This window comes from Pseudomonas sp. B26(2017), assembly GCF_002113045.1.
Taxonomy (GTDB): Bacteria; Pseudomonadota; Gammaproteobacteria; order Pseudomonadales; family Pseudomonadaceae; genus Aquipseudomonas.
The window spans coordinates 285,331-341,448 of the sequence record NZ_NEJJ01000002.1 but is presented as its reverse complement, the minus strand read 5'-3'; the positions used below and the strand labels follow the sequence as shown (position 1 = coordinate 341,448).

Here is a 56,118-nt window from a genome sequence, read left to right as displayed (position 1 = left end):
CGGACATCTTCTGGATCGCGCCCTTCAGCTCTTCATCGGAGCAGTCGGCGCAGGTGCCTTTCGGTGGCATGGAGTTGATGCCGGTGATGGCCTTGGCCAGGATGCCGTCGAGGCCGCCCTGGTGATCGGCGCGCTCTTTCCAGGCCGCGGTGTCACCGATTTTCGGTGCGCCCAACAGGCCGGAGCCGTGGCAAGCGTTGCAATGTTTGGCAATCACTTCGTCCGGCGTCTTGGCACCGCCACCGCCGCCTGCCGAAGCAGCGACTTCCATCCCCTTGCACTCTTGCCCTTGAACACACACCTGGCCGACCGGCTCGAGGCGTTTGGCAATGTCGTCATTCGTCGCAGCTTGAGCGCTGACAGCCCAGAGGGCCAGTACGGTTGCTGGTGCAGCCAGCATTTTCATAATTAGGTTCACGCGTTCACCCTCAATGGTGGCTATTCACGCCTGCGGCCACGGTTCGCAGGCGGGCGCAAGTATAGCGGTTAGCCCGCTTCACTGAAACAACCCCAAAGTCGAAGGGGTTATATCGCGCTGTGGAACAACGGTTCGGGTGCCTTCGCCGTGTGGCCTGGCGCCTCTTTGTTTAAAAATTCGCCGGCGTGGCTGCGCTGATTAGTCGCGCCGGCGCATCGAACGGATTACGGAAACGATGCGGCTTGGTACTTTCAAAGTAGTAGCTGTCGCCAGCTTCGAGGATAAAAGTTTCAAGACCCACCACCAGCTCCAGGCGCCCTTCCACCAGAATCCCGGTTTCCTCGCCTTCGTGGGTGAGCATTTCCTCGCCGGTATCGGCGCCCGGCGGATAGATTTCATTGAGGAACGCGATGGCCCGGCTCGGGTGCGCGCGACCGACCAGTTTCATGGTCACGGCGCCGTCGGAAATGTCGATCAGCTCGTTGGCCTTGTAGACGATCTGAGTCGGTTTTTCCTGCAGGATCTCTTCGGAAAAGAACTCGACCATGGACATGGGAATCCCGCCCAGAACTTTCCTCAGCGAACTGATCGAAGGGCTGACGCTGTTCTTTTCGATCATCGAAATGGTGCTGTTGGTGACGCCCGCGCGCTTGGCGAGTTCACGCTGGGACAGTCCTTTGAGCTTGCGGATCGATTGCAGTCGTTCACCGACGTCCAAGGCGGGAGCCTCCTGATGCTGTAGAAATATTGAGCGTTATCATGGCGACAGCGTTCAGTATTTACAACACTTGGGCCCCGCTTGCGCTTCAACCCTCGGAATAGAGCCTTGGCACTCGACGCAGGTTGCAGAAGATCTGGTAAGGAATGGTGTCCGCCCACTTCGCCACGTCGCTGGCGAGGATGTTTTTGCCCCACAGCTCGACAGTCGAACCGAGGCCGGCTTGCGGCACGTCGGTCAGGTCGATGCACAGCATGTCCATCGACACCCGGCCAAGAATGCGGCTGCGCTGGCCGGCCACCAGCACCGGGGTGCCGGTCGGCGCCTGACGCGGATAACCGTCGGCGTAACCCATGGCGACCACGCCGATGCGCATCGGTTTGTCGGTGATGAATTTGGCGCCGTAGCCCACCGGCTCGCCGGCCGGCAGTTCGCGCACGCTGATGACTTTCGACTCCAGCGTCATCACCGGTTGCAGACGCTCGGCCACGGCGTTGGCTTCTTCGAACGGGGTGGCGCCGTAGAGCATGATGCCCGGGCGCACCCAGTCGCTGTGAATCTGCGGCCAGCCCAGCACCGCCGGCGAGTTGCGCAGGCTGACTTCAGCCGCCAGCCCCTGACGTGCCGCTTCGAACACCGCAACCTGATCGGCGCTGCTCTGCTCGTGCAGCTCATCGGCCCGGGCGAAGTGGCTCATCAGCACGACTTTCGCCACCTTGCCGCTGGCCAGCAAACGCTGGTAAGCCGCCGGGTAATCCTTCGGATGCAGGCCGACACGGTGCATGCCCGAATCGAGCTTCAGCCACACGGTGATCGGTTTGCTCAATGCCGCCTGCTCGATAGCTTCGAGCTGCCACAGCGAATGCACCACGCACCAGAAATCGTGCTCGACGATCAGCGCCAGTTCGTCCGCCTCGAAAAAGCCTTCGAGCAACAGCACCGGTGCACGAATCCCGGCAGCACGCAGCTCCAGCGCTTCTTCGATGCACGCCACCGCGAAGCCGTCCGCTTCAGCTTCCAGCGCCTGGGCACAACGCACTGCACCATGGCCATAGGCATCGGCCTTGATCACCGCCAGTGCCTTGGCACCGGTAACTTCACGGGCGATACGGTAGTTGTGACGCAGGGCTTGAAGGTCGATCAGGGCACGGGCAGGACGCATGGCAGCAGACTTCTTGGCGGTCATGGAAATAAAAACCGGCGCTGGCTGACGGCGTGAACCGCCAACAGCACCGGGAGAGGGATCTTTACAACGGGTTACGGTAATGCAGCGACGATGGAGATCTCGACCAGGATGCTCGGCTTGGCCATCTTCGCTTCCACCGTGGCGCGGGCCGGGGCGGCTCCCTTGGGCAGCCACTGGTCCCACACCGAGTTCATGCCGGCAAAGTGCGCCTCGATGTCCTTCAGGTAGATCGTCGCCGACAGCAGATGTTGCTTGTCGGTGCCGGCCAGATCGAGCAGACGCTCGATGTTGGCGAGTACGTCGCGGGTCTGCTGTTCGACACCGGCATTGAAGTCATCGCCGACCTGCCCGGACAAATACACCGTACCGTTGTGGCTGACGATCTGACTCATGCGCTCATTGGTGAGCTGGCGCTGGATTGCCATGCTTCGCGGACTCCTGGGTGGTGTTGCCATAACGGGAAATATCGAGGCCTTCGGCGCTGATCTGAGGTTTTTTCTTCGCCATCAGGTCGGCCAGCAAGCGACCGGAGCCGCACGCCATGGTCCAGCCGAGGGTGCCGTGACCGGTGTTCAGGAACAGGTTCTTGAACGGGGTGGCACCGACGATCGGCGTGCCATCCGGGGTGGTTGGGCGCAGGCCGGTCCAGAAACTCGCTTCGGCCAGATTGCCGCCCCGAGGATAAAGGTCGTTGACGATCATCTCCAGGGTTTCGCGCCGGCGCGGGTTCAGCGACAGGTCAAAACCGGCGATCTCCGCCATGCCGCCGACGCGGATGCGGTTGTCGAAACGGGTGATCGCGACCTTGTAGGTCTCGTCGAGAATGGTCGACGTCGGGGCCATGTCCGGATTGGTGATCGGCACGGTCAGCGAGTAGCCCTTCAACGGATACACCGGGGCCTTGATACCCAGCGGCTTGAGCAGTTGCGGCGAGTAACTGCCGAGGGCGAGTACGTAGCGGTCGGCGGTTTCCAGCTTGCCGTCGATCCACACGCCGTTGATGCGGTCGCCGGCGAAGTCGAGGCGCTGGATGTCCTGACCGAAACGGAATTCCACACCCAGTCTGGTGGCCATTTCGGCGAGGCGAGTGGTGAAGATCTGGCAGTCACCGGTCTGGTCGTTCGGCAGGCGCAGGGCACCGGCGAGGATGTCGGTGACACCCGCCAGAGCCGGTTCGACGCGGGCAATGCCGGCGCGGTCGAGCACTTCAAACGGCACGCCGGACTCTTTCAATACGGCGATGTCCTTGGCGGCGTTATCCAGTTGCGCCTGGGTGCGGAACAACTGAGTCGTACCGAGGCTGCGGCCTTCGTAGGCGATGCCGGTCTCGGCGCGCAATTCGTCCAGGCAGTCACGGCTGTACTCGGACAGGCGGACCATGCGCTCCTTGTTCACCGCGTAACGGTTGGCGGTGCAGTTACGCAGCATCTGCGCCATCCACAAGTATTGGTCGATGTCGGCAGTGGCCTTGATCGCCAGCGGCGCGTGACGTTGCAGCAGCCACTTGATGGCCTTGAGGGGCACGCCCGGCGCAGCCCACGGCGAGGCGTAGCCCGGCGAGACCTGGCCTGCGTTGGCGAAACTGGTCTCCATGGCCGCGGCGGGCTGCCGGTCGACCACCACCACTTCAAACCCGGCACGGGCCAGATAGTAAGCACTGGCGGTACCGATGACGCCGCTACCCAAGACCATAACGCGCATTTTTGTATCCCTCTCGCGGCGTGCCGCGTACGTCTGTTGTTAGAGCAATGATGCGCGCAGTGTAAAAAAGATTCGCCAGTGCTTTTCACTGTATAAGCGCCTATATTTGGCGACAATTCTCGGCAAAAACCCTTTTCACGGAGGCGCATCCCCTATGCGTACCAACACTCAGACCAAACGTGAGCTGGACAAGATCGACCGCAACATCTTGCGGATTCTGCAGGCGGACGGGCGGATTTCATTCACCGAACTGGGTGAGAAGGTCGGGCTCTCCACCACGCCGTGTACCGAGCGGGTGCGGCGCCTGGAGCGTGAGGGAATCATCATGGGCTACAACGCCCGCCTCAATCCGCAGCACTTGAAGGGTAGCCTGCTGGTGTTCGTCGAGATCAGCCTCGACTACAAATCCGGCGATACTTTCGAGGAGTTCCGACGTGCGGTGCTGAAATTGCCCCACGTGCTGGAATGCCATCTGGTGTCAGGGGATTTCGACTATCTGGTGAAGGCGCGGATTTCCGAGATGGCCTCGTACCGCAAGCTGCTGGGCGACATCCTGCTCAAGCTGCCGCACGTGCGCGAATCCAAGAGCTACATCGTGATGGAAGAAGTGAAAGAGAGCCTGAGCCTGCCGATTCCGGACTGAACGCTCAGACCAGCACCTGTCGGTTTTCCGCCATGTACTCGAACACCTGCTTCTCGACCCTCGGGTGAATCAGCTCCACCGGCCGCCGGCCGTTGGGGCACGGCAAGGTCTGGGTCGTTCCGAACAACCGACAGATCAACGGCCGCTCGTCATACACCGTGCAGCCATTCGGCCCCAGGTGCACACAGTTGAGTGCTTCCATGGCCGCGTCCTGCTCGGCGCGCGTCTTGCGCGGGAGGCGGGACATTTCCTCGGGTGAGGTGGTCACCGGCCCGCAACAGTCATGGCAGCCTGGCACGCACTCGAACGTGGGAATCTGCTGACGCAGGGTGCGGATTTTCTGACTGTTGCAGCTCATTGCAGCATTAACCGGAGCGAAATAGGCGGCAATTGTGCCGCAAAAGCCGTGTTCCAGACACCACGGGCCGACCAATGTTGCCCGGCCTCGGGCCTGCGGCTTATGCTCCGTCAAATTTTCTCGACACCCGCTCAGGATGACGCCCATGAATGCCCGCGCCCAAGCCACCGCGAGCCAGCACCACGTTGCCTCTTACTACGCCGCCAGCAGCCTGCCGCAACCCGACCATCCGGTGCTGCAAGGTGAACTGATCGCCGACGTGTGCGTGGTCGGTGGCGGTTTCTCCGGGCTGAACACCGCGCTGGAATTGGCTGAACGGGGTTTGAGCGTGGTGCTGCTGGAAGCGCACCGGATCGGCTGGGGCGCCAGCGGTCGCAATGGCGGGCAACTGATTCGCGGGGTCGGTCACGGCCTCGATCAGTTCGCCAACGTGATCGGCGCCGACGGCGTGCGGCAGATGAAACTCATGGGCCTGGAAGCGGTGGAAATCGTCCGCCGGCGCGTCGAGAAATTTCAGATCCCCTGCGACCTGACCTGGGGTTACTGCGACCTCGCCAACAAACCCTCCGACCTGGAAGGTTTTGCCGAAGACGCCGAAGAGTTGCGCAGCCTCGGTTATCGCCATGAAACACGTCTGCTGCAGGCGAACGAGATGCACACCGTGGTCGGTTCCAGACGCTACGTAGGCGGTTTGATCGACATGGGTTCCGGGCATCTGCACCCGCTGAACCTGGCACTCGGCGAAGCCGCCGCGGCGCAGCAAGCGGGGGTGAAGCTGTTCGAGCAATCGGCGGTGACCCGCATCGATTACGGCCCCGAAGTCCGCGTGCACACCGCGCAAGGCTCGGTGCGGGCAAAAACCCTGGTACTCGGCTGCAATGCCTATCTCAACAATCTGAATCCACAACTCAGCGGCAAGGTGCTGCCGGCCGGCAGCTACATCATCGCCACCGAACCGCTGAGCGAGGAGCAGGCCCACAACCTGCTGCCGCAGAACATGGCGGTCTGCGACCAGCGAGTGGCGCTCGACTACTACCGGCTCTCGGCGGACCGGCGCCTGCTGTTCGGCGGCGCGTGCCATTACTCCGGGCGTGACCCGAAGGATATCGGCGCGTACATGCGGCCGAAGATGCTCGAAGTCTTTCCGCAACTGGCCTCGGTGAAGATCGATTATCAGTGGGGCGGGATGATCGGCATCGGCGCCAACCGTCTGCCGCAGATTGGCCGGCTCGCCGACCAGCCGAATGTGTATTACGCCCAGGCCTATTCCGGTCACGGCGTGAATGCCACGCACCTGGCGGGCAAGCTGCTGGCCGAGGCCATCAGCGGCCAGCACGGCGGTGGCTTCGACCTGTTCGCCAAAGTGCCACACATCACCTTCCCCGGCGGCAAGCATCTTCGTTCGCCGCTGCTGGCGTTGGGGATGTTGTGGCATCGCCTTAAAGAGCTGGTGTGAGCTCGTTCCCACGCTCCTGCGTGGGAATGCATCCAGTGACGCTCTGCGTCACAGCGGACGCGGAGCGTCCGGGGCGGCGTTCCCACGCAAAGCGTGGGAACGATCCCTCTAAATCCGCCAGAACGGCTTCAACCCCTCCTCCAGCGCCTGTTCGCGGGTCAGCCCGATATCCTTGAGCTGTTCCGGCGTCAGGCGCAGCAACGCCTTGCGCGTGTGCAGACGATGCCAGAACAGACCCCAGCGACTCAGGCCGGACGGTGCGTTGCGCAGGATCTCATTGCGCGCGTTGTCCTGTTGCCCAGCCTCCAGTTCCTGACTGTGTAACGTCAGCCGCACATCGCTCAAGCCGTTCATTTTTGTCGCTCCTGTTTACTTGGGTAGCCAGAGATTCCATGATGCGCGGGCGAGCAAAAGCATTACAGATTCAACACATCTGTATTATTTCCATACAGATTTGTTGTTCCCGAGACTGAATTGTCGATTTACTCCGCATCTGTACTGGTTTTTCGAATCACCTGCATCGAGGCAGTGCCATGACCCTGTACGTGAACCTTGCCGAACTGCTCGGCACCCGCATCGAACAAGGCTTCTACCGTCCTGGTGATCGCCTGCCGTCGGTGCGCGCCCTGAGCGTGGAACACGGGGTCAGCCTGAGCACGGTGCAGCAGGCCTATCGAATGCTGGAAGACAGCGGACTGGCCACGCCCAAACCCAAGTCCGGGTACTTCGTGCCGGTCGGTCGCGAGTTGCCGGAACTGCCGGCGGTCGGGCGTCCGGCGCAACGGCCGGTGGAGATTTCCCAGTGGGATCAGGTGCTGGAACTGATTCGCGCCGTGCCGCGCAAGGACGTGGTGCAACTCGGTCGCGGCATGCCGGATATCTCGTCACCGACGATGAAACCGCTGCTGCGCGGTCTGGCCCGTATCAGCCGCCGTCAGGACATGCCCGGTCTGCATTACGACAACATCCACGGCACCCTCGAACTGCGCGAACAGATCGCCCGGCTGATGCTCGATTCCGGCTGCCAGTTGAGCGCCAGCGATCTGGTGGTCACCACCGGTTGCCACGAAGCGCTGTCCACCAGCATCCACGCGATCTGCGAGCCCGGCGACATCGTCGCGGTGGATTCACCAAGCTTTCACGGCGCCATGCAGACCCTCAAGGGGCTGGGCATGAAAGCGCTGGAAATCCCCACCGACCCGCTCACCGGCATCAGCCTCGAAGCCTTGGAACTGGCGTTGGAGCAATGGCCGATCAAGGTCATCCAGCTCACGCCCAACTGCAACAACCCGCTTGGCTACATCATGCCGGAGTCGCGTAAACGCGCCCTCCTCACCCTGGCCCAGCGCTTCGACGTGGCGATCATCGAGGACGATGTGTATGGCGAACTGGCCTACACCTATCCACGTCCGCGCACGATCAAATCCTTCGACGAAGATGGCCGTGTCTTACTGTGCAGTTCGTTTTCCAAGACTCTCGCGCCGGGGCTGCGCATCGGCTGGGTCGCGCCCGGTCGCTATCTCGAACGGGTGCTGCACATGAAATACATCAGCACCGGTTCTACAGCCCCACAGCCGCAGATCGCCATCGCCGAATTTCTCAAGGCAGGGCACTTCGAGCCACATTTGCGGCGGATGCGCACGCAATACCAGCGCAATCGCGACGTGATGATCGACTGGGTGACCCGTTATTTCCCGGCCGGCACCCGCGCCAGCCGACCGCAAGGCAGCTTTATGCTCTGGGTCGAATTGCCGGAAGGTTTCGATACGCTGAAACTGAATCGTGCGCTGCACGACCAGGGCGTACAGATTGCCGTCGGCAGCATCTTTTCCGCCTCCGGCAAGTACCGCAATTGCCTGCGCATGAACTACGCGGCCAAACCGACAGCGCTGATCGAAGAGGCGGTGCGCAAAGTCGGCGCGGCCGCGATCAAGCTGTTGGCCGAGGCCGATTAATCCACCGTAAAGGCGCCCTGACCTTCAAACCGCACCGGATCGACGGGGCGGCTTGAGGCGTCATCCACCCGCGCATCAAGTTCCATCTCCACTTCCAGCAGACTGCCCCGGGCACCGGTGTCCGCCCGCCACGGGACGACGCGGATCCCCGGGCGCAGAACATCGCCTTCGACCGATTGACCGCTGTCCAGCCGCCAATGCACCGCCACACCATCGAGACGCACTGCCACGATACGCAGTTGCAGCATGCCCGCCGCCCAACGGAAACGCTGCGGATCGGCCGGGGGCGCGACAAATGCCCAGCGCATCAAGCGCACGTCGGGGCACTGCACCCGCAAATGCACGCTGCGCAGGCCGAAGCCCGGCCCCCGGCCATCGAGCGCCGTGCGTTGCAGCAGGTCGGCGCGCGTTGCGCTACCCAGGTTGATGCTCGCCGGCGACAGGCTCGACTGACACGTTTCGGCACCTGACGCCGGTTCAACTACCAGGCACAGCAACACGACCAGAAACAGCAGAAATTTCATCAGATGCACTCGTTCAGGACAGTTCGGCCGGGGCGCAGGTGGCATCGACCCGCTCGATCAGTGCGCTGTCTTCAGGGGATTCGGAAAGCGGGAAACGCAACGTGCACCGCGTGTTGTCAGGGAGCTGCACATGCAGGCGCTGACCCGCTTTTGCGTCAGGCAGAAAAATCGTTCCGCCGTCCTGGACCGTTGTCAGGTAGCGGCCCTGTTCATCGTGAACACTCAACCCCTTGGCCAGCCATTGCCGGTCGACGGTCATGGCGTTGAGCAACAGGTGCCGGACCGTGACGAGCGAGAAGTCCAGATGCTGCACCGATCCGCGGGCAGGCTGCACCTGCTTCACCCCGTCGAGCACTTCAACGTTGCGCGACAGGCTGCGCGGGTCGACTTCCAGCCGTGCGGTCGACCAGGCCGGCAGGCTCGCCGCGACTGCGTGGCCCGAGCCATCGGTCCAGACCGGACCTTGAGGCGTGTGCAGTTTCACGCCCGATCGGTCACCGGCCTTGAGAACGCCGAAGGTATCGCGCAGGGGATAGGGCGACAACGTTGCGCCATCGCGATGCAGCGCTACACCACCGCGCAGCCCCACGTCGTAATCGGTCGCGCCGGATCGCTGGCCGACGCCTGCGTCGAGGCTGGTGTAGCGCGGCAGTGCATTGAAGCGCACGCCATAACTGGCCGCAGTCTCATCGCGGTATTCAGCGTTGGCGTTGTAAGCCAGGTTTTCACCCAGTACGTCGCTGACGGCCACGCCCCGGCGCAGGCCGGATCGGTCATCACGGCGCAAATAACCACGCAACCTTCGCTGGCCTCCGAGCGCCATTCCCAGCGTCAGGTAGGCGGAGTTGCCCAGGCGATCGGGCGCCGCATCGCCGATGGCGCGTTCCAGGTTCAACGACAGGCTGATGCGCTCAGGCCATGTGCGAGACCACGACAGGCCAAGACGCGACTGCGCCGGTTCACCCTGGGTCGAATAGCGTGACCAGGTCGCCCCGAATGCGCCCCATTGATCCGCCGAGCCCGTGACAGAAAAAACCAGGTGATCGCGACCGGGGGATTCGGCGCGGTGGAGGTCTTGATCCCAACCGGTGTCGGACAGCGTGCGAAAGTTCCGGCTCTGACGCACCGCAACCAGACTCGTCGACAGGCTCTCGGACAACGGCGCACCGAGCGTCAATTGCGTCTGGCTGCCCCTCACGCCACGGGAGCCTTCATCGGACAACACCTGCTTTACGCCCAGTGCGTAGCCACCGGCCCACTGCCGTTGCAGGCCCCAGCCAGCCGACAGGTAGTCGGTTGCCCCCAGTACACCGGCGGTCAGTCGGGTGGCCTGTTGCCAATCCCAATCCTTGCTGATCGCGGTGAAAGAAGGTGTCGGTCGGTCGTCCGAGCCCAACCGTCGCACCGTACCCAGCGCAAAGTTGAACCCGCTCGGCCCGGCCCATTGCGCTTCGTGAAGGCTGGCCGCCGGCACGCGCAAGCGCCGCGCCTGCCCATCCTGTTCGTGGACGGTCACGTCCAGATCAATCCGGTTGCTCAGCAACGGCAGCGCTCGCAGCGTGAACGGCCCACTCGGCACCATGGTGGTGTAGATCATCACGCCGTTCTGCCGGACTTCGATGCGAGCCGGCGAATAGGCAACGCCCTCCACTTGCCCGCGCGCACCGTCCTGCGCCGTTCGCAACTGAGCGAATGCCGCTTCCGGCACGATCTGCACACCGTCGAACGACTCACCGGCAAACAAGGTCGATGCGAGATTCAATTGCCCGATCTGCAGACTGGCCTCGGCGTCCTCCAGGGTTCGCGCACCGTAGGCATACAAGTGCTCGAACCGCGAGTTGCCGGAAGTCGACGTATAGGACTGCCGGCTGCGCAGCACCCAGTCACCGGCATTCAGGCCGACCTCCGAGCCCAGGCTCTGAAACCTGTCGTGCCGGCCGTCTTGCTGGCTGCCGACCAGCAACGCGTCGTAGTTGAAAACGCCGGCCGTACCGCCATGAGCGAAATTGATGGGCGCACGCGCCGGCAACATCAGACTGTCGGTCGGCACCAGCAGATCAATCAGCTCGCGCCCCGGATCCAGTTGCGCGACCGCTTCGGGAAATCCCTCCGTCAACGTCATGCATTGTTCCGGTTGCAGCCCGGCCATCGAAGCTGGTGGACGCACGCCCGCAGCGTTCATCCACTGGGTGTGCAAACACAATTCGCCGCGCTCGTTGAATGTCATCCGTACACGGCCTCTGGCCTGCCCGTTGACCTCAAGTGCCACGGAATGCTCGCCTTGGGTGAAACGCGGCGCCTCACGAAAGTACGCCGCCAGCGCAGGATCGATGCCGCGGTCTCTCAACACGCGGGCGTCGAACTCCAACGGTTCGGCCGCCAGCGCGGTGCCGTTGGCCGCGATCAGCAACACGCCCCAACGAGCGCAGACCTTCATCAGCGAGTAACCGGCGCGTCGTAATGGTCGACCGCAAAGCCGTAAGTCGTGGCCGGGAAAATCCTGACCGCCATCGTCTGGGTCGAGGTGTGCAGTGGCAGCTCAGCGTGCAGGCGCTCACCGGGCAGGATGTAGGTCTTGGGCAGATTCACCGAACGGGTGCCCGGCAAAGGCACAATGGTTTTCGCCAGTCGGACCACATAGGGGCTCGGATTGACGACCTGCACACCCGAGGCGTCCATTGACCAGGTCAACCGTTTCCATGGCTCGCGCTCGATCGGCAAACCGGCAGGACGCAGAATCACCGGCAGGTTCTGGCGTACACCGAGAGCAACCCGCGCTCCGGCGGCGTCACTGGTCGGGCTGATCCCCTCGAAGATCACCCGCTTCAGGCGTTCGGTCTTCAACGGTTGCCGGTTTTGCAGAATGAATCGCACTTGCTGAATGCCGCCCGGCTCGACCCGGGCAATGGGCGGGGTGAAGATCAGCAGTACGTCGTCACTGTCTTCGATGTTTTCAACGGTGGTGTGCAGCAATGCGGGATGCGTGTCGGTATTGCGCACGTTCATCACCGCTTCACCCATGCCCTCCTCCACCAGCAGCACCGGCGTCTGCGGAACCATTCCGGCGGCATGGGCCAGCGGCATTGAAAACCATGCGGACAGGCACAGCAGTGCCGTCTTCAGAGCAGACTTGAAAGAAATGAGCATCGGGATAATCCGTGAAATCCTGAATGCGATCCGGCAGGCGCCGGATCGCGCTCGCGTGTACCCGCCAGTCCCGGTGCCTGAGGGACGCCGGGACGCGGCCGTCAGAGGTAGAACATGTCGAACGTCACGGAGCCGTCCAGCGGGATTTCGTTGGCAATCGGCAGGGCGTTGCTTGGGCCGATGATCGGCAGCAGATGCATCGGGAAACCGTGGTGGCGGGCAGCGACCGGACCGGTCGCGGCACTGGCGCCCCACGAGTACAACTGCGGCGCATTGCTGACCAGCGTACTGTTCGGCACACGCCATGCCGGGGCCGCCAGCGTCCGGGTCAGCAATGTCTGGGCATTGCCGTCGGTCTCTGGAATACCGTGACGCAAGGCGAAACCACCAATACGCGTACCGCCGATTTCGCCCAGCCCGTAAAACAGCGCCGGATCGCTCTGGCCAGTACCATCACTGATGCCCGGCAGTTTGGTGCCGGCGCGGTTGTCACGCACAGACACTTCCACGGGCGCCGGCGCATCGCAATTGATGTGCAGGGACACATCGCGACCGGGCAACAGGGTCTGGGTGGTCGGATTCAGCGTCGCCGCCGAAATCTTGCGCAGGTCCACCGTGCTGCCACCGGCAAATGCCGGAATGCAGGAGGTCGGGATAATGGTGCCGATGACATTCAGGTCAACGCTTTCTGCCATTGCGATTGTTGGCAGCAGCGCCGCCGCCAGTACTGCAAGACGGTATGTCTTTTTCATAAGCCGTAATCTTCCATTTGATTGACAGTTCAGTCCCTGCAAACCAGGTATGTAATTAAGCGGGATGATGATTGCGGCTTATGAGAGATAAATCTGTAGGAAACGGGAGCGCTCAAATAGTGAAATTACGACTGGTTGAATAGGCAATTTGTACTCAGTGGCGGAATCCTACATTTCTGTGGCGAGATGCTTCGTACCGCCATGCCTCCCGAGTCCGGGTTTCAGTACGCGTTAAAGCGCACATCGATCTCGAACCGGGTCAGATCGGCAACCCGGGTCTGCGCTGACCCGACCCGCCCTTCAAGTTCCACTTCAACGTCCATGCGCTGACCTTCCAGTGCAACCCCCGCCCGCGCTGGAATCAGGCTTTGCCCGGCGGGCCAGACGGCCACTCCGGAGGCGACACCCGGTTCAAAGCCAAGCCACTGCACGGCTTTGCCATCCACCCGAACAGCCAGCACATGGACCCTCAACGTCCCTGCGCCAAACCGATAGTCCACGGCATCCGCTGCCGGCGCCGCCAGATCGAGTCGCAGCGCAGCTGGCCGTTCACATTGAACGGTGATCTGCACCCGCCGGCGCCCGAAACTCAACAGGTCATTTTCCAGGGGCTGTTGCAGCAACTGGCCGCGCGTCATCGCACCAAAATCGATGGAAGGCTGCCCCAGCCTGACTGCACAGCCCGACTGCGCCTGTGCCGGCTCGGCGGTGAACACGGTACTCAGCAACGCCAGACCTATCGTGGCTTTATTCAAACGATGCATGGTGACTGACTCCTTAAACCGCGTGGCAGGTGGCATGCGCTGTTTCGTACAGTGCTTGCGTATCGGGTTGTTCGCCGAGGCTGTAGGCCAACCGGCAGCGACTGCCATCGGGCAGCACCACGTGCAAAATCGTGTCTGGCCGGGCATCGGGCAGAAAGATCGTGCCGGCCTCCAATACGTTGGTGATGTACTGCCCCTGCGCGTCGAAAACAGCTCCGCCCTTGCGCAAAAGAACGTTATCGGCGGTGCGCGCCTGCAACAGCAGACGACGTGCGGTGACCATGTCGAACGCCAGATACGCCACCGCGCCACGTCCGGCTTCGACTTCCTGAAAAGCGTTGTGCACATCGATGTTGCGCCCCAGGCTGGCCGTGTCGAGCTCGACGCGGCCTCTGCTGTATGCCGGCAGACTGGCCGCCACGGCGTGCCCGGAATAGTCGGTCCAGACCGGGCCGCGCGGGGTGTTCAACTTGACGCCCGCGCTGTCACCGGCCTTGAGCAAGGCGAAGGTTTCGCGCAGCGGATAAGGCGACAAAGTCACGCCGTCACTGTGTACCAGCGCACCGCCGCGAAGGCCGATGTCATAGTTCCGGTTGCCGGCGCCGCTGCGGGAATAGCCCATGTCCATCTGACTGTAACGGGGCAAAAGGTTGACCCGCCCGTTGAACCCGGCGCTGCCGTCATCCGGTCGCTCGGCTCCGATGCTGTAGGCCAGGGTGTCGCTGAGTTGTTCATTGAAGCGCAGACCGCTACGCGTACCGCTCACGTCGTCGTTGCGCACATAACCGTGCAACGTCTGGCGCCCGCCCAACGGCAGACTGACACTCAGATAGGCCGCGGTGCCACGAGCATCGTTGGAGGCCCCGGCGACATCCCGTTCAACCGTAAATGTCACATTGGTCCGCCGAATGCTCTGCGACCAGGCCAGGGCGACTCTGGAAGTGGCCGTCCCGTCGAACATGGAAAACCGCGAGTAACTGGTGGAAAAGCCTCCGTACAGCGGACTGCTGGTGCTGAGGTTTGCCGTCAGTTGATTGCGTACTCGCTGGAACGGTCGCTCATTGCGCGAATCCCAAGTGGTGTCCGACAGTGTGCGGAAACCCCGTGTTTGTCGGGTCAGCGCAACACTTGTCGACAACCTTTCATTCAACCGACCGCTGGCGGTCCACTGCAATTGCGTGCCGGACACAGCCTCATCCTGTGCCCGGGAAATCACCTGCCGGCCACCGAGTACCCAGCGATCGCCGACGCCGCCCTGCAATGCCCAGCCCAGCGACTCATAACCCGTACCGAACATGGCGCCGGCCGTGATCTGCCCGCGCGCCCCCCACAGCCAGTCCTTGCTGGCTGCGACGAAGGACGGCGCATCACGCTCGTCACCGGCATAGCGCCGCACCTGCCCGGCGGCCAGCGCATAACCTGCCGCCCTGCCCGTCATTGCACCTCGCAACTGCGTCGCCGGCACAATGAAACGCCGTTGCTGACCGTCCTCTTCATGCACCGTCACTTCCAGATCCACGCTCTGGCTGAGCAAGGGCAATCCCACCAGCGTGAACGGCCCACCAGGCACCACGGTGGTGTAGATCAGCGCACCGTTCTGGGTCACTTCGATCCGCGCGGCGGAATAGGCGATGCCTTCAACCCGCGCACCGGCGCTGTCATCGTCCAGCGCCATCAGGGCCAATTCCGGTTGCACCTGCAACCCGTTGAACGCCTCACCGGAAAACAGCGGCGAGACCATGTTCAACTGACCCAGTTGCAGATTGGCCCGGTAGCGTTCCGAGGTGTGCGAGGCGTAGGCATACAAATGCTCGAGACGATCCTGTCCGTCGAACTCGCTGTATACCTGGCGGCTGCGAAACGACCAGTCCGCCGTATTCAGGCCCAGCTCGGCATTCAGATTGCGAAATTGCGAAGACTGACCGGCAAAACGACTGTCCAGCAGCAAGGCGTCGTAGTTGAACAGGCCTGCCGTGCCACCGTTGAGGAAACTGCGACCGGCCGGGCGATCAGGCACCAGCGCATCGGTGGGCAACAGCAATGCGATGTGCTCCTGCGTCGGATCGACCTGCACCACCGCGTCCGGAAAATACCGGGCGAACAGCTCGCATCCCGATCCGCCCGCCGGTTCGAGGCGATGCGCCAACCGGATGCCGCCCCGCTCCAGAAGGGACGGCGTGAAACACAACTCGCCTTCGGCATCGAACGCCACCTGCACCCGCCCCTTCGCAACCCCATTGACCGACAGCGCGACGGCCTGCACGCCCTCGCGAAAACGCGGTGCCTGGCTGAAATATTCGGCCAGACGCGGATCCAGCCCACGGGACTTGAGCACGTCCTGGTTGAACTGCACGGGCAGCCCCTCGGCACTTCTGGCGACAGTGGCGGTACCGAGAGCGATGATCAACGCCGCACCGGCCAGACAACCTCGATGCATTAATTGGTCACCAAAGGAGCATCGAAGTGCGCAATGGCGAAACCGTAGGTGGTCACTGGAAACAGCCGCACCTGAAGTGGCGCATGACTCGGATCAGGCGATCCGCTCAAGGTCAGTTGCTCGCCGGGCAGCACATAGGTGCGACCCAGATCCATTTCCTTCCGGCCCGGCAGCAGCGTCACCGAATGGCCCAGCCGCACCACGTACGGGCTGGGATTGCGCACCTGGATGTCTGCGCCTTGTCGCGACCACACCAGATGCTTCCAGGGCTCGCGGTCGACCGGCAGATTCGCCGGACGCAGAATCACCGGAATGTTCTGCCGCACGCTCAGACTCACTTGCGCCTTGCCCGTCGAGTCCTGCGGCGCGATGCCCTCGAAGATCACGCGCTTCAGACGCTCAGTCTTCAAGGGTTGCGCGCTGCGCAGAATGAAACGCACACGTTGCGTCGCACCAGCCTCGACCCGTGCGACCGGCGGGGTCAGCAACAGCAATGACTCGGTGTCTTGCGGCACGTCTTCGACAGACGTGTGCAGCAGCGCGGGATGCGACTCGCTGTTGAACACATTGATGCCGGCCTCACCCACACCTTCGTCGAGCACGACGACAGGCGTCTCGGGAACCATTCCCGCCGCCCGGATCGAGCCGGGCACCCACAAGGAAACCAGCAGCACACTGGCGATGGCTTTTCGCAAAAAGGCGTTCATGACGTTGTCCACGGGCGAGCGCGCAGCCGGCATCCATGCCGGGCCACAGGCCAGCCGATTACATTGATTGGAACGGACAGGCCCGGAAGCGACCGGTGCCTGTCGATTAGTTGCGCGTTGCGCGCGGTGTCAGAGGTAGAGCAGCTCGAACGTTGCCGAGCCATTGAGCGCGATGTCAGAAGTGATCGGCAGGTTCACCGACGGGCCGATGACCGGCACCAGCGTCATGGGAAAGGTGTGCACGACGCCCGGCGTCGGGCCTGCGGCCAGGGATGCGCCCCACGAATAACGAAGATTGCCGCCCTCGGCATTCTTTCCCACCAGCGTTGCGGTATCCGGAGAGTCCCAGTTGGTCATGCCCCCTTGCTTGTACATGATCATCGACGGCTTGCCATCGACTGTGGGGGTACCGTATCGCAGGCCGTAACCACCGATCTTGGTGCCTGCCACCTCGCCGATTCCGTAGATGTACAACGCCCAATCGGTGCCATCGATGACGATACCTTGCAGTTGGGTATGGGCCTGATTGTCATGCACCTTGATGGCCATGGGCGCGGAGGCCGAGCAACTTACATTCAGCGTGACATTGTGGTTGGTCAGTTCGGTCTGACTGTCGCGGTTCAGTGCCGCGGCGGAAATATTCCCCAGATCCACCGTGTTACCGCCGGTGAAGGCCGGCGTACACGTGGTCGGGATGATTTTGCCGGTGATGGTCAGGTCTGCACCGGCGGCCATGGCCAGTGCCGGACTCAGGGCACTGGCGACAGCGATTGCACGAAAGGTCTTGCGCATGAAAATTCTCACTCCATAAGAATCGAAAGATGACGGCCAGCTGCGCTTCTTCTGCTGAAAAACAGGAAATTTCCTGCCTCAGAATCAGCGCCGCCATTATTCAGATTGCTTCCTGACAGCGATGTAAGGCGAGGGAGTAATGCGCGCTGGAAAAATCGCTGTGGGGTGTAGCTGATGTGAGCCGGAAAAATCCTCAAATTGTTTAAGAAAAGGCGTCCTGCCGACAGTCATAAGCTACAAGCCGCTCTGTTTCAGGGATCGGATTAACTGCCCTCTCGAACAGGCAACAGGCGGCGTGCACCGTGCCATACTCCAGACCTCGCCCACACCCGGAACCATCCGACTTGAGCTCCAGACACTTCCTGCCGCTTGTACTGCTGCCCGCCCTGGTTCTCGCCGGGTGCGCCTCACTGGATGTCCCGCGCGAACCGAGCCAGGCATTGCCCGCCTCCGACTCCGCGTTCGGCCGTTCGATACAGGCTCAGGCTGCGCCCTACAAGGGCCAGTCCGGCTTTCGCCTGCTGTCCAACAGCACCGAAGCCTTCACCGCCCGCGCCGAGCTGATCCGCAACGCTCAACGCAGCCTCGACTTGCAGTACTACATCGTCCATGACGGCATCAGCACCCGCATGCTGGTGGAAGAAGTGCTGAAGGCTGCCGACCGTGGCGTGCGGGTGCGAATCCTGCTGGACGACACCACCAGCGACGGCCTCGACCTGATCATTGCGACTCTGGCAGCGCATCCGCAGATCCAGATCCGCCTGTTCAATCCGCTGCACCTGGGGCGCAGCACCGGCGTGACCCGGGCGGCGGGACGCCTGTTCAACCTGTCGCTGCAACACCGGCGGATGCACAACAAGTTGTGGCTGGCGGACAACAGCGCGGCCATCGTCGGCGGGCGCAATCTGGGCGACGAATACTTCGATGCCGAGCCCAACCTGAACTTCACCGATATCGACATGCTCAGTGTCGGGCCGGTCGCCGAGCAGCTCGGGCACAGTTTCGACCAGTACTGGAACAGCGCCCTGAGCAAGCCGATCGACGAGTTCCTCTCCAGCAAACCATCAGCCAAAGACCTGCAGAACACCCGCACGCGCCTGGAAGAATCCCTGGAAGAAACCCGCAAACAGAATCATGCGCTGTATCAGCAGTTGATGACCTACCGCACCGACCCGCGCATGGATATCTGGCGCAAAGAGCTGATCTGGGCCTGGAACCAGGCGCTGTGGGACGCGCCGAGCAAGGTGCTGGCCAAGGATGAACCCGATCCGCAATTGCTGCTGACGACCCAACTGGCACCGGAGCTGACGGGTGTCAGCAAAGAACTGATGATGATTTCCGCCTATTTCGTGCCGGGGCAGCCAGGGCTGGTTTACCTGACCGGCCGCGCCGATGCCGGCGTAGCGGTGAGCCTCTTGACCAATTCGCTGGAAGCCACCGACGTGCCGGCGGTGCACGGCGGTTATGCGCCCTATCGCAAGGCGCTGCTGGAACATGGCGTGAAGCTCTTTGAGCTGCGGCGCCAGCCTGGGGATAACTACGGCAGCGGCCCGCACCTGTTTTACAGCAAGTCCTATCGCGGCTCGGATTCGAGTCTGCACAGCAAGGCGATGATCTTCGACGGCAAAAAATCGTTCATCGGCTCGTTCAATTTCGACCCGCGCTCGGTACTGTGGAATACAGAGGTCGGTGTGCTGGTGGACAGCCCCGAACTGGCGGCTCACGTGCGCGAGCTGGCCTTGCAGGGCATGGCGCCAGCACTGAGTTACGAAGCCAAACTGCAGGACGGAAAAGTGGTGTGGGTCACCGAGGACAACGGCCAGATGCACACGCTGACCAAGGAACCGGGCAGTTGGTGGCGACGCTTCAATGCGTGGTTCAGCACCACCGTGGGACTGGAGCGGATGCTGTAGCAGCCCGCTCCAACCGGCACATCAAGCGGGCTCCGGCACCTTGCCGAACGCCCCTTGCCGCGACAACAGAATCACCAGCCCGAACGCCCCGGCCGCCATCAGCCAGGGCAACGCGTGACCGCTGATCCACTGGCTGCCCGCGCCCGCCATCAACGGCCCGATCAGGCAACCGACGCCCCACAGCTGCGCGACATGCGCATTGGCGCGCACCAGCGCATCGTCGCGGTAGCGCTCGCCGATCAGGATCAGCGACAGGGTGAACAAGCCACCGGCACTGGCGCCGAACAGCACCCACAGCGGCCAGATCAGCAAAGTGTCGAGCAGCATCGGGATCGCCAGACTCGACAGCATCAGCACCACGGCGCAGCCGGTGAACAAAGTCCGGCGCGACAGGTAGTCGGCCAACGCACCGATGGGCAATTGCAGGAGCGCATCGCCCACCACCACGGTGCTGACCATCGCCAGCGCAATCTCTGCGGTGAAACCCTGTTGCAGGCAATACACCGGCAACAGCGTCAGGATCATCGCTTCGAACGCGGCGAACAGCGACACCGCCCAGGCGATCGCCGGCAGTTCACGAGCGAAACCCCACAGATCGCCGAAGGTCACGCTGCTGGCCTCGCTGCTTGGTGCGCCGCTGCGGCCCAGCAGCAGAAACGGCGAAGCGATCAGCAGACCGACACCCACCCAGAAACCGTAATCGTGATCGGTGCCGAGTGCGCCCAACAGCAACGGACCGGACAGTTGGCTCAACGCGTAACTGCTGCCATACAGCGCGACCAATCGCCCGCGCCAGTGCTCGACCACCAGTTGATTGATCCAGCTCTCGCCGAGAATAAACACGATGGTCAGGGCCACGCCGATCATCAGCCGCAGCACCAGCCAGATCGGGTAGCTCGGCAGCAACGCCAGCAGGCCGATGGACAGCGCCCCGGCCCACAGACACAGGCGCATCAGGTTCGCCGTACCGAAGCGCGCCGCCAGATGACTGGAGATCTTCGCCCCCAGCAACACACCGATGGCCGGCATCGCCGCCATCACGCCGATGGCGAACGAGCCGTAGCCCCAACCCTCCAGACGCAACGACACCAGCGGCATGCTGACGCCGAGGGCCAGGCCAACACTCAAGACAGACGCCAACACGGCGAAATACGTCGCCCAACGCATGGTCCACGCTCCTGTGGATAATTTTTATGTGCACCCCAAAACACTGTGGGAGCGAGCTTGCTCGCGATAACGGTTTCACATTCAGCAAATGTGCTGACTGATACACCGCTTTCGCGAGCAAGCTCACTCCCACAGGGATCTTTGTATCGTTCGGGGCCCGCCTGAGCAGGCTCCGTCAACGGTTTACAGCTTGATCCAGGTTGCCTTCAGCTCGGTGTATTTGTCGAACGCGTGCAGCGACTTGTCGCGACCGTTGCCCGACTGCTTGAAGCCGCCGAACGGTGCGGTCATGTCGCCGCCATCGTACTGGTTGACCCACACGCTACCGGCACGCAGGGCCTTGGCGGTCAGGTGCGCCTTGGAAATGTCCTGAGTCCAGACCGCTGCCGCCAAACCGTAAGGCGTGTCGTTGGCGATGTTGATCGCTTCCTCGGCGGTATCGAAGGCAATGACCGACAGCACCGGGCCGAAGATCTCTTCCTGGGCAATCTTCATCGCGTTGCTTACGCCGTCGAAGATCGTCGGCTCGACGTAGGTGCCACCGGTTTCCTGAAGGATGCGCTTGCCGCCGGCCACCAGTTTGGCGCCGTCGGTGTGTCCCGACTCTATGTAGGACAGCACGGTGTTCATCTGCTGGGTGTCAACCAGCGCACCCACGTTGGTGGCCGGATCCAGCGGGTTGCCCGGTTTCCAGGCTTTCAGCGCCTCGATCACCATCGGCAGGAATTTGTCCTTGATCGAACGCTCGACCAGCAGACGCGAACCTGCGGTGCAGACTTCGCCCTGGTTGAAGGCGATGGCGCTGGCGGCGGATTCGGCGGCGGCTTGCAGGTCCGGCGCATCGGCGAACACGATGTTCGGGCTCTTGCCGCCGGCTTCCAGCCAAACGCGTTTCATGTTCGATTCGCCGGAATAGATCATCAGTTGCTTGGCGATCTTGGTCGAACCGGTGAACACCAGGGTGTCGACATCGTTATGCAGCGCGAGCGCCTTGCCGACGGTGTGTCCGTAGCCCGGCAGAACGTTCAGCACGCCTTTCGGAATACCGGCTTCAACGGCCAGTTCGGCGATGCGGATGGCGGTCAGCGGGGATTTTTCCGACGGCTTGAGGATCACCGAGTTACCGGTCGACAGGGCCGGGCCGAGTTTCCAGCAGGCCATCATCAGCGGGAAGTTCCACGGCACGATGGCACCGACTACGCCCACAGGCTCGCGGGTTACCAGACCCAGTTGGTCGTGTGGGGTGGCGGCGACTTCGTCGTAGATCTTGTCGATCGCTTCACCGCTCCAGCTCAGGGCTTGGGCGGCACCCGGTACGTCGATGTACAGCGAATCGCTGATCGGCTTGCCCATGTCGAGGGTTTCGAGCAGGGCCAGTTCTTCGGCGTGCTGCTTGAGCAGGCCGGCGAAACGGATCATGGCGGCTTTGCGTTTGGTCGGCGCCAGGCGCGACCAGACGCCGGAATTGAAAGTGGCGCGGGCGTTTTCCACGGCACGCTGGGCGTCGGCGGCGTCACAGCTGGCAATCTTGCCCAGCAGACGGCCATCGACCGGGCTGATGCACTCGAAGGTCTCGCCGGAGACGGCATCGGTGTACTCGCCATTGAGGTAGGCGCGGCCTTCGATCTTCAGGTCGCGGGCGCGTTGTTCCCAGTCGGCACGAGTCAGGGTGGTCATTCGAGTGTCCTCCTCTTGTTCAATACGAGCGCCGCGATCGTCGCGGTCGTCCTCAGGAATACTGCCCGGCCAGCCTGCTTTTCGGCCCAAGGCATCCGCCACCCTAAACCAGCGGCCGGGGTTGTTTCAATATATTTGACATAAGGCAGTTATACAGCCTTGCGGCGTTCAATTTAATCAACATAGACTTTGACCCTTTCACGCCACCGCGCCGTCATCACGGGAGAAAACAACAATGAACATCCAGAACGTCGTCGACATCAGCCTGACCATGGACCAGGCCGAACGCTATCGCCCGGATCCGGCCAAAGTGCTCAAGGGTGATCCCGAGCAAGCGGTGTTCAATCAGTACGACAGCCCCTGCGGGCAAATGGGCGTTGGCGTGTGGGAAGGTGCGGTGGGTCAGTGGACGGTGAACTACACCGAGCACGAATACTGCGAAATCCTGCAAGGCGTTTCGGTGCTGCGTGACGGCGAAGGCAATGCCAAGACTCTGCGTGTCGGCGACCGCTTCGTGATTCCGGCCGGTTTCCGTGGCACCTGGGAAGTGCTGGAGGCGTGCCGCAAGATTTATGTGATTTTTGAAGACAAAAAATAAATAAATATCGCACGGAGTGCCGGAGGAGAGTGAAAAATCCTGACGTCCACAAAGGACATTCAATCATAAGGATATGAAAACATGACTCAGGAAAACGCATTTCAACTGATCAGCCACCTGATCGGTACTCCCTTTGTACCGGCCGTCAGGGCCTACATCAAAGAACTCACCGGCTACTCCGTCAAAGATCCAGACGAACAGGAACAGGAAAAGGAAGATCTTGAAAACGTCGAGACCCTGATCGTCGACCTCAACCCCATGCGTGGAATTATCTGGTTCAATCTGAACCGAAAATGATCCGACGGATTTGAAACTCCCCCTCTCAAGAAGGCCTGCACCGAAAGGTGCAGGCCTTTTTTGTGGATCAGGATCACGGCAGCGACGACTTTTCGGCAACAAAAAAGGCCCGTATCGTGAGATACGGGCCTTTTTCGTAAGTCGGGAAAAATCAATTACTTGATTTTGCCTTCCTTGTAGATCACGTGCTTGCGAACAACCGGATCATATTTCTTGATCTCGATTTTGTCCGGGGTAGTACGCTTGTTCTTGTCGGTAGTGTAGAAGTGACCAGTACCGGCGCTCGAGATCAAACGAATCAATTCACGCATGATTAGCTCCCTTAAACCTTGCCGTCGCGACGCAGCTCGGCCAGCACAACGCTGATGCCACGCTTGTCGATGATACGCATGCCTTTGGCGGAAACGCGCAGGCGTACGAAACGTTTCTCTTCTTCAACCCAGAAGCGGTGATGCTGCAGGTTCGGCAGGAAACGACGACGGGTTTTGTTGTTTGCGTGGGAAATGTTATTCCCGGTTACCGGACCCTTACCGGTAACTTGACATACTCTAGACATGCCTCAGCCCTCTAAAACCACATGCCCAACCCGGCATGGGTTGGCCGCTTAATCTCTAGTCATTGTGGCGCCAGGCGCCGCGATTCTTTAGAGGTCTTACCGGCTACACCTACAAGCGAAGGAACCGGGCCCCTAGAAAAGAGCGCTGCTTTATACCAGAAAGACCACGGAGCAACAACTTTCCGTGTGCAAAGAATGGTCAAAAAGCCGCTTTTTCTGCCTGCAGGCGCCTTGGATAAAGGCTGCCGGCAATTTTTACCATTCGTCGAAGAAAATCGATCATACCCGCTGTCGAGACTTTTCCTGCCGTCTCTTCCGACAAATCCTCAGCCGCGAAGCCGCGAAAATGCAAAAAGGGGATAGTCATTTGCAATCGCGACCACTAGGGTAGGCCTTTTCCAGACTGCACTTGCAGATGGGCCTTCGATCTGTAAAGGAAGCCGACCATGCGCCTCGCTGCCCTCCCCCTGCTCTTCGCCCCGCTGTTACTGAGTCCACTGGCCCAGGCCGCCGCCCTGAGCGTCTGCACCGAGGCCAGTCCCGAAGGGTTCGACGTGGTGCAGTACAACTCGCTGACCACCACCAACGCCTCGGCCGATGTGCTGATGAACCGCCTGGTGGACTTCGACACCGCCAGCGGCAAGGTCGTCCCGAGCCTGGCCGACAGCTGGGAAGTCAGCACCGATGGCCTGACTTATGTCTTCAAGCTGCACCCGCAGGTGAAGTTCCACAGCACCGAGTACTTCAAGCCGACTCGCGAACTGACCGCCGAAGACGTCAAGTTCAGCTTCGACCGCATGCTCGACCCGGCCAACCCGTGGCACAAAGTCGCCCAGAGCGGTTTCCCTCATGCCCAGTCAATGCAACTGCCAACGCTGATCAAAAAGATCGACGCACTGGATCCGCTGACCGTGCGCTTCACCCTCGATCACCCGGACTCGACGTTCCTCGCGACCCTGAGCATGGGTTTCGCCTCCATTTATTCTGCTGAATATGCCGACAAGCTGCTGAAGGCTGGCGCAACCGACAAGTTGAACAGCCAGCCGATCGGCACCGGCCCGTTCGTGTTCAACCGGTTCCAGAAAGACGCTTCGATCCGCTACAAGGCCAACCCGGACTACTTCCGCGGCAAACCGGCAGTGGATCCGCTGATCTTCGCCATCACCCCGGACGCCAACGTGCGCCTGCAAAAGTTGCGGCGTAATGAGTGCCAGATTGCCCTGTCACCCAAGCCATTGGACGTACAGGCCGCAAAAGAAGAACCGACGCTGAAAGTCGAAAAGACTGACGCGTTCATGACCGCATTCGTCGGCATCAACAGTCAGCATCCGCCGCTGGACAAGCCGGAAGTGCGCCAGGCGATCAACCTCGCTTTCGACAAGGCCAACTACCTTAAAGCCGTGTTCGAAGACACCGCCGAAGCCGCCAACGGCCCATATCCGCCGAACACCTGGAGCTACGCGAAGAACCTGCCGGGTTACCCGCACGACGTGGACAAGGCCAAGGCATTGCTGGCCAAGGCCGGGTTGAAGGACGGTTTCCAGACCACCATCTGGACGCGCCCGTCCGGCAGCCTGCTCAACCCGAACCCGAGCCTCGGCGCACAACTGCTGCAATCGGATCTGGCGGAAATCGGCATTCAGGCGGAAATCCGCGTGATCGAATGGGGCGAGCTGATCCGTCGTGCCAAGGCTGGCGAGCATGACCTGCTGTTCATGGGCTGGGCCGGTGACAACGGTGATCCGGACAACTTCCTCACCCCGCAGTTTTCCTGCGCGGCGGTCAAATCCGGCACCAACTTCGCCCGCTACTGCAATGCCGATCTGGACAAACTGATCAGCGCCGGCAAGACCACCAGCGAACAAGGTGTGCGCACCAAGCTGTATGAGCAGGCGCAGGCGCAGATCCAGCAGCAGGCGCTGTGGCTGCCGCTGGCGCATCCGACGGCGTATGCGCTGACGCGCAAGGATGTGCAGGGTTATTCGGTGAGCCCGTTCGGTCGGCAGGATTACTCCAAGGTCACCCTCAAGTAATCCGCCCCGGCTTGCAGCGACTGCAGTCGCTGCAAGCTACATCCAGCCACACTCCGCCATCGACAGTGGTTCCCCGTCACCAACGATGAAGTGATCGAGCACCCGCACGTCGATCAGCTCCAAAGCTTTCTGCAAGCGTTTGGTCAATAATCGGTCAGCCTGGCTGGGATCGGTGTTACCTGACGGATGGTTATGGCACAGGATCAGGGCCGCCGCGTTATTGGCCAACGAGCGCTTCACCACTTCGCGGGGATGCACCGCCGTATTGTCGATCGAGCCGCGAAACAGCGTCTCGAAGGTCAGCACTTGATGTTTGGAGTCGAGAAACAGGCAACCGAACACTTCGTGCGGCTCGTGGCGCAGCATCGCCTTGAGGTAATCGCGGACCACCTGTGGATTCTCCAGCGCCGTTTTCTGCCGCATGCGCTCGGCCAGATGTCGCCGCCCCATCTCCAGCACAGCCTGCAGTTGGGCAAACTTCGCCGGCCCCAGGCCCAATTGCTCGCTGAACGCCCCGAGATCAGCCTCCAGCAACGCCCGCAGGCTGCCGAACTGATTCAACAAGTGTCGCGCCAGATCCACCGCGCTTTTACCGGATACGCCGGTTCGGAGAAAAATCGCCAGCAATTCGGCATCGGAAAGACTTCCCGAGCCCTGTTCCAACAGCTTCTCCCGCGGCCTTTCCGCCGCCGGCCAATCGCGAATACTCATACACGTTCCTTGTCTGTGGGCGCCGCTGTTCCATAGCAGTCGCTGTGATATCGTAGCCCATCTTTTTTGCGGGCGAATTCACCCTGGGGAGGGGGTTTCGCCACGCATGTCACCAACGAAATGAAAGGCAGACCTATGCAGCGGCTGTATCGGAAACGCATCGTTCTGGGCGTCGGCGGCGGCATTGCTGCCTACAAGAGCGCCGACCTTGTGCGCCGCCTGATCGATCAGGGCGCCGAAGTGCGCGTGGTCATGACCCGTGGCGGCAGCGAATTCATCACCCCGCTGACCATGCAGGCCCTGTCCGGCCACCCGGTTCACCTGGATCTGCTCGACCCGGCCGCCGAAGCGGCGATGGGCCACATCGAACTGGCCAAGTGGGCCGATCTGGTGCTGATCGCCCCGGCCACCGCCGACCTGCTGGCCCGTCTGGCTCAAGGCATTGCCAATGATTTGCTGACCACGCTGGTGCTGGCCACCGACGCCGTTGTCGCGGTCGCTCCAGCGATGAACCAGGCCATGTGGCGCGACCCGGCGACCCAGGCCAACCTGCAACTCCTTGAAAGCCGTGGCCTGAAGACCTTCGGCCCGGCCTCCGGCAGCCAGGCCTGCGGCGACGTCGGCATGGGCCGCATGATGGAAGCCACCGATCTGGCCCAGCTCGCGGCGGACTGCTTCCAGCGTCAGGCACTGACCGGCAAGCATGTGGTCATCACCGCCGGCCCGACCCAGGAAAACATCGACCCGGTGCGCTACATCACCAACCACAGCTCCGGCAAAATGGGCTTCGCCCTGGCGGAAGCGGCGGTGGAAGCCGGCGCCCGCGTCACGCTGATCAGCGGCCCGGTGCACCTGCCGACGCCGGATCGCGTCACCCGTATCGACGTGGTCAGCGCCCGCGACATGCTCGCCGCGTGCGAAGCCGCGATCCCTTGCGACATCTTTATCGCCTCGGCGGCGGTCGCGGACTACCGTCCGGAAGTCGTCGCCCCACAAAAATTGAAAAAAGATCCTACGAGCGGTGACGGCTTCGTCCTGCAAATGGTGCGCAACCCGGACATCCTGGCCACCATCGCGACCCGTTCCGACCGTCCGTTCAGTGTCGGCTTCGCCGCCGAGACCGAACACCTGCTCGACTACGCTGCACGCAAGCTGAAGGACAAGAATCTCGACCTGATCGTCGCCAACGACGTCGCCAACCCGAGCATCGGTTTCAACAGCGAAGAAAACGCCTGCAGCGTCATCGACCGTGGGCTGCACGCCACGGTTTTCGCCCAGACCAGCAAGAGCAAGATCGCTCGCCAGCTCGTCACCTTTATCGCCGAACGTCTGAACCAGGTTTAATTTACATGCACGCTTTGCAAGCCAAGATCCTCGACCCACGCATCGGTACCGAATTCCCGCTGCCGCAATACGCCACACCGGGCTCCGCCGGCCTCGACCTGCGCGCCATGCTGCAAGAGGACATCGTGATCAAACCGGGTGAAACCGTGCTGATCCCTACCGGGCTGTCGGTGTACATCGGCGATCCGAACCTCGCCGCGTTGATCCTGCCGCGCTCGGGCATGGGCCATAAGCACGGCATCGTGCTGGGCAATCTGGTCGGCCTGATCGACTCCGACTACCAGGGTCCGCTGATGGTGTCCTGCTGGAACCGTGGCCAGACCGAATTCACCATGCCGGTCGGCGAGCGTCTGGCGCAGCTGGTGTTGGTGCCGGTGGTGCAGGCGCACTTCGAAATGGTCGAAGAGTTCGTCGAAACCGAGCGTGGCGCTGGCGGTTTCGGCCATTCCGGCACCAAGTGATCGATTAGAAATCCATCGTGGCGAGTGCGTGTTGCTTGCCACGAAATTCAAAATGTCATCTGCAAGGTTTAGCGCCGAAAATCAAGGCATTGGCAGGCCAAAGCCACGCCGGACAAGGCGTCATGGCCCTTTCACACCACGAACTCTCTGTGAAAACCGCCGTCATACCCTTCAGTTTGAGCTTGCCGTCGAATGAATCGCCGGCGTGTCCAGCCACTTTCGAGATGGAGCATTTTCGCAGATGAGCACCCCCGCCCAAGTCGCCCCGAAGCTTCCCGACAGCATCTTCCGCGCCTACGACATTCGCGGCACCGTGCCGGAATTCCTCAATGCCGAAACCGCCTACTGGATCGGCCGCGCCATTGGCTCCCAAAGCCTGGCCCAGGGCGAACCGAACGTATCCGTCGGCCGTGACGGCCGCCTGTCCGGCCCCGAACTGGTGGCAGAACTGATTCGCGGTATCGCCGAAAGCGGCTGCCATGTCAGCGACGTCGGCCTGGTGCCGACCCCGGCGCTGTACTACGCCGCCAACGTGCTGGCCGGCAAATCCGGCGTGATGCTCACCGGCAGCCATAACCCGTCGAACTACAACGGCTTCAAGATCGTGATTGCCGGCGACACTCTCGCCAATGAGCAGATCCAGGCCCTGCACGAGCGTCTCAAGACCGGCAACCTGAGCAGCGGCACGGGCAGCGTGACCCAGGTCGAAATTCTCGACCGCTACACCACCGAAATCGTCCAGGACATCAAACTGGCCCGGCGCCTGAAAGTCGTGGTCGACTGCGGCAACGGCGCGGCCGGCGTGATCGCCCCGCAACTGATCGAAGCGCTGAACTGCGAAGTCATCCCGCTGTTCTGCGAAGTCGACGGCAACTTCCCGAACCACCACCCGGACCCGGGCAAGCCTGAGAACCTCGTCGACCTGATCGCCAAGGTCAAGGAAACCAAGGCTGACATCGGCTTGGCCTTCGACGGCGACGGCGACCGCGTCGGCGTGGTGACCAACACCGGCACCATCGTGTTCCCGGATCGCCTGCTGATGCTGTTTGCCCGTGACGTGGTGGCGCGCAACCAGGACGCGGAAATCATCTTCGACGTCAAATGCACCCGCCGTCTGATCCCGCTGATCAAGGAATATGGCGGCCGGCCGCTAATGTGGAAGACCGGTCACTCGTTGATCAAAAAGAAAATGAAACAATCCGGCGCGCTGTTGGCCGGCGAAATGAGCGGGCACATTTTCTTCAAGGAGCGCTGGTTCGGTTTCGATGACGGCATTTACAGTGCCGCACGGCTGCTGGAAATCCTCAGCAAGGAAAAATCTTCGGCCGAGGAGCTGTTCGCGACCTTCCCGAATGATATTTCCACGCCGGAAATCAATATCCATGTGACCGAAGAGAGCAAATTCAGCATCATTGATGCACTGCACGATGCGCAGTGGGGCCCAGGCGCCGACCTGACCACCATTGACGGCGTGCGGGTCGACTACGCCAAAGGCTGGGGCCTGGTGCGCGCGTCCAACACCACACCGGTGCTGGTGCTGCGCTTCGAGGCCGATGACGAGGCGGAACTGCAGCGCATCAAGGCTGTGTTCCATGCCCAACTGAAACGCGTTGCACCTGATCTCCAACTACCGTTCTGATTGCTGATTCACCCGGAGCCCTGAATGACCCTCGAACGCGATGCCGCCGCCAACACTGCCAAGGTCCTGTCCGAAGCGCTGCCTTACATCCGCCGATACGTCGGCAAGACGCTGGTGATCAAATACGGCGGCAACGCGATGGAAAGCGAGGAGCTGAAAACCGGCTTCGCCCGCGACATCGTGCTGATGAAGGCCGTGGGCATCAACCCGGTCGTGGTTCACGGCGGCGGCCCGCAGATCGGTGATCTGCTCAAGCGCCTGTCGATCGAAAGCCATTTCGTCGACGGCATGCGTGTCACCGACGCCGCAACCATGGACGTGGTGGAAATGGTCCTCGGCGGCCAGGTCAACAAAAGCATCGTCAACCTGATCAACCGTCACGGCGGCAGCGCCATCGGCCTGACCGGTAAAGACGCCGGGCTGATTCGTGCGAAGAAGCTCACCGTCACCCGCCAGACCCCGGAGATGACCCAGCCGGAAATCATCGACATTGGCCATGTGGGCGAAGTGGTCGGGATCAACACCGAACTGCTGAACCTGCTGGTCAAGGGCAACTTCATCCCGGTGATCGCGCCGATCGGCGTGGGTGAAAACGGCGAGTCGTACAACATCAACGCCGACCTGGTGGCCGGCAAGGTTGCCGAAGCACTGAAAGCCGAGAAGCTGATGCTGCTGACCAACATCGCCGGCCTGATGGACAAGTCGGGCACCGTACTGACTGGCCTGAGCACTCAGCAGGTCGACGACCTGATCGCCGACGGCACCATCTACGGCGGCATGCTGCCGAAAATCCGCTGCGCGCTGGAAGCGGTTCAGGGCGGTGTCGGCAGCTCGCTGATCATCGATGGCCGCGTACCAAACGCGATCCTGCTGGAAATCTTCACCGACACCGGTGTGGGCACGCTGATCAGTAATCGCAAGCGTCCCTGATCGCTGAAAGATAAAAGATAAAAGATAAAAGATAAAAGATAAAAGATCGCAGCCTGCGGCAATTCCTGCAAAAACGAATTTCGCGTGTATGAAATTTCTGCAGGAGATGACGAAGTCTGCGATTTTTTTGTGCGCGAAAGAAATATCCGACGCTCATCAGCGAAGCGTCCTACATCGCGAAAGCAGCAATCTTCATAGGATCTTCCCTGAATTCACAGGAGATCTTCCCCATGCAAAAAAACCACGTACCGTATGGCAGTGACGTTTCAGCAGGCACCTACAAATGTGCAGATTGTGGACGCCGGTACTCCAATCAATCGAAAACCTCGCTTCCGCCCTGCCCTGACTACCAACCCAGCACCCACGTGCTCAATGGCTGGAACATCTTGAGCGGTCAGGGCGATGCAGTGGCAGATCCGTATCCGGATCAGTCCTCCAAATAATCGTGGAGAACTGAATCATGCAGATCTCATTCACGATCGACGCCGACGCTTTCGAGCAGGAGTAAAAGGAACCGGTCAAAAAAACCCTGCGCATCGGCGACGCGGAAATTGCCCACGCTCTTCAGCGTATCGCCAAGGCCAGCCTGACCGAGTACCTGAAAATGCTGGTCGAGGGCGGCATGCCCAGCCGGGCCGACGAAGCCAGGCAGGATCGTCTCCTTTACCTGATTCAAAGCTACTTCGGGCAGACATTACCGACCGAATCGCAAATCTCGACCATTTTTCAACTGACCCAGAGTCAGAGCAAAACCTTGCTGAAGAACACCGTATCGCGCTTTCGCAATCAGCTCGATGACATCCTGCAGCAGAGCATGCGCGCAGTCGCCAGAAGATCAAAAACGCCTTTTACTGGCGTGCGCTACCACTGACGTGCGCCTTTGTGGCGCTGTTTTACGTCAATCTGCCAGCCGCCGTGCGCATTATCGACAGCAGCACACTGGATCTGTGGGACTTCGATGTTGATCGCACGCTGTACGTGATGGTGGTTGGGGCGCTGCTGGCATTTGCGTTGAACAATACGATCCTGACGCTGAAATTGCTTAAAAAATGGCGCATGCTGCGTTAGCTGAAAACCAAAAGACCCCGCTCAGCCTGACTGAGCGGGGTCTTTTTTTGCCTGGAAGAAGCGATCAGACGCCGAACTGGGCGCGATAGGCTTCAACGGCTGGCAGGTGCTGCTTGAGCTGCGGATCGTCAGCCAGGAATTCCAGCACCTGATTCAGCGAAACGATGCTGATGACCGGGATGCCGAAATCACGCTCGACTTCCTGGATTGCCGATAGCTCACCGTTGCCGCGCTCCTGACGGTTCAGGGCGATCAGCACGCCGGCAGCCTTGGCGCCGTCCTGGGAAGCAATGATCTGCATCACTTCACGGATCGCGGTGCCGGCAGTGATCACGTCGTCGATGATCAGCACCTCACCGGTCAGTGGTGCACCGACCAGGCTGCCGCCTTCGCCGTGAGCCTTGGCTTCCTTGCGGTTGAAGCACCATGGCAGATCACGGTTGTGGTGTTCGGCCAACGCCACGGCAGTGGTTGCCGCCAACGGGATGCCTTTGTAGGCCGGGCCGAACAGCACGTCGAACGGAATACCGCTCTCGGCGATGGCTGCGGCGTAGAAACGGCCCAGCTGTGCCAGCGCGGAGCCCGAGTTGAACAGGCCGGCATTGAAGAAGTAAGGACTGGTGCGCCCGGACTTCAGGGTGAACTCACCGAAGCGCAAAACGCCGCGATCGATGGCAAAACGAATGAAATCGCGCTGATACGCTTGCATGAAAAAAACCCCAAATACCACGGATTTAGCTAATTAGCTTGACGCCGTGTATCATACACGCACGCGATTTTTGGGGCCATTTATGCGGATCATCAGTGTGAACGTCAATGGTATTCAGGCTGCAGTCGAGCGCGGTTTGCTCAGTTGGCTGCAGGCACAGAATGCCGACGTCATCTGCCTGCAGGACACCCGTGCCTCCGCCTTTGAACTGGACGACCCAGCCTTCCAACTGGACGGCTACTTCCTTTATGCCTGCGATGCTGAAGTCCCTGCCCAAGGCGGCGTGGCTTTGTATTCGCGGTTGCAACCGAAGGCTGTCATCAGCGGTCTCGGCTTCGAGACGGCCGACCGCTACGGGCGCTACCTGCAAGCAGATTTCGACAAAGTCAGTATTGCCACCTTGCTGCTTCCTTCGGGGATGAACGGCGATGAAGACTTGAACCAGAAGTTCAAGCTCATGGACGACTTCGGCAAGTACCTGGACAAACAGCGGCGCAAACGTCGCGAGTACATTTATTGTGGCTCGCTGTACGTCGCGCAGCAGAAGCTCGACATCAAGAACTGGCGCGACAGCCAGCAATCTCCGGGCTTCCTGGCGCCAGAACGCGCCTGGATGGACGAGATTGTCGGCAACATGGGCTATGTAGACGCCCTGCGCGAAGTCAGCCGCGAAGGCGACCAGTACAGCTGGTGGCCGGACAACGAACAGGCCGAGATGCTGAATCTGGGCTGGCGTTTCGACTACCAGATCCTGACCCCGGGCCTGCGGCGCTTCGTGCGCAGCGCACGCCTGCCGCGTCAGCCACGGTTCTCGCAGCACGCGCCGCTGATCGTCGACTACGACTGGACGCTGACCATCTAAGCTTCGTTTCGCAGTAGAAAAAATGCCCGTATCGCAGGATACGGGCATTTTTTTGCGTCAAACCCAGGCTGGAACGCGCGTCAGACCGCGGCGAAGAACGGCAGCGCCAGATACAACTTGATCACTATGACGTTGATGATATCGATGAAAAATGCACCCACCATCGGTACGACCAGAAACGCGATCTGCGAAGGACCGTAACGCTGCGTCACCGCTTGCATGTTGGCGATGGCGGTAGGCGTCGCACCGAGGCCGAAACCGCAATGCCCGGCCGCCAGCACTGCCGCGTCGTAATTGCGGCCCATGATCCTGAACGTCACGAACACCGCGAACAGCGCCATGACCAGCGTCTGCACGGCCAGGATAATGAAGATCGGCAACGCCAGGGCTGCCAGATCCCACAACTTGAGCGACATCAGCGCAATGGCCAGAAACAGCGACAGACTGACGTTGCCCAGCACCGAGACTTCCCGCTCGAATACCTGATACAGGCCCAACGCCGAGAGGCCGTTACGCAACACGACGCCCACAAACAAGACACAAACGAATGTCGGCAACTCGAATGCCGTGCCGTGCAGCAGCCCGTTCAGGAGATTGCCCACCAGCAGGCTGACCGCGATCAGCGCCAGTGTTTCGATGAACGAGAACGGCGTGATCGAGCGCTCCCTGTTCGGCTGCTCGAACCCCTTTGGCAGACGCGGCGCCTCCTGCGCATGACAACCAGGCACCTCGACACGTTTGATAAGCAGACGGGCAACCGGCCCACCGATCAGTCCACCCAGTACAAGACCGAATGTCGCCGAGGCCATCGCCAGCTCGGAGGCGGAGGCCAGACCGTATTTCTCGCTGAATACCGTTCCCCACGCGGCACCGGTTCCATGACCACCGGCCAGTGTGATGGAACCCGTCAACAGCCCCATCAGCGGGTCAAGCCCCAGCAATGTGGCGAGTCCGATGCCCATGGCGTTCTGCAGGATCAGGAGACCGGCGACCGCTAATATAAATATCCCTACTACGCGACCGCCCTTTTTGAGGCTGGCGAAGTCCGCACTCAGACCGATAGTGGCAAAAAACGCCAGCATGAGCGGTGCCTGCAGCGAGGTATCGAATCGGACTTCTATATCGAGCGCTCGCAATACCAGAAGAACCACAGCAACCAACAGGCCACCCGCAACCGGTTCGGGAATATTGAAATTGCGCAGTACACCAACACGGGTAACAAGACCACGTCCCAGCAGAAGTACAAGAGAAGCGGCCACGAGCGTGCCGTAGAAATCGAGCTGAATCATCTGGTTTATTCTTGGCTATATATTCGCAGGCGAACTTTTCCCTGGTTACGCCTCACGAATCGGCTGGCTGTTTCAACACTGGAAACACTGAAATTCAAGAGCCTTCGATGGTCTGAATATATCGAAATATTTCTGAAGGAATATGACGTGCGGCAACCTTAACAAGCGCAAAGTCATGCTGCCAATGCCCATTGGCCGCATCGAGGCATTACAGTTGTGACTAAAAATGTAAGAGCGATGAATATATAAAATTTCTTTTGCCATTCATCGCAGACAGATTATTCCTACAAGGAACTCAGGTTTATTAAGTTGCAAAAAAAGCCCTGACAGGCCAGGGCTTTTTAAATATGCAGAATTGATTATTCCAACATGCACCTTTCGGTTGAATGCTATTTGATCAAGCGCCAGGTAAACGGATAACGGTACGGAAAACCTTCATTGGCTTTTACGCCACCGATGATTGTCAGCACCAGCGCCGCAATGGCCAGCAGGCCGAACAGCACGAACCCGATGATCACCAGCATCAGTACGAAGCAGATCATTGAAGCAATCGCCACGGTGATCTGGAAATTCAGCGCTTCCTTGCCCTGGGCGTCGATGAACGGATCGGTCTCGCGCTTCATCTGCCACAGGACCAGTGGCCCGATCAGCGTTCCGAACGGAATCCAGATCCCCAGCAAGGCGGACAAGTGACAAAACATCGCCCATTGGCGAACCTCCTGGCTCGGCTTGGGCAACAACTCTTGCTCATCACTCATCTCGTCCTCCTTGCGGGTTGCGAACCTGCTCAGTCGGCCAGTGCAGCCTTTTGCAGTTCGAAGATCTCGTTCATGCCTTTCTTGGCCAGTTCCAGCATCGCGTTCAGCTCTTCAGGCTGGAACGGTGCGCCTTCAGCGGTGCCCTGCACTTCGATGAAACCACCGGTGCTGGTCATCACCACATTGAGGTCGGTCTCGGCGGCGGAATCCTCAAGATAGTCCAGATCCAGCACTGGCTCGCCCTGGTACATGCCAACAGATACGGCACCGATCATTTGCTTGAGCGGGTCGCCACCTTTCAGGCCGCCACGCTTCTTGATCACTTTCAGTGCATCGACCAGCGCAACCATGGCGCCGGTGATCGACGCGGTACGGGTGCCACCGTCGGCCTGGATCACGTCGCAGTCGACATACAGGGTGACGTCGCCCAGCTTGGACATGTCCAGTGCAGCGCGCAGGGAACGGCCGATCAGGCGCTGGATTTCCAGGGTGCGACCGCCCTGCTTGCCACGGCTCGCTTCACGCTGGTTACGTTCACCGGTAGCACGCGGCAGCATGCCGTATTCGGCGGTCAGCCAGCCCTGGCCCTGACCTTTAAGGAAACGCGGCACGCCATTTTCAACGCTGACGGTGCAGATGACTTTGGTATCACCGAATTCGACCAGTACGGATCCCTCGGCGTGTTTGGTGTAGTTGCGGGTAATGCGGATCGAGCGGAGCTGATCGGCAGCGCGACCACTTGGACGTTTCATAGGAGATACCTGTACTGGGGACGGAAAACTGCGGAGCATTATAGAGCCGCACGCCGCGCCTGGGCACTCGTTAAAAAATCCCGCCGACGACCGAAGGCCCTGAAACGCGCTTCGCCGACGGCCTGCAGCCCTTTGTCACACCGTGTGTTTGGGCGCATCTGCCGCACTGCGCTACAATCCTGCGCCTTTGCTGCCAGTCGGCTTAAATTCATTGATATCGAGCTGCGGAGCTTCAATTCGCGCCGATCTGTATCGCGAGGTCACCCCATGGTGCACAGCATGACCGCCTTCGCCCGCGTCGAAAAAGCCGGCGTTCAGGGCACCCTGAGCTGGGAGCTGCGCTCGGTCAACAGCCGCTACCTGGAACCCCATCTACGTCTGCCGGAATCGTTTCGCGACCTCGAAGGCGCCGTCCGCGAAGCCCTGCGCCAGGGCCTGTCGCGCGGCAAACTGGAGTGCACCCTGCGCTTCACCGAAGAAAGCGCCGGCAAGCCGCTGCAAGTGGATCGCGAGCGCGCCGCGCAACTGGTCGCTGCGGCCGAAACCGTCGCCAGCCTGATCAAGAACCCGGCGGCGCTGAACCCGCTGGAAGTGCTGGCCTGGCCGGGCGTACTGGTCGCAGACGCCACCGACCCGCAAGCGCTGAACGCCGAGGCGCTGGCCTTGTTCAATCAAGGCCTGAAAGACCTCAAGGCCGGCCGCGAGCGCGAAGGCGCAGAGCTGGCACGCCTGATCAACGATCGCCTGACCGCCATCGAAGAAGATGTGGTGACCCTGCGCGAACTGGTTCCGCAGATGCTTGCCACCCAGCGCCAGAAAGTCCTCGACCGTTTCGCCGACATGAAGGCCGAACTGGACCCGCAGCGCCTGGAACAGGAAATGGTCATCCTCGCGCAAAAAAGCGACGTGGCCGAAGAACTGGATCGCCTGAGTACTCACATCATCGAAGTTCGCCGGGTGCTGAAATCCGGCGGTGCCGCCGGCCGGCGCCTGGACTTCCTGATGCAGGAGCTCAACCGCGAAGCCAACACACTGGGCTCCAAGGCCTTCGACCCGCGCAGCACCCAGGCGGCGGTCAACCTCAAGGTGTTGATCGAGCAGATGCGCGAACAAGTGCAGAATATTGAGTAAGGCTATCTCCGACATGACCCACAGTACCGGCACCCTGTACATCATTTCCGCCCCCTCGGGCGCGGGCAAAAGCAGTCTGGTCAAGGCCCTGACCGACGCCAAACCGGAAATCCGCGTCTCGATTTCCCACACTACCCGCGCCATGCGCCCGGGCGAAGTGGACGGCGTGAACTACCACTTCGTGACCCGCGAAGAGTTCGTGAAGATGGGCGAGCACGGCGATTTCCTGGAACGCGCCGAAGTCTTCGGCAACTTCTACGGCACCTCGCAAAGCCGCCTGCAGCAGACCCTGGACGAAGGCCATGACCTGATTCTGGAAATCGACTGGCAAGGCGCGGAACAAGTGCGCAAGCTGATGCCGCAGGCCCGCTCGATCTTCATTCTGCCGCCATCGCTGCAGGCCCTGCACCAGCGCCTGACCAACCGTGGCCAGGACAGCGACGAGATCATCGACGGCCGGATGCGCGAAGCGGTCAGCGAGATGAGCCACTACGTCGAATACGACTACCTGATCATCAACGACGATTTCGCCCACGCGCTGGATGATCTGAAGGCGATTTTCCGCGCCAACCAGCTGCAACAGAAACGCCAGCAAGTGCGTTTTGGCAAATTGCTGGCTGAATTGCTGGGCTGAAACAGCACTTCACAAAACCGCTGCAAGAGCTTTACATTGGTGCTTGCAGCGCGTTGAAGAGTCTGGTCAAAAAATCAGCGCTTCCCTAATCGCTGGTGTTTTTTTAAACTGCCGAGTCCGCTCGCCCAACCGGGCAGCGCGCATATTGCATTCGCTCCGAGGAATACCATGGCCCGCGTAACCGTTGAAGACTGCCTAGAACACGTGGATAACCGCTTTGAGCTGGTCATGCTCTCTACCAAGCGTGCCCGTCAACTGGCCACCGGCGGCAAAGAGCCGAAAGTGGCATGGGAAAACGACAAGCCTACCGTCGTCGCCCTGCGCGAAATCGCTGAAGGTATCGTGACTCCCGAATTCATCGCCGCCGAAGAAATTGTCACCGAAGACCCGGTCTTCGCTGCCTTTGCTCCAGAGGACGAGTCCAACGAGGCCGTTTAAGCCTATGCCTGGTCGACGTAGCAAGGCGCGGGATCACAGCTTGCGGCAGGAGTCATCATGCCGAGCATAGACGCCCTCGCCGATCGAATATCGACCTACCTCGGTCAGGACCAGGTCAATCTGGTCCGCCGAGCGTATTTCTACGCCGAACAAGCCCACGACGGCCAACGCCGCCGCAGCGGCGAGGCGTATGTCACGCATCCTCTTGCCGTGGCGAACATTCTTGCCGACATGCACATGGACCATCAGAGCCTGATGGCCGCGATGCTGCATGACGTGATCGAAGACACCGGTATCGCCAAGGAAGCGCTGCAAGCGCAGTTCGGCGAGACCGTGGCCGAACTGGTCGACGGGGTCAGCAAACTGACCCAGATGAACTTCGAGACCAAGGCCGAAGCCCAGGCGGAAAACTTCCAGAAAATGGCCATGGCCATGGCGCGCGACATTCGCGTGATCCTGGTCAAGCTCGCCGACCGTCTGCACAACATGCGCACCCTGGAAGTGCTGTCCGGTGAAAAGCGCCGGCGCATCGCCAAGGAAACCCTTGAAATCTATGCCCCCATCGCCAACCGGCTGGGCATGCATTCGGTACGCATCGAGTTCGAAGACCTCGGCTTCAAGGCCATGCACCCGATGCGTTCCGCGCGGATTTACCAGGCGGTCAAACGCGCCCGCGGCAACCGCAAGGAAATCGTCAACAAGATCGAAGAGTCCCTCGGCCATTGCCTCGCCATCGACGGCATCCAGGGCGAAGTCAGCGGTCGCCAGAAACACCTCTACGGCATCTACAAGAAAATGCGCGGCAAGCGTCGGGCCTTCAACGAGATCATGGACGTCTACGCGTTCCGGATCATCGTCGACAAGGTCGACACCTGCTACCGCGTACTGGGTGCCGTGCATAATCTGTACAAACCGTTGCCGGGCCGCTTCAAGGATTACATCGCGATTCCCAAGGCCAACGGCTATCAGTCGCTGCACACCACGCTGTTCGGCATGCACGGTGTACCGATCGAGATCCAGATCCGTACCCGCGAAATGGAAGAGATGGCCAACAACGGCATCGCCGCCCATTGGCTGTACAAATCCAGCGGCGACGAGCAGCCGAAAGGCACTCACGCCCGAGCCCGTCAGTGGGTCAAAGGCGTGCTGGAAATGCAGCAACGTGCCGGCAACTCGCTGGAATTCATCGAAAGCGTGAAGATCGACCTGTTCCCGGACGAGGTCTACGTGTTCACGCCCAAAGGCCGGATCATGGAGTTGCCCAAAGGCTCCACGGCGGTCGACTTCGCCTACGCGGTGCACACCGACGTCGGCAACAGCTGCATCGCCTGCCGGATCAACCGTCGTCTCGCACCGCTGTCCGAACCGCTGCAAAGCGGTTCCACGGTCGAGATCGTCAGTGCCCCCGGCGCGCGGCCGAACCCGGCGTGGCTCAACTTCGTGGTCACCGGCAAGGCGCGAACCCACATCCGCCATGCGCTGAAACTGCAACGCCGCTCCGAATCCATCAGCCTCGGCGAGCGCCTGTTGAACAAGGTGCTCAACGGCTTCGACAGCGCGCTGGAACAGATTCCGGCCGAGCGCGTGAAGGCGATGCTCACCGAATACCGCCTCGAACTGATCGAAGACCTGCTCGAAGACATCGGCCTGGGCAACCGCATGGCCTATGTCGTGGCACGCCGCCTGCTCGGCGAAGGCGAGCAATTGCCAAGTCCGGAAGGCCCGCTGGCGATTCGCGGCACCGAAGGTCTGGTCCTCAGCTATGCCAAATGTTGCACGCCGATCCCGGGCGACCCGATTGTCGGCCACCTGTCGGCGGGCAAAGGCATGGTCGTGCACCTGGAAAACTGCCGCAACATCAGCGAAATCCGCCACAACCCGGAAAAATGCATCCAGCTTTCGTGGGCCAAGGATGTCACCGGCGAATTCAACGTCGAACTGCGCGTCGAGCTGGAGCACCAGCGCGGCCTGATCGCCCTGCTGGCCAGCAGCGTCAACGCAGCCGACGGCAATATCGAGAAAATCAGCATGGACGAACGCGATGGTCGCATCAGCGTCGTCCAGTTGGTGGTCAGCGTCCACGACCGTGTGCACCTGGCCCGCGTGATCAAGAAACTGCGCGCCCTGACCGGGGTGATCCGCATCACCCGCATGCGCGCATAACTCAAACAATACAAGGAGTCATACATGACCAAGACTGTTATCAGCAGCGACAAGGCCCCGGCCGCCATCGGTACTTATTCCCAGGCGATCAAGGCCGGCAATACCGTTTACATGTCGGGTCAGATTCCCCTCGATCCAAAAACCATGGAACTGGTCGAAGGCTTCGAAGCCCAGACCGTCCAGGTGTTCGAGAACCTGAAAGCCGTGGCCGAAGCCGCCGGCGGTTCGTTCAAGGACATCGTCAAGCTGAACATCTTCCTCACCGACCTGAGCCACTTCGCCAAGGTCAACGAGATCATGGGCAAGTACTTCGACCAGCCTTACCCGGCTCGCGCCGCCATCGGCGTGGCAGCCCTGCCGAAGGGTTCGCAGGTTGAAATGGATGCCATTCTGGTCATCGAGTAATGCGCCATGGCGCGGTCCAACACACCGCGCCGACCGCTCTGCGGTAAAGAAAAGGTTTTGAAAGGATTCCACCATGCGCAAAGCGCTTGCTCTCTCGCTGCTCGCCATTTTCCTCGGCGGTTGCGCCAGCAACCCTGCCGACCGTGACATCAGCGGCACCTGGATCAATCAGGTCGCCATCGATGCCGCTGCCAAGGGCGGCCCCCTGCGCGAAGCGCTTCAGGCTTACGGCCCGAATCTGGAGTGGGACGTCAACACCAAGGCCGGCCAGGCCCGCTATACCAACGGTTTCGAAAACGTCGAAGGTCGCTTGCTCGGCGAACAGTCCGGCGTCTGGAAAGTCGACTTCTATGGCAGCTCCGCCAGCGAGCTGAAACGTGATGGTGGCCAACTGCAACAAGCCGCCAACGAAAACGAACCGGAACAAGTCTTCGACCGCGCGCAAATTCCAGTGCCGGACGGCGCACCGATCGGCGCCAGCTTCGAACGCGCGCTGTATTCCGCTTATCTGGGCGGCAACTGGACGATCACCAGCGGCCAGGGCGAAGGCGCCACCGTGCAGTTTCAGGCTGACGGCCAAGTCTCCGGTCTGCCGGGTGCCGACCGCTATGCCCTGTGCCTCGCGGGCGATTGCGCGTCGATGAGCAGCGGCAACGACAGCATGTGGTTGCAGCAGAACGGCCAGGGCAACAACTGGATCTTTGTGCGCAAGGGCAAAGAGCTGGAAATCCTGCAGGCCGTGAATACGGCGCTGGCGGACGAACAACCGCAGTTCACCCCGGGTGAGCGCAAGTGGTTGCTTGAGAAGCAGTGATCTGCGCTTGAGACAAGAAAGGCGGAAGCAAGCCATTGCTCCCGCCTTTTTTATGTCCGCAAGTCAGCAGCGACCTTCAAGAATCGCGGCATACCCCTCGCGATAACTCGGATACTTCGGCACCCAGCCCAACGCCTTGGCCCGTGCATTGCTGCAACGCTTGCTGCCGGTACGACGCACACTCTCGTCTTCCGACCATTCGGTGACGCCCAGATACTCGCGCAGCCACGCCACCACCTCGGCGAGCGGCGCCGGCGCATCGTCCACGCCGATGTAGATGTCATCCAGCGCCACGCCCTTGCGATCCGCGTCCAGCAGATAAGCCATCAACCCCGCCGCATCATCGGCATGGATGCGATTGCCATACAGCGGTGGGTCAACCGCCACACGATAACCACGGCGTACCTGGGTCAGCAGCCATTCACGTCCCGGGCCATAAATGCCGGTCAGGCGCACGATGCTCGCGGGAATGCCGCTGTTGAGCGCAACCTGCTCGGCCTCCAGCATCAACCGACCGGAATAACCCGCGGCAACGGTTTCGGATTTTTCATCAACCCATTCGCCGTTCTGCTGCCCGTAAACACTGCTACTGGAAACGAACAGCAACCGATCAGGCTCTTGCCCGTAATCGTTCAGCCAACCCAGCACATGCTGCAAACCCTGCACATACGCCGCGCGATAACCGGCCTCATCGTGATCGGTGGCCGCCGCGCTATACACCAGGTAATCGATAGCGCCCACCGGCCAGGTCGCCGGGCAATCCTCATTGAACAAGTCACCGGCCACACCGATAACGCCCTCCGGCAAACGTGAAACATCCCGGCGCAGGCCGTATACCTGGAAGCCGGCAGCCAGCAATTGCGTGGCCAGACGGCTGCCGACATCACCGCAACCGGCGATCAAAACAGAAGGCGCGGACATCAAAAATCTCCCATCGGAAAGCGACAGACTAGCCTCGGCAAGGGACGAGCGGCTAGCAATGAAGGAAAAAAAGCAACTCTATTACTTTTGTTAACAAGAATTACTTGCAATAATGCACGCCACTTTTGTTCTCGGCCTCACGAGGCCTGGAAGAGCATCACCGTTTTTCTATCTCAGGTCCGGCCAGCATGACACGCATTCAAAACTCCGCTTCGCCAACCAACCGACCTCGCGCCTGGAGCGCCGTGGCTGCTCTGCTGCTCAGCCTGATGCTGGCACCAGTTGCTGCATTCGCTGACGCACAAGTCCCGGCCGCGCCAGCCGCCACCGAGCAGAGCGCTCCGGCCGCCGCACCTGCCGCGACCGATCCGGTGCAGGCCGCAGAGGCCAGCGCCGCCGATGCACCGGAAGTCCTCGAAGCCGACAACAGCCTGGGCATGGCCCACGACCTGTCGCCATGGGGCATGTACCAGAACGCCGACGTCATCGTTAAAGCCGTGATGATCGGCCTGGCCATCGCCTCGATCATCACCTGGACCATCTGGATCGCCAAGGGCTTCGAGCTGATGGGCGCCAAACGCCGGCTGCGCGGTGAAATCGCCAACCTGAAAAAAGCTGCCTCCCTCAAGGAAGCCAGCGCTAGCGCGGCGAAAGAAGGCACGCTGGCCAACCTGCTGGTACACGACGCCCTGGAAGAAATGCGCCTGTCGGCCAACGCCCGCGAGAAAGAAGGCATCAAGGAGCGCGTCAGCTTCCGCCTCGAGCGTCTGGTCGCCGCCTGTGGCCGCAACATGAGCAGCGGCACCGGCGTCCTCGCCACCATCGGCTCCACTGCGCCGTTCGTCGGCCTGTTCGGTACCGTGTGGGGCATCATGAACAGCTTCATCGGCATCGCCAAAACCCAGACCACCAACCTTGCCGTCGTAGCACCGGGCATCGCTGAAGCGCTGCTGGCTACCGCACTGGGTCTGGTTGCCGCGATTCCTGCCGTGGTCATCTACAACGTCTTCGCCCGCTCCATCGCCGGTTACAAGGCTCAGGTGTCCGATGCGTCGGCTCAGGTTCTGTTGCTGGTCAGCCGCGACCTCGACCACCAGCCTGAGCGCAACAGCTCGCAACCGCACATGGTGAAAGTGGGGTAATCGGCCATGGGCCTGCATTTGAAAGAAGGCGCAGACGACGATCTGGCCGAGAACCACGAAATCAACGTCACGCCGTTCATCGACGTGATGCTGGTGCTGTTGATCATCTTCATGGTGGCCGCTCCGCTGGCCACCGTGGACATCAAGGTTGACCTGCCTGCCTCCACCGCCAAACCGGCACCGCGGCCGGAGAAACCGGTATTCCTCAGCGTGAAGGCTGACCAGCGCCTGTTCATCGGCGATGACGAAGTGAAAGCCGAAACCCTCGGCGCCGCACTCGACGCCAAGACCCAGGGCAAGAAAGACACGACGATCTTCTTCCAGGCCGACAAAGGCGTGGATTACGGCGACTTGATGAGCGTGATGGATAACCTGCGCGCCGCCGGTTACCTGAAGGTCGGTCTGGTCGGACTCGAGAGCGCAGTCAAGAAATGATCACGACGCGCCATAAGCTGACGCGTTACAGCGGTAGCCTGGCCGTGGTGCTGGGTGTTCACGCGCTGGCCATTGCGCTGGCGCTGAACTGGAACGCCCGCCCGCCCATCGAATTGCCGCCGCAGGCAATGATGGTCGAGCTGGCACCGGTTCCGGCCCCGCCACCGCCCGCACCGCCGAAAGTCGTCACGCCACCGCAGCCACCGGCTCCGGTCGAAGAACTGCCGATCCCGAAACTGGCCGAAGCCCCCAAGGCAGAGATTGCCGTACCCAAGCCGAAGCCAAAACCCAAGCCAAAACCGCAACCGCCAAAACCGGTTGAGAAGAAACCGGAGCCTGTGAAGGAAAAACCTTCCGAGGAAAAACCGGCGGAGCCTCAGCAGACCCAGGCACCGACGGAGAAATCCGCCCAGCCGGCACCGGGCCCGTCGCCTGCACAACTGGCGGCCAAGGCCAGTTGGCAAGGTACCCTGCTTGCGCATCTGGCCAAGTACAAAAAGTACCCGGCCAGCGCTCAGGCACGGGGCAAGGAAGGTTTGAACCGGTTGCGTTTCGTGGTTGATGGCGAAGGCAACGTGCTGTCGTTCGAACTGGTGGGCCGTTCCGGCAACGCCGATCTGGACCGGGCCACCCTGGAAATGATCCGCCGCGCCCAGCCGCTGCCCAAGCCACCGGCCGACATGCTGACCAATGGTGCGATCGAAATCGTTGCGCCGTTTGTTTACTCGCTGGAACGCCGCCGCTAGAAGACACCGCAAAACCTGTGGGAGCGAAGAGGCCTGTCAGGCAAGGCGGCTTCGTCTGATACACCGCTTTCGCGAGCAATCTCGCTCCCACAGGGTTCTGCGACAACCGGACGAACCCGACACAAAGGCACCCAAAGGTGCCTTTGTCATATCTACCAACGGCAAACCGGCATTGCCCGGTGTCGCATTCATCACTCAGTCTGATAACGTGCGTCTATCGATTGCAGCCGGTATGCTTGGCCCGCATCTTCATGGACGCTTGCTATGACTCTCACAGAATTACGCTACATCGTTACCCTCGCCCAAGAGCAGCATTTCGGCCACGCGGCCGAGCGTTGCCACGTCAGCCAGCCGACCCTGTCGGTGGGCGTGAAAAAGCTTGAAGACGAACTCGGTGTGCTGATTTTCGAGCGCAGCAAAAGCGCCGTGCGCCTGACCCCTGTCGGCGAAGGCATCGTCGCTCAGGCGCAGAAAGTGCTGGAGCAGGCCCAGGGCATCCGCGAACTGGCCCAGGCCGGCAAGAACCAGCTGACCGCCCCGCTGAAAGTCGGCGCGATCTACACCGTCGGCCCGTACCTGTTCCCGCACCTGATTCCGCAACTGCACCGGGTCGCCCCGCAGATGCCGTTGTACATCGAAGAAAACTTCACCCACGTGCTGCGCGACAAACTGCGCAACGGCGAACTGGACGCGATCATCATCGCCCTGCCGTTCAACGAAGCCGACGTGCTGACCCTGCCGCTCTATGACGAACCGTTCTACGTCCTGATGCCGGCCCAGCACCCGTGGACGCAAAAAGAATCCATCGACGCCGCCCTGCTCAATGACAAGAGCCTGCTGCTGCTCGGCGAAGGCCACTGCTTCCGCGATCAGGTACTGGAAGCCTGCCCGACCCTGACCAAGGGCAACGACGGCGCCAAGCACACCACGGTCGAATCCAGCTCGCTGGAAACCATTCGCCACATGGTCGCCTCCGGCCTGGGCATCTCGATCCTGCCGCTGTCGGCGGTGGACAGCCATCACTACGCCCCGGGCGTGATCGAAGTGCGTCCACTGTCGGCACCGGTGCCGTTCCGCACCGTGGCCATCGCCTGGCGCGCCAGTTTCCCTCGCCCGAAAGCCATCGAGATCCTCGCCGACTCCATTCGCCTGTGCTCGGTCGCCAAACCTGCCGCGCCGGTCACGGCCGGTTAAGCCAGAGTCATGACTGAGCTGTCGCAGGTCTCGGTCACCGCACTCAAGGGTGTCGGTGAAGCCATGGCCGAGAAACTGGCCAAGGTCGGCCTGGAGAACCTTCAGGATGTGCTGTTCCACCTGCCGCTGCGTTATCAGGATCGCACCCGCGTGGTGCCGATCGGCGCGCTGCGGCCGGGACAGGACGCTGTGGTCGAAGGCACCGTCAGCGGTGCCGACGTGGTCATGGGCCGGCGTCGCAGCCTCGTCGTGCGTTTGCAGGACGGCACCGGCGGCCTGAGCCTGCGCTTCTATCACTTCAGCAACGCGCAGAAAGAAGGCCTCAAGCGCGGCACGCGGATTCGCTGCTACGGCGAAGCCCGGCCCGGTGCCTCGGGGCTGGAGATCTACCACCCGGAATACCGCGCCATTAACGGCGACGAGCCGCCGCCGGTGGATGAAACCCTGACCCCGGTCTACCCGCTGACCGAAGGCCTGACCCAGGCGCGCCTGCGCCAGTTGTGCATGCAGACGTTGACCCTGCTCAAACCGGCCACCCTGCCCGACTGGCTGCCGACGGAACTTGCCCGCGACTACCAACTGGCGCCGCTGGCCGATGCGATCCGCTACCTGCACAACCCGCCCGCCGATGCCGACGTCGAAGAACTCGCCCTCGGTCATCACTGGGCCCAGCATCGCCTGGCCTTCGAAGAACTGCTGACCCATCAGCTATCGCAGCAGCGCCTGCGCGAAAGCATGCGCTCCCTGCGCGCGCCGGCGATGCCGAAAGCCACCAGACTGCCGGCGAAATACCTGGCCAACCTCGGCTTCAACCCGACCGGCGCTCAGCAACGAGTCGGCAACGAAATCGCCTACGACCTCAGTCAGCACGAACCAATGCTGCGGCTGATTCAGGGCGACGTTGGTGCGGGCAAAACCGTGGTCGCCGCCCTCGCTGCGCTGCAAGCGCTGGAGGCCGGTTATCAGGTAGCTCTGATGGCGCCGACCGAGATCCTTGCCGAGCAGCACTTCATCACCTTCAAGCGCTGGCTCGAACCATTGGGCATCGAGGTGGCGTGGCTGGCCGGCAAGCTCAAGGGCAAGAACCGCGTGGCCGCGCTGGAACAGATTGCCGGCGGCACGCCGATGGTGGTCGGCACCCACGCGCTGTTTCAGGACGAAGTGCAGTTCAAGAACCTCGCGCTGGTGATCATCGACGAACAACACCGCTTCGGTGTGCAGCAACGTCTGGCGCTGCGGCAGAAAGGCGTCGGCGGGCGCATGTGCCCGCATCAACTGATCATGACCGCCACGCCGATTCCACGGACGCTGGCGATGAGCGCCTACGCCGACCTTGACACCTCGATCCTCGACGAACTGCCGCCCGGGCGAACCCCGGTCAACACCGTGCTGGTCACCGATACCCGCCGCGTCGAAGTCATCGAGCGGGTGCGCAGCGCCTGCGCCGAGGGCCGTCAGGCCTATTGGGTGTGCACGCTGATCGAAGAGTCCGAAGAGCTGACCTGCCAGGCCGCCGAAACCACTTTCGAAGACCTGACCGCCGCCCTCGGCGAGTTGAAGGTCGGGCTGATCCACGGCCGCATGAAACCCGCCGAGAAAGCCGCCGTCATGGCCGAGTTCAAGGCCGGCAACCTGCAACTGCTGGTCGCCACCACCGTGATCGAAGTCGGCGTCGACGTGCCCAACGCCAGCCTGATGATCATCGAAAACCCCGAGCGCCTCGGCCTTGCGCAGCTGCACCAGTTGCGCGGTCGCGTCGGTCGGGGCAGCGCAGTCAGCCATTGCGTGCTGCTCTACCATCCGCCGCTGTCGCAAATCGGCCGCCAGCGCCTGGGCATCATGCGCGAGACCAACGACGGTTTCGTCATTGCCGAAAAAGACCTCGAACTGCGCGGCCCCGGCGAAATGCTCGGCACCCGCCAGACCGGCCTGCTGCAATTCAAGGTCGCCGACCTGATGCGCGATGCCGATCTGCTGCCCGCCGTACGCGATGCCGCCCAGGCGTTGCTCGAACGCTGGCCCACCCACGTCAGCCCGTTGCTCGACCGCTGGCTGCGACACGGGCAGCAATACGGCCAAGTGTGAGCACCGTCGCAGTTTCTCAAAGCTCGTTCCAACCAAGCTGGTTATACTCCAGCAATTGTTTCAAAAACGGATACAGACCATGACCGAAGCTGCTCTCGCCCCCGAATCCCCGCACGCTCCGTCTGTTATTCGGCTGCTGCTCAACAAGCTGGGCGTCGCCTACGAAGAAGTGCTCGACCACCACGGCCTCAACGCCTCGCGCAAAGTGCAGGCCGTGTTGCTGGACGACGCGGTCGGTGCGCTGATGGTGCTGTTTCCACAGAGCCAGTTGCTGGATCTCAACCGCCTCGCCGAGCTGACGGGCCGTCGCCTGACCGCCGTGTCCACCGAGCGCCTGGAAAAGATGCTCGGTAAACACAGCCTGAGCCTGCTGCCGGGCCTGCCGGCGCTGACCAGCTCGCCGTGCCTCTACGAAGAAAGCCTGCTGCGCGAGCCGAAGTTGCTGATCAACTCCGGCGAGCCGGGCCTGCTGCTGGAAATCGCCAGCGAAGATTTCAAGACCATGCTGACCAAGGCCAGCGCCGCCAACTTCGGCGAAGCCCTGAGCAGCATCCGCCCGAACCTCGACCGCCCGGACGATGACCGCGAGGAAATCACCCAGGCCGTTCAGGCGTTCACCGCGCGGCGCATCCAGCAGCGTCTGGAAGCGACCATCGAGATTCCACCGCTGGCCGAAACCGCACAAAAAATCATCAAGCTGCGCGTCGACCCCAACGCCACCATCGACGACATCACCGGCGTGGTCGAAACCGACCCGGCGCTGGCTGCGCAAGTGGTGAGCTGGGCGGCGTCGCCGTACTACGCGTCGCCGGGCAAGATCCGTTCGGTGGAAGACGCGATCGTCCGCGTGCTGGGCTTCGATCTGGTGATCAACCTGGCGCTGGGCCTGGCCCTCGGCAAGACCCTGAGCCTGCCGAAAGACCACCCGCAGCACACCACGCCGTACTGGCAGCAGTCGATCTACACCGCCGCCGTCATCGAAGGCCTGACCCGCGCCATGCCGCGCGCCCAGCGTCCGGAATCCGGCCTGACCTACCTCGCCGGCCTGCTGCACAACTTCGGCTACCTGCTGCTGGCCCACGTGTTCCCGCCGCACTTCTCGCTGATCTGCCGGCACCTGGAGGTCAACCCGCACCTGTGCCACAGCTACGTCGAGCAACACCTGCTGGGCATCAGCCGCGAACAGATCGGCTCCTGGCTGATGCGCTACTGGGACATGCCGGACGAACTGGCCACCGCCCTGCGCTTCCAGCACGACCCGAACTACGACGGCGCCTACGCCGAATACCCGAACCTCGTCTGCCTGGCCGTGCGCCTGCTGCGCAGTCGCGGCATCGGCTCCGGCCCGGATGAAGACATTCCGGATGCGCTGCTGGAACGCGTTGGCCTGACTCGCGACAAGGCCAATGATGTGGTCAGCAAAGTACTGGAAGCCGAAGTCCTCCTGCGCGAACTGGCTTCGCAGTTCAGCCAGGCCTGATTTGCGCCTATAAAAAAGGCCCCACACTCAACCGAGTGTGGGGCCTTTGTATTTGATCGTTCCCACGCTCTGCGTGGGAATGCAGCCCATGACGCTCCGCGTCACAGCCTCACGCAATACTCAAGCAGCCTTCGGCTTGGCCTTCCTCGGCTTCAAATACTTCATCAACCCCTGAAACCACATCACCAGCGCCGGATTGCCCTTGAGCTGGATGGTCTTGTCCTGAATCCCCTGCATGAACGCCAGCTGCTTGTTTTTGGCCTGCATCGTGGCAAACCCGAACGCCGCGTCTTTAAAGGCAATCGCAAACGCCGGCTCCGCCACCACCCCGGACTTGCTGGTAATGCGCTGATCTTTCACCACGAAATGCCGCGCCACTTTCCCGTCCAGAGTCTGTAGCTGAAACACCAGATCCTTGTCACCCAACTGCTGCTGGAACGCAGGATTTGTCCGACTGGCCTTACCCATCAACAGACCCAGCATCCACAGAAGAAAACGAAATTTCATGCGCACAGCCTCAAAAGGAAAATGAACGGCCGGGGGAGTGTAAGGGATTCGAACGGATTCGCCACTATCTTGGACGGATAGAAGACGATGCATGGCTTTTCTCGCATGATGACTACCAAGTCACGATTTCCGCCCCACAACCTGATCGTTCCCACGCTCCGCGTGGGAATGTCTCCCGTGACGCTCCGCGTCACACCATCCCCCCGTCCTACACCTGAAGAAACACATTCCTGTAGGAGCTGCCGAAGGCTGCGATCTTTCGGTCTGCTGCCCCGCAAACCTATGGGAAATTTCCTGCGAAGCGCCGGGATACCTATGAACTAGGCAGGCTGGGACATCACCGATAGCCTCTGTGTGTCACCGCAAAATCGGTGACTCGGACGTGCAAGTCCGGTTCAGGTGCACAATCGCAATGGCATTTCGCCGAGCGTTTTCCTATGCTCGCGGATCGTTATGGCGGCTGTGCGTCGGAGACTCTTGAGTCTGCCGGCCACCTGGACCGGTCTTGCACACCAACGCACAGCTGCCACCTATTTCGAAGTGCAAAGCGAATGGGTGTCGGCCTCACAATTCCAGGAAGCTGCGCAATGATCAAACCAACACCCAATCCCCCCGAAATTCCAGAAAACCCGGAAACCTCCCCTTACGAATCCCTCGATTCAAAGAAACTCCACGAAGCCGCCGAACGCGCCCTCGACCACCACTTCAAACCCAGAGCCACACGCCCCAAACGCCTGGGAGGCCTGTTCGCCCTCTGCCCCAACGCCGACGCCGAAGCGCTCATGGCCAATGCCTCCGAAGACCTCCTGTCCATCAGCGCCTTCGCCGCCAACCTGGCCGACGACCTCGACGGCCCCCGCCGCTCAATGGCGCTCGGCCTGAGCAGAATGGCGGACGGCGTGCGGTTAATGGTGGAAGGCACGCTCGATCACATTGAGTTTCGGGAGTATCAAACACGGGGTTGATAGCCCATAACTGACGGAGGGCGCAATGAGTGCCCTCCGTCAATTGGTCGCACTAATAGCATTTGCTCGGAGCGATTGGCTCAGTCACTTCCGATTGAAGTCGCTTGGCAGCGCTGAGACCTGACTCGTAGCCCTTGTCGGCGGCAAGCTGATAACAAGCCAAGGCACGAGGGATATCCTTCACGCCGAGATCGCCACTCTTCCAATAGTCACCAAGCGAAACGATTGCATGTGCTGATCCCATGGAGCTGGCGCGAATAAGCTCTTTCTCCACATCAGCGGGCCGCTGGCAGGGTCCGCTTCCAGCCGTGTCATTGCCAAAACAATAAAAGCTTGCCAGCCCCTCAGCTCCTCCTGGCGAATTAACCGCTGCCGCTTTGAAAAGAGCTTCAACTTTGCTGTATTCCAACTGCGGAGCCATACCCGACAGACTCAGCCTAGCCGCAGTCTCGCTGGAAACAGGATCGCCTGAAGCAGCCGCACACAGATAATTTTCCAATGCAGCCTCAAAAAGTTCTCCTGTCAGACGGTATTGCTCAAGACCACCCAAGCCAACAAATCCTTGCGCACGCTGTGAGCAGAAATTTTCCTCGCGACTCAATGAGCGAGTATTGGCTACAGAAAGCTCCTTTTCGGGAATCGACCAATCCTCAACCCCCTCAAGCGTCCAGCAGGCTTTGCGCGAAAAGTTGAAGATCTTGATATTGCTGTTTCCGGCACGTTTATCCACAACGTCAACGTGACGATCATCCACTCTCTCGATTTCTATCCCTTCGACTTTCCCATCAGGCACCACAGCCATTAAGGGAAACACCATGTCGCGCCCTACCTCCGCAGTGACGTGAGTCACTATCCGTCCTATATCCGACGTCCCCTTCAACACCAATAGCTTCACCGCTTGCGCAGTCAGTCGCTTTTGCGATTCGGCATTAGCGGAGAAGTATGGAAGAAACTGGGCGAAGTCTTGCGTCGGGCACGAGCCACGCCCAAATGCAGAGCCACCACCGCTATCGGACGCGATATTGTCCAGAAACACCGACCGCTCACGGCTCATGCTTGCGATGCAATTGTTCACGGCTGCCACATGCGCCGAAGAGCCCGGCTCCGTCTTCAACGCATCAATCTGGCAATCGGTATCGCGTAGCTTGATCCAAGCGCGCTGAGCCTCCTGAACCGTCGCCTTTTGGCTTGCGGCAAGTACAGGATCGGTCTGATATCCACCTTCGAGCCGAACCATCAATTCTTGATAACTGGTATTCAACCGCGCATCTGCAGCAGCCTTGGCACTCACAGAACATCTTTCACTCTGGGAATTTGTAGTGATATCAACACATGCATCCTGGGCGAATGAATCCCCCCCGAACAGAGATAAACCGCAAAGCAATAAACTGCACAATAATGGAATAAAATATTTATTCACGGAAAATTCCAACGACAGATTTCGAAGGCATACTTTAAGTTGCACTTATTCATCAAGCGATATAGCCATTTTCAGAGTATATCCATTCAGGTAAACGACTGCTTCGCGTCCGTTTATATCGACAGGCGTAGGGTTATTAATCATTCCGTCATCAATGGCCGTTGCAATTTTCGTCAGCGTTTTATCCGCAACATTGGCACGCCAAATAGTCTCATTGCCATTTTTGAAGTAAAACGTCGGCCGGGATTTGCTCCAAATCGGACTATAAATATTCCAACCCACCTCCGGCCGGCCAACCGGAGCTATCGTCTCATATCCTTTGGTGTGCGAATAATACGCTTGCAACTTCCCATAATCACCACCCCAACCGAATGTCAATCCACTGACAGCGTTTTCATCAGTATTTGGCCACTGCTGGAACAATAAACTACTTTCAACCGGTGGCAGCTTGGAGCCGAGTTTATATACCATCCCCCGCAACTGATTTTTCGAAAGCTGCTGTCGATAGTAAAACGCCCCATCCAAGATTCCAGCAAACCTTTTCCCTTCGTCGTTCGAACCCAAATTCAAGGCACCGTCAAAGCCGATATCTTTTGCAATCGTGTGCAGCACGGGCCTGTCGTTGCGGTCAACGTACTCATATAGATTACCCCGGTACGCAATCATCGCTGGATCAAAGTGCCCTTCAAATACGATGACATACAACATGCCTGAAATTGTTTCGGCGGAGATTACAAATCGTTCAACAGCGCCTTTCTCATTGGGAAGCCATGCTAAATCAATGACCCTCCATGAACGCTCAAACTGTGCATAGGCTTTATCGCCCAACATCAACTTAATATCTTTCTGAGTCGGTCTAGGCGCAATAGCAACCGGTGACAGAAACTGAATCTGATGAACATAAGCATCCTCTAAGCATTCAACAGACTCACAAGAATTTCGCTCTGACTCGAGCCAATCACTCTCGATTACTTGAAAAGCTCGTCTATTCTTCAACGGCTTGAAAAATTCACTCAGCTTTTCATCCATTATGGACAATGAAGGAGAGCTACAAATTTTCTTTTCTACGCCCGTCGAAGCCTTGCCGCAATCGAAACTCGCGGAAAGCACGAACGAACTAAAAAACAAAAAGGTTAACGATAAAAAACCAGGAAACGAATAAATACTCTTCATTTAGTTGACCATCAAGTAAGAAGCGGGACAGATCTGTTTAAATACCCTACGAAGACCAAAGCCACTAAGCGCAACAAATAAATCCGTCCCCTTTAACTCCGAGTAGAATTGAATACTCTTTCACAATGCAACACCTTAACAGACTGCCATTTTTAACGTAGCCTCTGAGGGTTAAAATACTGTGAATAGGCGGGTAGCATTTTAACGCTGAAACTAATTTGTCGCGCTTCCCCGTTACTGTAGAGCTTAATCTCAACCAGATAAATCAAGAGGAGCGGACCAAGCTAAAAGCTAGATCCGTCCGCTTTGATTATCTATTTCTTAAAAAGCAATCTCACTTATCCTGCAAATTAAAATACTTCTTAATACTCGCAGCGTCCTTATAGTCACATACCACGTCAACTCCAGAAACCAGGTCTTTTCCATCCTTGCAGTTTTGCAAGGCCGGATCGGATGGGTCACCTGTGAAATAGAGCAAAGAGGCACTTTCACCCTCGAGCCTTATCGGAAGTTCCATAACTGAATATGTAAACCCATCAAACGCGGCATCAGACAACCTTGTCTTAGTCAGAACATACATGGATTTACCGGCTCGCTCCGGAGATTTCCAGTCATAGAAAAATACGGAAGCAATTTGGTCACCCTCGACCTTCCAAACATACTTAAAGAAAGTCTTATTCGAACCAATCGGAGCATAATATATCTCCGCATCCGCGACATATTCTCCTTTAGCCATTTCTCTAAGACTATTTTTTAAAAAGAACACCGCAATTTTTTTATCTCCAACTGAAGCCACGACAGTAGGATGAAACTCACTAATTGTAGGCGCCGCATCAGCCCGCACATTAGACCCGACCAAACATAAAACCATTGCAAAAAAACAATGCAACTTAGACATTTTCAAAAATTTTTTCAATTTTATATATCCTTTTAAAATGCTCTCGACGCTTATCATAACTATCAGTATCTCTGTTAATAATCCGAGTAACGGCATCCACATTCTCGGCCGCATCCCCTTTATCTGCCTCTACAAAAATATCATTTTTTAGCCAGAAATAAACACCCGAACGAACAGAATACTTAAACTGCGTATGCAAGATATCCGGCTGCCCCACAAAGTCAACTTCCTCACCCCAGAATGTTTTATGATAGTCTTTGAAGGCTTGATAGTTTGCTTTACCCGTTAAGTGTTTCAGACCTCGCCCACGATACTTCCAACCCTCACCAGAGGCGATGTTTCCGTTCCCTAACTTCCCGCCATATGCCCGATTGGCAATCGCAACCTGATTTTCGTGAGATACGTATTTAGTAGGGCCTGGATAACCATAAGTCGTTGCTTCGTCGGGGTGATCCCTAAAATACTTAAAGGTACCCTTTAGACCAGGAACTCCATAGGTAAAGTCTTCTACCACCGCGCACTTAGATCCGATTTCCTGCCTTACCTGAGCAAAAAAGTGACTCAACCTCAACGGGGTATCTAGTTTATACCTCTCACAGTTCTCATTTATTTGGGAAGCAACTTCTGCCAACAGATCATCCTGCTCTGTTGAATTTTTTATTCCATCAAATACCTTCTTCAACATCTCCACGGTAATTTTTATTTTTCCGCGCCCACCAATCTGATTACCAAGAAACGCAATTGGATGAAAGTGCCATACAACCCCGTCGCCCAAACCTTTAGATTGTATAATCGGATCATCCCAAAATATTAAGCTATCAATCCGCTCTTTTTCGTGTTTCAGGACAGGCGGATACTCCTCGAGCAACGTATCCAGTCGTGCCCACTTGGCAGAATCAGATTTAGATTTCCACTCTGTTGGGTGATATGCAATAAGCTTTGACCAGTGGTTCCTAAACTCTACATTTTTAAGCGCAATTGGAAAATCTTCGGGGGTGACTTTTTGATCTTTATTACCAAACTTATCCAAATCGTTATATAAGGCTTGAAAGAACTCCGGCATATTTCCGGGATCCAGAAAACCATCGGAATTTGAATTCGACTCCTTAACAACACGAAAACCTAGCTTTTCCCAATCGTGTTGACTGAGGAGCTTCGCGCCTTCTTTTTTGAGCAAACCGGTTTTGCTTTCTGCGTTATCAATGATAGTTATTTCATACCATTCTTCAGTGTCCTTATATAGAA

Annotated in this window: 57 protein-coding genes and 1 pseudogene (2 of these 58 cut by a window edge); 27 read left to right on the top strand and 31 right to left on the bottom strand. The window is 59.9% G+C overall.

Annotation, left to right across the window (positions count from 1 at the left end; genetic code table 11):
- The 5 genes from CAF79_RS04580 to dadA form a co-directional block, all read right to left on the bottom strand.
- Positions 1 to 406 carry the 5' portion of a cytochrome c5 family protein gene (locus CAF79_RS04580; protein WP_039765242.1) on the bottom strand. Its footprint begins 11 nt before the window's first position, so 406 of the gene's 417 nt are visible here — the first part of the coding sequence; its start codon is at positions 404 to 406; its stop codon lies beyond the left edge, outside the window.
- A 181-nt stretch (positions 407 to 587) separates the two neighbouring features.
- Complete coding sequence (locus CAF79_RS04575; protein WP_003229444.1) at positions 588 to 1,136, bottom strand: cupin domain-containing protein; 549 nt, start codon at positions 1,134 to 1,136, stop codon at positions 588 to 590.
- An 88-nt stretch (positions 1,137 to 1,224) separates the two neighbouring features.
- Positions 1,225 to 2,298 carry an alanine racemase gene (gene alr, locus CAF79_RS04570; protein ID WP_085612071.1) on the bottom strand — a complete coding sequence of 358 codons (1,074 nt, stop codon included), beginning with the start codon at positions 2,296 to 2,298 and terminating at the stop codon, positions 1,225 to 1,227.
- Positions 2,299 to 2,393: 95 nt separating this feature from the next.
- Positions 2,394 to 2,747 carry a RidA family protein gene (locus CAF79_RS04565; RefSeq protein WP_085696845.1) on the bottom strand — a complete coding sequence of 118 codons (354 nt, stop codon included), beginning with the start codon at positions 2,745 to 2,747 and terminating at the stop codon, positions 2,394 to 2,396.
- Entirely contained in the window at positions 2,719 to 4,023 is a 1,305-nt protein-coding gene (gene dadA / locus CAF79_RS04560) for a D-amino acid dehydrogenase (RefSeq protein WP_085696844.1), read from the bottom strand. The genes CAF79_RS04565 and dadA overlap by 29 nt, the downstream gene beginning before the upstream one ends.
- 154 nt (positions 4,024 to 4,177) lie before the next feature.
- Between dadA and CAF79_RS04555 the strand changes: the two genes are divergently transcribed.
- On the top strand, positions 4,178 to 4,666 hold the full coding sequence (locus CAF79_RS04555; protein WP_003177284.1) for an Lrp/AsnC ligand binding domain-containing protein: 489 nt from the start codon (positions 4,178 to 4,180) through the stop codon (positions 4,664 to 4,666).
- Between the two features lie 4 nt (positions 4,667 to 4,670).
- Here CAF79_RS04555 and CAF79_RS04550 read toward each other — a convergent pair whose 3' ends face one another.
- Positions 4,671 to 5,024, bottom strand: coding sequence for a YkgJ family cysteine cluster protein (locus tag CAF79_RS04550; RefSeq protein ID WP_085696843.1), 354 nt, complete (start codon positions 5,022 to 5,024; stop codon positions 4,671 to 4,673).
- 145 nt (positions 5,025 to 5,169) lie between these two features.
- On the opposite strand from CAF79_RS04550, the gene CAF79_RS04545 reads away from it, so the two are divergent.
- A complete protein-coding gene (locus CAF79_RS04545; RefSeq protein WP_085696842.1) occupies positions 5,170 to 6,480 on the top strand; it encodes an FAD-binding oxidoreductase in 1,311 nt (436 codons plus the stop codon).
- A gap of 108 nt (positions 6,481 to 6,588) precedes the next feature.
- Here the strand turns inward: CAF79_RS04545 and CAF79_RS04540 are convergent, their stop codons facing one another.
- Positions 6,589 to 6,834 (bottom strand): DUF1127 domain-containing protein, encoded by a 246-nt coding sequence (locus CAF79_RS04540; protein ID WP_085696841.1) that lies wholly within the window; start codon positions 6,832 to 6,834, stop codon positions 6,589 to 6,591.
- Positions 6,835 to 7,013: 179 nt separating this feature from the next.
- Between CAF79_RS04540 and CAF79_RS04535 the strand changes: the two genes are divergently transcribed.
- Positions 7,014 to 8,435, top strand: a complete 1,422-nt coding sequence (locus tag CAF79_RS04535) for a PLP-dependent aminotransferase family protein (RefSeq protein ID WP_085696840.1) — start codon at positions 7,014 to 7,016, stop codon at positions 8,433 to 8,435.
- Here CAF79_RS04535 and CAF79_RS04530 read toward each other — a convergent pair.
- The 8 genes from CAF79_RS04530 to CAF79_RS04495 all read right to left on the bottom strand — a co-directional run bounded on the left by CAF79_RS04530 (position 8,432) and on the right by CAF79_RS04495 (position 17,558).
- Positions 8,432 to 8,959: a hypothetical protein gene (locus tag CAF79_RS04530; protein WP_085696839.1), complete on the bottom strand. Its 528-nt coding sequence runs from the start codon at positions 8,957 to 8,959 to the stop codon at positions 8,432 to 8,434. The genes CAF79_RS04535 and CAF79_RS04530 overlap by 4 nt on opposite strands.
- A 13-nt stretch (positions 8,960 to 8,972) precedes the next feature.
- The gene (locus CAF79_RS04525) at positions 8,973 to 11,396 is read right to left on the bottom strand and encodes a fimbria/pilus outer membrane usher protein (RefSeq protein WP_085696838.1); all 2,424 of its coding nucleotides are present in this window, start codon (positions 11,394 to 11,396) and stop codon (positions 8,973 to 8,975) included.
- Entirely contained in the window at positions 11,396 to 12,106 is a 711-nt protein-coding gene (locus CAF79_RS04520) for a fimbria/pilus chaperone family protein (RefSeq protein ID WP_085696837.1), read from the bottom strand. Before CAF79_RS04520 ends, CAF79_RS04525 begins: the two co-directional genes overlap by 1 nt.
- A gap of 101 nt (positions 12,107 to 12,207) precedes the next feature.
- Positions 12,208 to 12,858 (bottom strand): DUF1120 domain-containing protein, encoded by a 651-nt coding sequence (locus CAF79_RS04515; protein WP_085696836.1) that lies wholly within the window; start codon positions 12,856 to 12,858, stop codon positions 12,208 to 12,210.
- Positions 12,859 to 13,079: 221 nt separating this feature from the next.
- Positions 13,080 to 13,622 (bottom strand): hypothetical protein, encoded by a 543-nt coding sequence (locus tag CAF79_RS04510; RefSeq protein WP_085696835.1) that lies wholly within the window; start codon positions 13,620 to 13,622, stop codon positions 13,080 to 13,082.
- 13 nt (positions 13,623 to 13,635) lie between these two features.
- Positions 13,636 to 16,059, bottom strand: coding sequence for a fimbria/pilus outer membrane usher protein (locus tag CAF79_RS04505; RefSeq protein ID WP_085696834.1), 2,424 nt, complete (start codon positions 16,057 to 16,059; stop codon positions 13,636 to 13,638).
- Positions 16,059 to 16,766 carry a fimbria/pilus chaperone family protein gene (locus tag CAF79_RS04500; protein ID WP_085696833.1) on the bottom strand — a complete coding sequence of 236 codons (708 nt, stop codon included), beginning with the start codon at positions 16,764 to 16,766 and terminating at the stop codon, positions 16,059 to 16,061. Before CAF79_RS04500 ends, CAF79_RS04505 begins: the two co-directional genes overlap by 1 nt.
- Positions 16,767 to 16,895: 129 nt before the next feature.
- Positions 16,896 to 17,558 carry a DUF1120 domain-containing protein gene (locus CAF79_RS04495; RefSeq protein ID WP_085696832.1) on the bottom strand — a complete coding sequence of 221 codons (663 nt, stop codon included), beginning with the start codon at positions 17,556 to 17,558 and terminating at the stop codon, positions 16,896 to 16,898.
- A 344-nt stretch (positions 17,559 to 17,902) separates the two neighbouring features.
- Here CAF79_RS04495 and CAF79_RS04490 point away from each other — a divergent pair, with 344 nt between their 5' ends.
- Positions 17,903 to 19,471 (top strand): phospholipase D family protein, encoded by a 1,569-nt coding sequence (locus CAF79_RS04490; RefSeq protein WP_085696831.1) that lies wholly within the window; start codon positions 17,903 to 17,905, stop codon positions 19,469 to 19,471.
- A 21-nt stretch (positions 19,472 to 19,492) separates the two neighbouring features.
- On the opposite strand, the gene CAF79_RS04485 is transcribed toward CAF79_RS04490, so the two are convergent.
- Positions 19,493 to 20,638 (bottom strand): MFS transporter, encoded by a 1,146-nt coding sequence (locus tag CAF79_RS04485; protein WP_085696830.1) that lies wholly within the window; start codon positions 20,636 to 20,638, stop codon positions 19,493 to 19,495.
- Positions 20,639 to 20,821: 183 nt separating this feature from the next.
- Positions 20,822 to 22,315 (bottom strand): aldehyde dehydrogenase, encoded by a 1,494-nt coding sequence (locus CAF79_RS04475; protein ID WP_085696828.1) that lies wholly within the window; start codon positions 22,313 to 22,315, stop codon positions 20,822 to 20,824.
- Positions 22,316 to 22,550: 235 nt separating this feature from the next.
- Between CAF79_RS04475 and CAF79_RS04470 the strand changes: the two genes are divergently transcribed.
- Together CAF79_RS04470 and CAF79_RS04465 are read left to right on the top strand one after the other, a co-directional pair.
- Entirely contained in the window at positions 22,551 to 22,913 is a 363-nt protein-coding gene (locus CAF79_RS04470) for a cupin domain-containing protein (RefSeq protein WP_085696827.1), read from the top strand.
- Between the two features lie 81 nt (positions 22,914 to 22,994).
- The gene (locus CAF79_RS04465; RefSeq protein WP_085696826.1) at positions 22,995 to 23,210 is read left to right on the top strand and encodes a hypothetical protein; all 216 of its coding nucleotides are present in this window, start codon (positions 22,995 to 22,997) and stop codon (positions 23,208 to 23,210) included.
- A 155-nt stretch (positions 23,211 to 23,365) separates the two neighbouring features.
- Here CAF79_RS04465 and rpmG read toward each other — a convergent pair whose 3' ends face one another.
- The 3 genes from rpmG to CAF79_RS29095 all read right to left on the bottom strand — a co-directional run bounded on the left by rpmG (position 23,366) and on the right by CAF79_RS29095 (position 24,133).
- On the bottom strand, positions 23,366 to 23,521 hold the full coding sequence (gene rpmG / locus CAF79_RS04460) for a 50S ribosomal protein L33 (RefSeq protein ID WP_003177274.1): 156 nt from the start codon (positions 23,519 to 23,521) through the stop codon (positions 23,366 to 23,368).
- Between the two features lie 11 nt (positions 23,522 to 23,532).
- Positions 23,533 to 23,766 (bottom strand): 50S ribosomal protein L28, encoded by a 234-nt coding sequence (gene rpmB, locus CAF79_RS04455; protein ID WP_003177273.1) that lies wholly within the window; start codon positions 23,764 to 23,766, stop codon positions 23,533 to 23,535.
- A 199-nt stretch (positions 23,767 to 23,965) separates the two neighbouring features.
- Positions 23,966 to 24,133, bottom strand: coding sequence for a hypothetical protein (locus tag CAF79_RS29095; RefSeq protein WP_170929695.1), 168 nt, complete (start codon positions 24,131 to 24,133; stop codon positions 23,966 to 23,968).
- Between the two features lie 79 nt (positions 24,134 to 24,212).
- On the opposite strand from CAF79_RS29095, the gene CAF79_RS04450 reads away from it, so the two are divergent.
- Positions 24,213 to 25,799, top strand: coding sequence for an ABC transporter substrate-binding protein (locus CAF79_RS04450; RefSeq protein WP_085696825.1), 1,587 nt, complete (start codon positions 24,213 to 24,215; stop codon positions 25,797 to 25,799).
- A gap of 36 nt (positions 25,800 to 25,835) precedes the next feature.
- Here CAF79_RS04450 and radC read toward each other — a convergent pair whose 3' ends face one another.
- On the bottom strand, positions 25,836 to 26,510 hold the full coding sequence (radC, locus tag CAF79_RS04445) for a DNA repair protein RadC (protein WP_085696824.1): 675 nt from the start codon (positions 26,508 to 26,510) through the stop codon (positions 25,836 to 25,838).
- A 135-nt stretch (positions 26,511 to 26,645) separates the two neighbouring features.
- On the opposite strand from radC, the gene coaBC reads away from it, so the two are divergent.
- From coaBC to CAF79_RS04410, 6 genes and pseudogenes are all read left to right on the top strand, one after another.
- Positions 26,646 to 27,854 (top strand): bifunctional phosphopantothenoylcysteine decarboxylase/phosphopantothenate--cysteine ligase CoaBC, encoded by a 1,209-nt coding sequence (coaBC, locus tag CAF79_RS04440; RefSeq protein ID WP_085696823.1) that lies wholly within the window; start codon positions 26,646 to 26,648, stop codon positions 27,852 to 27,854.
- 5 nt (positions 27,855 to 27,859) lie between these two features.
- Complete coding sequence (gene dut, locus CAF79_RS04435; protein ID WP_007954445.1) at positions 27,860 to 28,315, top strand: dUTP diphosphatase; 456 nt, start codon at positions 27,860 to 27,862, stop codon at positions 28,313 to 28,315.
- 262 nt (positions 28,316 to 28,577) lie between these two features.
- Positions 28,578 to 29,954 (top strand): annotated as a pseudogene (locus CAF79_RS04430) (phosphomannomutase/phosphoglucomutase); the annotation flags it as partial.
- A 24-nt stretch (positions 29,955 to 29,978) separates the two neighbouring features.
- Positions 29,979 to 30,884: an acetylglutamate kinase gene (argB, locus tag CAF79_RS04425; protein ID WP_007954443.1), complete on the top strand. Its 906-nt coding sequence runs from the start codon at positions 29,979 to 29,981 to the stop codon at positions 30,882 to 30,884.
- Positions 30,885 to 31,488: 604 nt separating this feature from the next.
- The gene (locus CAF79_RS29410; protein WP_256574641.1) at positions 31,489 to 31,755 is read left to right on the top strand and encodes a hypothetical protein; all 267 of its coding nucleotides are present in this window, start codon (positions 31,489 to 31,491) and stop codon (positions 31,753 to 31,755) included.
- An 11-nt stretch (positions 31,756 to 31,766) separates the two neighbouring features.
- The gene (locus tag CAF79_RS04410) at positions 31,767 to 31,952 is read left to right on the top strand and encodes a hypothetical protein (protein WP_371917912.1); all 186 of its coding nucleotides are present in this window, start codon (positions 31,767 to 31,769) and stop codon (positions 31,950 to 31,952) included.
- Positions 31,953 to 32,016: 64 nt separating this feature from the next.
- On the opposite strand, the gene pyrE is transcribed toward CAF79_RS04410, so the two are convergent.
- Positions 32,017 to 32,661: an orotate phosphoribosyltransferase gene (gene pyrE / locus CAF79_RS04405; protein ID WP_007954442.1), complete on the bottom strand. Its 645-nt coding sequence runs from the start codon at positions 32,659 to 32,661 to the stop codon at positions 32,017 to 32,019.
- 82 nt (positions 32,662 to 32,743) lie between these two features.
- On the opposite strand from pyrE, the gene CAF79_RS04400 reads away from it, so the two are divergent.
- Positions 32,744 to 33,523, top strand: a complete 780-nt coding sequence (locus CAF79_RS04400) for an exodeoxyribonuclease III (RefSeq protein WP_007920349.1) — start codon at positions 32,744 to 32,746, stop codon at positions 33,521 to 33,523.
- An 80-nt stretch (positions 33,524 to 33,603) separates the two neighbouring features.
- On the opposite strand, the gene gltS is transcribed toward CAF79_RS04400, so the two are convergent.
- The 3 genes from gltS to rph form a co-directional block, all read right to left on the bottom strand.
- Positions 33,604 to 34,812 (bottom strand): sodium/glutamate symporter, encoded by a 1,209-nt coding sequence (gene gltS / locus CAF79_RS04395; RefSeq protein WP_085696820.1) that lies wholly within the window; start codon positions 34,810 to 34,812, stop codon positions 33,604 to 33,606.
- Positions 34,813 to 35,201: 389 nt separating this feature from the next.
- A complete protein-coding gene (locus CAF79_RS04390; RefSeq protein WP_085696819.1) occupies positions 35,202 to 35,570 on the bottom strand; it encodes a DUF4870 domain-containing protein in 369 nt (122 codons plus the stop codon).
- Between the two features lie 29 nt (positions 35,571 to 35,599).
- Entirely contained in the window at positions 35,600 to 36,322 is a 723-nt protein-coding gene (gene rph, locus CAF79_RS04385) for a ribonuclease PH (RefSeq protein ID WP_003229494.1), read from the bottom strand.
- A 267-nt stretch (positions 36,323 to 36,589) separates the two neighbouring features.
- On the opposite strand from rph, the gene CAF79_RS04380 reads away from it, so the two are divergent.
- From CAF79_RS04380 to CAF79_RS04355, 6 genes are all read left to right on the top strand, one after another.
- Positions 36,590 to 37,453, top strand: a complete 864-nt coding sequence (locus CAF79_RS04380) for a YicC/YloC family endoribonuclease (RefSeq protein WP_085696818.1) — start codon at positions 36,590 to 36,592, stop codon at positions 37,451 to 37,453.
- A 13-nt stretch (positions 37,454 to 37,466) separates the two neighbouring features.
- Positions 37,467 to 38,087 (top strand): guanylate kinase, encoded by a 621-nt coding sequence (gmk, locus tag CAF79_RS04375; RefSeq protein ID WP_085696817.1) that lies wholly within the window; start codon positions 37,467 to 37,469, stop codon positions 38,085 to 38,087.
- 168 nt (positions 38,088 to 38,255) lie between these two features.
- Positions 38,256 to 38,525, top strand: a complete 270-nt coding sequence (gene rpoZ, locus CAF79_RS04370; protein ID WP_065258182.1) for a DNA-directed RNA polymerase subunit omega — start codon at positions 38,256 to 38,258, stop codon at positions 38,523 to 38,525.
- 57 nt (positions 38,526 to 38,582) lie between these two features.
- Positions 38,583 to 40,688: a bifunctional GTP diphosphokinase/guanosine-3',5'-bis pyrophosphate 3'-pyrophosphohydrolase gene (gene spoT, locus CAF79_RS04365; protein ID WP_085696816.1), complete on the top strand. Its 2,106-nt coding sequence runs from the start codon at positions 38,583 to 38,585 to the stop codon at positions 40,686 to 40,688.
- A gap of 24 nt (positions 40,689 to 40,712) precedes the next feature.
- Positions 40,713 to 41,093, top strand: a complete 381-nt coding sequence (locus CAF79_RS04360; RefSeq protein WP_085685905.1) for a RidA family protein — start codon at positions 40,713 to 40,715, stop codon at positions 41,091 to 41,093.
- A gap of 73 nt (positions 41,094 to 41,166) precedes the next feature.
- Entirely contained in the window at positions 41,167 to 41,907 is a 741-nt protein-coding gene (locus CAF79_RS04355) for a hypothetical protein (protein WP_085696815.1), read from the top strand.
- Between the two features lie 63 nt (positions 41,908 to 41,970).
- On the opposite strand, the gene CAF79_RS04350 is transcribed toward CAF79_RS04355, so the two are convergent.
- A complete protein-coding gene (locus tag CAF79_RS04350) occupies positions 41,971 to 42,828 on the bottom strand; it encodes an NAD-dependent epimerase/dehydratase family protein (protein WP_085696814.1) in 858 nt (285 codons plus the stop codon).
- A 188-nt stretch (positions 42,829 to 43,016) separates the two neighbouring features.
- On the opposite strand from CAF79_RS04350, the gene exbB reads away from it, so the two are divergent.
- The 6 genes from exbB (at position 43,017) to CAF79_RS04320 (ending at position 49,910) form a co-directional block, all read left to right on the top strand.
- A complete protein-coding gene (gene exbB / locus CAF79_RS04345) occupies positions 43,017 to 43,970 on the top strand; it encodes a tonB-system energizer ExbB (protein WP_085696813.1) in 954 nt (317 codons plus the stop codon).
- 6 nt (positions 43,971 to 43,976) lie between these two features.
- The gene (gene exbD, locus CAF79_RS04340) at positions 43,977 to 44,405 is read left to right on the top strand and encodes a TonB system transport protein ExbD (protein WP_064379836.1); all 429 of its coding nucleotides are present in this window, start codon (positions 43,977 to 43,979) and stop codon (positions 44,403 to 44,405) included.
- Positions 44,402 to 45,151, top strand: a complete 750-nt coding sequence (locus CAF79_RS04335; RefSeq protein ID WP_085696812.1) for an energy transducer TonB — start codon at positions 44,402 to 44,404, stop codon at positions 45,149 to 45,151. Before exbD ends, CAF79_RS04335 begins: the two co-directional genes overlap by 4 nt.
- A 264-nt stretch (positions 45,152 to 45,415) precedes the next feature.
- Positions 45,416 to 46,345, top strand: coding sequence for a hydrogen peroxide-inducible genes activator (locus tag CAF79_RS04330; protein ID WP_064379831.1), 930 nt, complete (start codon positions 45,416 to 45,418; stop codon positions 46,343 to 46,345).
- 9 nt (positions 46,346 to 46,354) lie between these two features.
- Complete coding sequence (recG, locus tag CAF79_RS04325; RefSeq protein WP_085696811.1) at positions 46,355 to 48,430, top strand: ATP-dependent DNA helicase RecG; 2,076 nt, start codon at positions 46,355 to 46,357, stop codon at positions 48,428 to 48,430.
- A gap of 79 nt (positions 48,431 to 48,509) precedes the next feature.
- Positions 48,510 to 49,910 (top strand): aminoacyl-tRNA deacylase and HDOD domain-containing protein, encoded by a 1,401-nt coding sequence (locus CAF79_RS04320; protein ID WP_085696810.1) that lies wholly within the window; start codon positions 48,510 to 48,512, stop codon positions 49,908 to 49,910.
- A gap of 120 nt (positions 49,911 to 50,030) precedes the next feature.
- Here CAF79_RS04320 and CAF79_RS04315 read toward each other — a convergent pair whose 3' ends face one another.
- On the bottom strand, positions 50,031 to 50,417 hold the full coding sequence (locus CAF79_RS04315; protein ID WP_085696809.1) for an SCP2 sterol-binding domain-containing protein: 387 nt from the start codon (positions 50,415 to 50,417) through the stop codon (positions 50,031 to 50,033).
- 587 nt (positions 50,418 to 51,004) lie between these two features.
- Between CAF79_RS04315 and CAF79_RS04310 the strand changes: the two genes are divergently transcribed.
- Positions 51,005 to 51,382: a DUF6124 family protein gene (locus CAF79_RS04310; protein WP_085696808.1), complete on the top strand. Its 378-nt coding sequence runs from the start codon at positions 51,005 to 51,007 to the stop codon at positions 51,380 to 51,382.
- Positions 51,383 to 51,434: 52 nt separating this feature from the next.
- Here CAF79_RS04310 and CAF79_RS04305 read toward each other — a convergent pair whose 3' ends face one another.
- The 4 genes from CAF79_RS04305 to CAF79_RS04290 form a co-directional block, all read right to left on the bottom strand.
- Positions 51,435 to 52,802, bottom strand: coding sequence for a lysozyme inhibitor LprI family protein (locus tag CAF79_RS04305; RefSeq protein ID WP_085696807.1), 1,368 nt, complete (start codon positions 52,800 to 52,802; stop codon positions 51,435 to 51,437).
- Between the two features lie 45 nt (positions 52,803 to 52,847).
- On the bottom strand, positions 52,848 to 53,975 hold the full coding sequence (locus CAF79_RS04300; RefSeq protein ID WP_256579231.1) for a lysozyme inhibitor LprI family protein: 1,128 nt from the start codon (positions 53,973 to 53,975) through the stop codon (positions 52,848 to 52,850).
- 334 nt (positions 53,976 to 54,309) lie between these two features.
- A complete protein-coding gene (locus CAF79_RS04295; RefSeq protein WP_139832553.1) occupies positions 54,310 to 54,891 on the bottom strand; it encodes a hypothetical protein in 582 nt (193 codons plus the stop codon).
- On the bottom strand, positions 54,866 to 56,118 hold the final stretch of the coding sequence (locus CAF79_RS04290; protein WP_256579230.1) for a hypothetical protein. The gene runs 1,855 nt beyond the window's last position; only the last 1,253 of its 3,108 coding nucleotides appear in the window; its start codon lies off the right edge, out of view; the stop codon is at positions 54,866 to 54,868. The genes CAF79_RS04295 and CAF79_RS04290 overlap by 26 nt, the downstream gene beginning before the upstream one ends.

Coding starts and splice junctions, on each gene's coding strand:
- alr (WP_085612071.1), bottom strand. CDS start 2,298: ATGCGTCCTGCCCGTGCCCTGATCGACCTTCAAGCCCTGCGTCACAAC.
- CAF79_RS04565 (WP_085696845.1), bottom strand. CDS start 2,747: ATGGCAATCCAGCGCCAGCTCACCAATGAGCGCATGAGTCAGATCGTC.
- dadA (WP_085696844.1), bottom strand. CDS start 4,023: ATGCGCGTTATGGTCTTGGGTAGCGGCGTCATCGGTACCGCCAGTGCT.
- CAF79_RS04555 (WP_003177284.1), top strand. CDS start 4,178: ATGCGTACCAACACTCAGACCAAACGTGAGCTGGACAAGATCGACCGC.
- CAF79_RS04550 (WP_085696843.1), bottom strand. CDS start 5,024: ATGAGCTGCAACAGTCAGAAAATCCGCACCCTGCGTCAGCAGATTCCC.
- CAF79_RS04545 (WP_085696842.1), top strand. CDS start 5,170: ATGAATGCCCGCGCCCAAGCCACCGCGAGCCAGCACCACGTTGCCTCT.
- CAF79_RS04540 (WP_085696841.1), bottom strand. CDS start 6,834: ATGAACGGCTTGAGCGATGTGCGGCTGACGTTACACAGTCAGGAACTG.
- CAF79_RS04535 (WP_085696840.1), top strand. CDS start 7,014: ATGACCCTGTACGTGAACCTTGCCGAACTGCTCGGCACCCGCATCGAA.
- CAF79_RS04530 (WP_085696839.1), bottom strand. CDS start 8,959: ATGAAATTTCTGCTGTTTCTGGTCGTGTTGCTGTGCCTGGTAGTTGAA.
- CAF79_RS04525 (WP_085696838.1), bottom strand. CDS start 11,396: ATGAAGGTCTGCGCTCGTTGGGGCGTGTTGCTGATCGCGGCCAACGGC.
- CAF79_RS04520 (WP_085696837.1), bottom strand. CDS start 12,106: ATGCTCATTTCTTTCAAGTCTGCTCTGAAGACGGCACTGCTGTGCCTG.
- CAF79_RS04515 (WP_085696836.1), bottom strand. CDS start 12,858: ATGAAAAAGACATACCGTCTTGCAGTACTGGCGGCGGCGCTGCTGCCA.
- CAF79_RS04510 (WP_085696835.1), bottom strand. CDS start 13,622: ATGCATCGTTTGAATAAAGCCACGATAGGTCTGGCGTTGCTGAGTACC.
- CAF79_RS04505 (WP_085696834.1), bottom strand. CDS start 16,059: ATGCATCGAGGTTGTCTGGCCGGTGCGGCGTTGATCATCGCTCTCGGT.
- CAF79_RS04500 (WP_085696833.1), bottom strand. CDS start 16,766: ATGAACGCCTTTTTGCGAAAAGCCATCGCCAGTGTGCTGCTGGTTTCC.
- CAF79_RS04495 (WP_085696832.1), bottom strand. CDS start 17,558: ATGCGCAAGACCTTTCGTGCAATCGCTGTCGCCAGTGCCCTGAGTCCG.
- CAF79_RS04485 (WP_085696830.1), bottom strand. CDS start 20,638: ATGCGTTGGGCGACGTATTTCGCCGTGTTGGCGTCTGTCTTGAGTGTT.
- CAF79_RS04475 (WP_085696828.1), bottom strand. CDS start 22,315: ATGACCACCCTGACTCGTGCCGACTGGGAACAACGCGCCCGCGACCTG.
- CAF79_RS04470 (WP_085696827.1), top strand. CDS start 22,551: ATGAACATCCAGAACGTCGTCGACATCAGCCTGACCATGGACCAGGCC.
- CAF79_RS04465 (WP_085696826.1), top strand. CDS start 22,995: ATGACTCAGGAAAACGCATTTCAACTGATCAGCCACCTGATCGGTACT.
- rpmG (WP_003177274.1), bottom strand. CDS start 23,521: ATGCGTGAATTGATTCGTTTGATCTCGAGCGCCGGTACTGGTCACTTC.
- rpmB (WP_003177273.1), bottom strand. CDS start 23,766: ATGTCTAGAGTATGTCAAGTTACCGGTAAGGGTCCGGTAACCGGGAAT.
- CAF79_RS29095 (WP_170929695.1), bottom strand. CDS start 24,133: ATGACTATCCCCTTTTTGCATTTTCGCGGCTTCGCGGCTGAGGATTTG.
- CAF79_RS04450 (WP_085696825.1), top strand. CDS start 24,213: ATGCGCCTCGCTGCCCTCCCCCTGCTCTTCGCCCCGCTGTTACTGAGT.
- radC (WP_085696824.1), bottom strand. CDS start 26,510: ATGAGTATTCGCGATTGGCCGGCGGCGGAAAGGCCGCGGGAGAAGCTG.
- coaBC (WP_085696823.1), top strand. CDS start 26,646: ATGCAGCGGCTGTATCGGAAACGCATCGTTCTGGGCGTCGGCGGCGGC.
- dut (WP_007954445.1), top strand. CDS start 27,860: ATGCACGCTTTGCAAGCCAAGATCCTCGACCCACGCATCGGTACCGAA.
- argB (WP_007954443.1), top strand. CDS start 29,979: ATGACCCTCGAACGCGATGCCGCCGCCAACACTGCCAAGGTCCTGTCC.
- CAF79_RS29410 (WP_256574641.1), top strand. CDS start 31,489: ATGCTGGTCGAGGGCGGCATGCCCAGCCGGGCCGACGAAGCCAGGCAG.
- pyrE (WP_007954442.1), bottom strand. CDS start 32,661: ATGCAAGCGTATCAGCGCGATTTCATTCGTTTTGCCATCGATCGCGGC.
- CAF79_RS04400 (WP_007920349.1), top strand. CDS start 32,744: ATGCGGATCATCAGTGTGAACGTCAATGGTATTCAGGCTGCAGTCGAG.
- gltS (WP_085696820.1), bottom strand. CDS start 34,812: ATGATTCAGCTCGATTTCTACGGCACGCTCGTGGCCGCTTCTCTTGTA.
- CAF79_RS04390 (WP_085696819.1), bottom strand. CDS start 35,570: ATGAGTGATGAGCAAGAGTTGTTGCCCAAGCCGAGCCAGGAGGTTCGC.
- rph (WP_003229494.1), bottom strand. CDS start 36,322: ATGAAACGTCCAAGTGGTCGCGCTGCCGATCAGCTCCGCTCGATCCGC.
- CAF79_RS04380 (WP_085696818.1), top strand. CDS start 36,590: ATGGTGCACAGCATGACCGCCTTCGCCCGCGTCGAAAAAGCCGGCGTT.
- gmk (WP_085696817.1), top strand. CDS start 37,467: ATGACCCACAGTACCGGCACCCTGTACATCATTTCCGCCCCCTCGGGC.
- rpoZ (WP_065258182.1), top strand. CDS start 38,256: ATGGCCCGCGTAACCGTTGAAGACTGCCTAGAACACGTGGATAACCGC.
- spoT (WP_085696816.1), top strand. CDS start 38,583: ATGCCGAGCATAGACGCCCTCGCCGATCGAATATCGACCTACCTCGGT.
- CAF79_RS04360 (WP_085685905.1), top strand. CDS start 40,713: ATGACCAAGACTGTTATCAGCAGCGACAAGGCCCCGGCCGCCATCGGT.
- CAF79_RS04355 (WP_085696815.1), top strand. CDS start 41,167: ATGCGCAAAGCGCTTGCTCTCTCGCTGCTCGCCATTTTCCTCGGCGGT.
- CAF79_RS04350 (WP_085696814.1), bottom strand. CDS start 42,828: ATGTCCGCGCCTTCTGTTTTGATCGCCGGTTGCGGTGATGTCGGCAGC.
- exbB (WP_085696813.1), top strand. CDS start 43,017: ATGACACGCATTCAAAACTCCGCTTCGCCAACCAACCGACCTCGCGCC.
- exbD (WP_064379836.1), top strand. CDS start 43,977: ATGGGCCTGCATTTGAAAGAAGGCGCAGACGACGATCTGGCCGAGAAC.
- CAF79_RS04335 (WP_085696812.1), top strand. CDS start 44,402: ATGATCACGACGCGCCATAAGCTGACGCGTTACAGCGGTAGCCTGGCC.
- CAF79_RS04330 (WP_064379831.1), top strand. CDS start 45,416: ATGACTCTCACAGAATTACGCTACATCGTTACCCTCGCCCAAGAGCAG.
- recG (WP_085696811.1), top strand. CDS start 46,355: ATGACTGAGCTGTCGCAGGTCTCGGTCACCGCACTCAAGGGTGTCGGT.
- CAF79_RS04320 (WP_085696810.1), top strand. CDS start 48,510: ATGACCGAAGCTGCTCTCGCCCCCGAATCCCCGCACGCTCCGTCTGTT.
- CAF79_RS04315 (WP_085696809.1), bottom strand. CDS start 50,417: ATGAAATTTCGTTTTCTTCTGTGGATGCTGGGTCTGTTGATGGGTAAG.
- CAF79_RS04310 (WP_085696808.1), top strand. CDS start 51,005: ATGATCAAACCAACACCCAATCCCCCCGAAATTCCAGAAAACCCGGAA.
- CAF79_RS04300 (WP_256579231.1), bottom strand. CDS start 53,975: ATGAAGAGTATTTATTCGTTTCCTGGTTTTTTATCGTTAACCTTTTTG.